This window comes from Alteromonas gilva (assembly GCF_028595265.1).
In the GTDB taxonomy this organism is placed as follows: domain Bacteria; phylum Pseudomonadota; class Gammaproteobacteria; order Enterobacterales; family Alteromonadaceae; genus Alteromonas; species Alteromonas gilva.
In genome coordinates, this window is record NZ_JAQQXP010000001.1 from 1,902,242 (window position 1) to 1,959,912 (window position 57,671).

Here is a 57,671-nt window from a genome sequence, read left to right on the forward strand (position 1 = left end):
TTTGACCCTGAGTCGGACTATTATGACCCAAAGGCCAGCCGGGAAAAGCCGCGCTGGTACAGTGTCGATGTAAAGCTGGTGGAATGTTTTGATCACATTCTGACACTTAAAGACATTAAAGCCAATCCACACATTCGGGAACTGGGTCTGGTTAAAAAAGGTCATCGGCTATCGGTAATGCCAGTGACGCACGACGAGTGGCAGGTATTGTATGGTATGGCGAAGGCCTGAACTCCCTGCTGTACAGCAATGCACAGTCATGGTTAACAGGCCCGCATAAGACAGCGCCTTAGGTTACCTGGATTGCCACAGCTCGCGTAGCCCTTGTTGGCCATACTGGCCCGGTAAGCCCCACAAAAAAGGCTCTGGCTGAGTCATGCGCCCCTGCTCAAATTCAAACCCGTCAGGCCGGTCTTTGGCCACGAGTAACGGCCCGTCTAAATCAACAAATTGTACGTCTGCACACAAACCATAGGCAGGTGCCATGGCCAGTGACGACCCCACCATACAACCCACCATTACCTGTAAGTGGTGGTCGCGGGCCGCGTGCAGCGTGCGGATAGCTTCGGTAAGACCACCGGTTTTATCCAGTTTAATGTTGACGGCCTGATAATAGTTAGCCAGCCGCGCGATATCACTGCTGACATGGCAGGACTCGTCGGCACACAATATAATCGGGCTATTAATGTTAGCCAGTTCGTTGTCTGCACTGGCGGCTAGCGGCTGCTCAATCAGTACTACGCCTAAGTTAGCCATGTCAGGTAACAGGGCACTGAGTAAATCCGCTTGCCAGCCCTCATTGGCATCAATAATAAGGCGACTCTGCGGCGACGCCTGGTGTACCGCAGCTAAGCGTTCCAACACATCGTGCTCATCGAGTTTTATTTTAATCAGCGGTGCATTTTTGATGGCTTCGGCCTGAGCTTGCATACCGGCAGGTGTGTCGATACTCAGCGTTTGCGCGGTGTAGCAGCGTTGATTTACGCGCAAATTGGTTAACGATGCTACCGATTTACCGGTTAGCTTTGCTTTTAAATCCCACAGGGCGGCATCGAGAGCGTTGCGTGCAGCGCCTGCGGGCAGTAGCGTGAGCAAATCTTCGGTGTCGCTGACACCGGCTAATTTAGGCGCCACTTGTGCGAGCTGCTCAAGGACGCTGTCGGTTGATTCACCATAGCGTCCGTAAGGTACCGATTCGCCCCAGCCAAAATAGCTGCCATCAGACACCATAACAGTGATCACATCGGCCTGGGTTTTAGCCCCTCTGGAAATGCGAAACTCCCGGGCCAGGGTAAAGGATTCTGTAAAGGCTTTTAGAGCAAGACTCATCCAAGGGCCTCCACCAATGGTCCTACGCCGTGGCGAATGGGATCAACACAGGGCAGGCCAAGTCGCTCGGTGACATCTTTGCAGTAAGTCAGTGCTTCAACGTCACTCACCGACGAGGTGTTAACCGAAACACCGATAATTTTAACGGCGGGATTGGTGACGCGTGCCGCATTTAAATTCATATTGATAACCTGTTCAAGACTCGGTAAAGGACGCCCTGGTATAGCCCGCATATGCGCCCGGTTAAGAGCATGACATATCACCAGCGCATCGGGTTGTGCACCATGCAATAATCCCATACTTACGCCAGCAAATGCCGGGTGAAAGAGCGAACCCTGACCTTCCACCAGATCCCAGTGGTCTTCGCTGTTGGCTGGGCATAATGCTTCTACCGCACCAGAGATAAAGTCGGATATCACACAATCCACCGCAACGCCTTCACCCGCGACTAAAATACCGCTTTGGCCGGTAGCGCGAAAGGTTGCGTTTGCTCCTTTAGCCTGCAGCGCCCTGGCCAGACTCAGCGTAGTGTACATTTTGCCCACTGAGCAGTCGGTGCCCACGGTTAACAGTCGCTTGCCGCTGCGCGGAACACCGGTTCCGGTTTTAAACCTGGTGGTGGGGTGGCGAATATCGATGAGTTGTCGACCAAGTTCGGCCGCTTTAGCGGCTACTTCCGGAATATCGGTGAGTTTGTCATGTAAACCGTTAATGATATCCATGCCGGCTTCCAGCGCTTCTATAATTGAGTCAATCAGTGATGTATCGAGAACGCCGCCACTGTTGGCAAACCCCAGCACAAACCCCTTTGCACCTTGCTGTGCGCCTTCCTGAATCGACATAGAGGGTAAGCCGGTGGTCACGCTGCAACCCGGTAGAGAAAATTCACCTATGCACTTTTCCGGGCTCCAATCAGCCGCACTCTTGGCCATTTTGATACTAAGCGGATCGGTTGCCTGACCAATAAATAATAAATACGGAGAAGGTAAGTTCATGAATACTCCTAAAACCTGTTTAATGTGCCGGTCATTTCACTGACCGCAGAAGAACGCAATTTTTGGCGAATAACCCTAATGGTATCGCTGGCTGAATGCCAGCGTTATTCTTTAAAAATAATTGTTCTTTCGCTGCAGCAGGCCTTATTGATAAGCGGCAAGTTTATCCAGGTAGACTTGTTTTTCGTCGTCGGGTAACCAGGTCACTTTAAACGCATTCTCCATCAGCGTTTTAAGCTCTGCACGGCTAAAGTTGCCCTCTTGCTGCAGTGCCATCAGGTTTTCATTCATGTAGGCTCTGAAATAAGCAGGGTCATCCGAATTAATGGTGGCCAGTAAACCTTTGTCGAGCATCTGGCGTATTTCGTTGGCGGTCAGGGACTGCACCACAAACTGATTGGAAACCGGGCAAATGGTGAGACCTAAATTATGTGATTTTATGAGTTCACACAGGGCCGCTGACTCTAATGCATTGACCCCATGATCAATACGGTCAACGCCAATAATTTCGATAACCTGGCGAATGTTTTCCAGCGTATTTTTTTGATTTACGTCGCAGTGCATTGTGAGTTTCAGGCCCCATTCCCGCGCCAGTTTAAAGACTTCACGAAACTTAACCGGTGGGTTGTTGTGTTCGTCTGAGTCAAGGCCCACGCCAACCAGCCAACCTAAGTAAGGCTTGGCCATATGTAAGTGCTCCATGGCCGACTCGGCTGACATATCGCGCAAAAAACACATGATCAGTTGACTCTTAATGCCCAGTTCCTGTTCGGCAGCGGTCTGCGCTTTACGAATACCGGTAATCACCGTATCAAATGCAATGCCGCGGCTGGTGTGGCCCTGCGGGTCAAAAAATATTTCTGTGTAAACCACATTTTGTGCGGCTGCTTTGGCGAGGTAATCCCAGGTGAGTTGATAAAAATCCTGTTCATCAATTAATACGCTCATTCCGGCGTAATAAATCTTTAAAAACGATGGCAGATCATGAAAATCGTAGGCTGCAATCAGCGCTTCAGGTGTGTCATAGGGTAAATCAATGTTATTTTTCTTGGCTAAAGCAAAACTTAATTCAGGCTCTAATGTGCCCTCTATATGCACATGTAACTCGGCTTTTGGCATACCTTCGATAAATGCTTGCATACGCACTCCGTATTATTATCAGGCTGGAAATTATGATACTGCGGACAGTGCTGCAAGTATTATTCCCTCAGGCGCGTAAACTTAAGCAATTGTAATAAATAGAGTAAGTGAATTAATCGGAATCTGTCATGAGTCAATTTGGTGCAGGGCTGCTCAACTAGAGGGCTGGCGTGCTATGCCATGGTTCAGCGTCTTAGTTTTGGTTTACCCCGCTGCCAGAACTGAGCACCGTCATAGGGTAAATCATCTTCGACGATAAAGGTTTTGTCGGCAATAATGGCGCCGTTTAGTTCCAGTGTCATGCGCCAGTCGCCAACTTTGTTGTCGAGCGGCTCCCACAGTGTATCGCCGAGGTAAAAATCCCAGTTATTTGAGCGGATATATTCTTCGCCGTCAAAGGGGGGCATGGGGTTACCTTCTTCATCGGGAATATCAGGATGGTAAATACAGTAGCGAACCTGCTGGTTTTTGGCGCGCTTTATATTCACAATAAAGCCAAATTCGATATCCAGCTCCAAAGGAATATAATTGGTAAACGTTTTTATTTTGGGCAGTGCTTTATCGTCTGCGTCCCACTTGGTGTGGATACCATAAGTCACAATTTCAATAATGGGTTTGGGTTTGGCCATAAAGGTTCGCTATCTGACTCGTTTTATTTGTATGATAATTGTGGATTTTAACAAAAATAGACAAGGAATTGTGTAGCAAATATGAAAAAGCTTATTATCAGTGCGCTGTTAAGCTGGTCGTTGGCAGGTTGGTATGCCACGGCTGCTAACCGCGTAGCCTTTGACGCAGAGGCTGTATTGCCATCTACCGAACAACCCGTTGATGTGTCGTTTCAGGCCGTTACCTGGCGCCATGACACCCTGATCGCGTCGGGCATGGGGGGCGGTATTTTTGCCTCGTCTGATAATGGTATCAGCTGGCGACAATTGCCGGCGCCCCCTGACAGCGACACATTGCAGTTTCGCGACAATCAGTTACTCAATAATGATCGCTTAGTGCTGATGTCGGCAGGAGAAGGCGTAAGTTCCGGGGTATTTATCAGCGACGATTTTGGTCTGAGCTGGCGTCGGGTAGCCACCGGCAATAGTGAAACAACGTTTTATGATTGTTTTTATATGCTCGATGAGCAACAAGGCTGGCTGTATGGCGATGCCGACGAACAAGGCCTGTTTGTATTGCATACCGGTGATGGGGCGCTGAGTTGGCAACGGATGGCGTTGCCACTTGCGGCGCAGCCCGGTGAAGGCGGGTTTGCCTCAAGCGGCACCTGTTTAAATTCGCTAAGCGCAGAGCCTGGCGTAATCATAGGCACCGGAAACGGCGCAAACTCAAGGTTAATCGTTAACCGACAAGGGCAGTGGCGGGCTATTGAGAGCCCTATTTCTGGCGGAGAAGCGGGTGGCATTTTCTCGGTGCAAAGTACCCCAGACACCATCTATGTGAGTGGCGGCAGCTTAAAACACGCCGAACACCCCGCGCAGATGTGGCGATATGCGGTGTCGCAACAACGCTGGCATGCCTTACCGCAATTGCCGATGAAGGGTGCTGTGTATGGTTCTGCGCTGCTTTCTACCGCTTCCGGGCTGAGCATTTGGGTGAGTAATCCGCAAGGGGTATGGTATTTGCCCGCAGAGGCTAACAGCTGGCAACAGGTGAGTCGGTCAAACATTTGGAGTCTGGCCTGTAAAGACCGGGTGGGCTGCGTTGGAGTGGGCAAAAATGGCACTATTGAACGTTACCTGCCAAAGGCGTAGCAGAGTACGTAAAAAGTGCTCAGCAGGGGCCAACTCGCCTCGGGCAAACCCGGAGTCAGCGCAGACTGAGCAACCATCACAGTTGCGGGGCTTGCTAATTGAGAGTTTGCCTATACATCGTTAGTTGCAGTAAAACTCAGGACGCTCTATGGACAAAGCACTACAGCTAAGGCGAGCAAAACGACACGCATTACTTTGGTTGCTGGGCGCTGCGCTGCTGTTTGTGGCGCTGAGTGTTTATCAGTCCTTACAGCCAGAGGCGGCCACTGTAACCTGGGTACCGTTACTCAAAATGATGGCTGAAGCCGCGCTGATAGGCGGACTCGCCGATTGGTTTGCCGTGTCTGCACTGTTCAGGCCGATACCGGCGTTTAAGCCTATCCCGCACACCAATATTGTCGCGCGTAACCAGTCTGCGATAGCGCAAAACCTGGCGCAGTTTGTGAAGGATAAGTTTTTTCATGCTGCGGCGATTGAAGTGCTGGTCAGCAAAAGTGAACCGGCAAAAGCCACCGGACACTGGCTTGCACAGCGCCATAATGCCAAACGCCTGGCCCGTTATGTGAGCGATTCGTTGGCCGGCTTTTTACATATACTGGATGATACGCCGATTCAAACTGCACTGAGACGTGCGGTAAATCGCGGCCTGCGCAAGTTGCCGTTGGCCAGTATTGTAGCCGGTATATTACGGATACTGACCAAAAATGGTCGTCATCAACAGATTGTAAATAAATTAGTTGATAAGCTCGCGACCGCGCTGCAGAGCGAGGAAAGTCAGGCACTTATAGCTCAAAAACTGACTCTGTGGCTTAAAACCGAGCATAGCCGTCTGGAAAAGTTACTGCCAAGTAGCTGGCTCAGCGCTCAAGGGGCCGAAATTGCGGTCAGTGCGATGTCGCACACGTTGCAGGATATCAACCAGGATCCCCAGCATCCCATTCGCCATGCCCTTGATGAACACATCAATCAGTTCATTGATAATCTTGAGTCCGATACACGGCTGCAACAGCAGCTTGAAGGTTTCCGCGATCGGTTGTTGGAGAGTCCGGCACTGCACGATTACCTGCAACGTGTCTGGCAGGATATTCATCAATGGTTATCCAGTGATCTGTCGAAAACAGACGGTCAGGTTGCAGCGCGATTAACGCAGTTTTTTGTCGACTGTGGCGAACGTCTCAATCAGGATGCCGCCTTGCAGCAGGCGGTAAATCACCACTTTGGTGTAGCGGCGCGTTATATAGCACCGGAACTGGCCGGGTTTCTGACCGACCATATTCGTCGCACAATTGAGGGTTGGGATGCTAAGGAAATGTCGGCGCAAATCGAACTTAACATCGGTAAGGATCTGCAAAAAGTGCGTATTAATGGCACCATTGTTGGTGGTCTGATTGGCGGGGCGCTGTTTGGCATCGGGCACGTAATCACCCTGGTATTCTAACGCTCAGTCCTTTGCGTAGGTGTTTTTATGCGGCGGCGCGTTTGGATGCCGTTGTAATGAAGGTGAATGTGATTTTTATTGCGCTGCCATCGTTGGTTTGCTAATAACGTTTAATAGTGTTGAAACAGTAAGGAAGTGTTTTGCAGGATAAAAATATTCAGGTTAAGGACGAAGCTGCGATCAAACATTTACTCAGTCGCATGCCGGCAAGTGTGGCAAACAGCTTTACCGATCGACAACTGATGCATTTAAAAGTGGCATTAGGTGCCAGACAATGGGGCAAACACAAAGTCGACTTCAGAGGCACGTTTCCGGTGCCATTTATGCGCAGTCGCATTTATTATGTTTTTCTTATGGGCCGTAACTTTCGTGAGCTTTCCCGCAGGGAACAAGTTGTGTCTGCATTTAGCCTGGCCGTGTTTATGACCTTGTTTATTACCTTTTCGGTGTTAATGGGCATCCTGGTGTTGTATTTGATAAAGTCGGCCTTAGGCATCAACATATTTAAAGACTTTTCGTTTGGTATTTGGGACTGGTTTAAAGCGTTATGGCAGTAGCCCATCAACGACGACCAAAGTAGGCGTTGTTGGGTCAGGCTACGTCACGCATTTTTGCTAAAAACTCCTGCGCCGCCTGGCGACCCATCCTATAGCCTTTAATTAACTTACCTTTATGCATAGTGAGCCGCTTTACCGGAAAATCCGCCGGCGGCACAATTACCCTGATGCGGCAGTCCGCCGGGGGATGCGCAATAAAGCGCAGTGTCTGGTTATACACCTCACTTCGATGATGGATAGTGTTGATGAGTTCAGGATGATCGGTAAACATTTTGTCGGTAATCCAGGGCGCTTTTTCGGTGGTTTTCTGGTATCCCCAGGGCTGCGATAATACAACCGTAATATCCCGGGCGCCTTGCTCGTAGGCATACCTGACCGGAATCGCATCGGCTACACCACCATCAACATAAAAGTGAGATTCCAACTGCGGCGGGGTGCGATACACCACCGGTAGTGCACAGGTGGCTTCCATCAGCTCATCAAGATTCTCTTTACTCGCCCGGTGGTATTCTGCTTTGCCGGTGTACATATTGGTCACCACAACGATCAGTGGAATGTGCTTTAACAGCGTACCGGGCGGCAGTGGGTAGCGCTGGCACGATTCAGACCACAACCATTTTACATCGGTCATATGGCCTTTCATCATAAAACGCACCGGGTTAAAAAAATCCCGCTGCGTGGCCATGCGAATAATAATGCGCCGGTTGCGCTCAGCATTGCCGCTGACATAACCGGCGGCATTGGTGGCACCGGCTGAAACACCCACCACAAAATCAAAGGGGTAATAGTGTTGTTGCTGAAAGGTGTCGAGCACGCCGGCGGCAAATATACCGCGCATGGCGCCGCCTTCGATAACAAGTGCGCGCTGCATTATAACGCTCCTTATGAGATGGCTGGTGGTGTATTTATGCCTTGCTGATTTACTGTATCGCAAGCCCGCGTCCGGGTGAAATCATTTAACTTAATTGCGCCACATAAATTGGGCTGAGTATACCTGTTGTACAACCCATAGCGGCAGACTGAAGAGCAAAGGGGGCTTTAGACGCATTTAAAAAGCAGGTGAAGCGCCGCCACTTTCAGATTGGCTGCGCTTCATCTGCCGGAGAATGTCCTGCGGGATTAGTGACGCTTGAATGGCGGACGTCCGCTGAAATCTGTTTGCGGTGAGTCATTGGTGATTTCGAATTGGGCTACATCGACCACGCCGACACATTCGGTAGTGCGTTTGTAGGGCGGCTTGCCGCGCATAACCACGGTTTTTACGTTTTCGCAGTTTTCTGTGCTAACCGTTTCAAACTGCGCAACATCAACACTTTTAACTTCCGTAAAACGGCGTTTAAAGGGGGGTTTACCGCTGCGCTCCACAACCGTCACTGTGTTGTTCTGAGCGCCCGAAACTGGTGCATATGTAGCGTTCACCTGCATTGTAATGAGGCAGGATAAGGCAGCGCCAAATAATAATTTTAGTTTCATAAAAAGTAACAGCCTGTGGTGATAGCTAAAATCTATAACAATTATCAATGATGGATGTTTTCCTGATGAGAGGCGCTTAAATTGTTTAATTTTGGTGCGGCCTGGCACGGGTTTGGTGCGTAAGTTGCGGTAAGCAAAAAGAGACGCTTTACAAATCAAGCGCTTGTGAAGTGGCGCTTAATTTGCTGCCTTCGTTATATCGGTGTCTGTGGGCATCTTATTGCGGAGAAAGCAAACATGCGTAACTTCCTGGTCCGGTATGTACTGAGCGCCTTCATATTAACGATGACGGCGGCACAGGCGTCGGCGTTGTCGTTTGCCCTGAGCACCAGCGAAGGCGGCACGCTGTATTTAGGAGACAGTGCACAAGCGCAGTCGTTATTTTTAATTGATACCGGCTCGTCAATGACCATACTGACCCAGGCTACGTTTGAGCAGATAAAACGTCAGCAAGAGGTTACTGAGGCTGGGCTGGTGATAGCCAAATTAGCCAACGGGCGCAAACAAACCGTGCAGTTGTACAACGTGCCGGTCCTCACACTCACCGATGAATGTCAGTTTAACAATGTGAGTGTTGCGGTAATGAACAAAAAACACAATATTTTAGGCATGGAAGTACTAAGCCGTGCAGCCCCCATCAGCATCGCGTTGGCACCAGCAACCCTAACGCTTAACCAGTGCGACAATTCGCATACTGCCATGAATGAGTCTACCGTACGTACTGATGCACGCTAATGCTGTTATCCGTGCAGACGGTGTGTAATTGTTAAAAAAGCAAGCTAACTGCTTGTCATTTTTTAGTGTGCAGAAACTAATCCTCAGGTATCTGGCTCAGACAGTCGCTGTCCTTATAATCACAGAGTATGCCCAGGGTGGCTATTTCATTGTTGGCTACCTGCCTGCCAAGCAAGTCAGACACAAAGGTGCTCAAAATATCCAGGCTAAAGAACGCAACCATTTCAAGGTGAATTAAGTCATCGAAAAGCGTTACATTAATGTGGCGATTCTGCACAGCATTAAACGCCTTCGGATTGGTAATTTTATCTGTGTTCGATGCATACACGAAGGTGGGTGAGGTGTTCTGGTTAAGGTGATTTAATAAATCTGTGTCGGTTAAGCTTACGCCAGATTTGTCATAAACAATTTGTATCGCATTATCAAGAGTCTCTGGTGAGATGAAGGCAGTGTAAAACTTATCTTTATAGCTCATGTTATACAGCGCTTTTGTTGAATAAGCGAAGTCTGTCATGGGCGCAAATAAATAGAGCCGGGCATTGTCAGTGTGTTGGGCAACGGCTTGCGCTGCCAGTGCGCCCATGGAAAACCCAACCAGATGCACAGCTTTGGGCTGCAGGCGCTGTATTTCTGCTAAAAGCGGCGCAGTAAAATCAAGACCAAACTGAAATGACTCTGAGGATTCAGGGCTGGGCACCACAATAACTTCAGCCCCTGTTATATTTTTTAACCATTGCTGATGTACATAAAATATTTCGGCGGGTTGATGATAACCGGGAAAAATGACGATTAATTCGTTTGTGAGTGGCGTCGCACGGGTGCCTTTTTCCGTATCGTTTACAAATCGCCAAATCTTTCGTTTTCTTTCGATTTGAAGATTCATTTCCAAGCTGACGCGCTTATACTTATTGTAATTGTCTGGTAAGTTTAATGTTGTGATGCAGTACTGCTTGGTATCACAGACTTGCCTTTTAACAACATCAGTATCTTCACTATTAAACGGCGATCCTTGAGCACGAGTAATTTCATGGGCAATAAATGAGGCGCAACCACTCAGGCTTAATAATACACAACCAATAATAAATCCTTTTAAATGCATAATCTGCTTCCTGTAGATTAGTTTTACATTAACCTATCATATAAAAAATATTCGTACATCATCGGTGTGCAGGCATAGCGTAAGTGTATTTTTGGCAGAGTGGGTGGTTGCTATGAACAGGCAAGGGATAACTTTTTTTACTAACGCTGTGGGTTAGAGTGACGTTTTACAATACGTTTGGCGTGGTGTTTAACCTCGTCACGTTCACGCCATTTCCATAGTAACTCGCGGTGCTTGTCGATATCTGCCTCAGGAATAATAACCGGGCAATGATACGGCGCCGGTACGGGCGTTTCCATGCTCATTTGGGCAATGGGTGGCATTTGCCAGGGGGCAAACAGATCTTCATTGGCTAAATGGGCAATTTCCGGCACCCAGCGGCGAATAAACTCACCCTGTGGGTCGTTGTCCTGCGCCTGTTTTACCGGATTATAAATCCGCAGCGTATTAGTGCCTGTAACCCCGGCCTGCATTTGAAACTGCGGGTAATGAATACCCGGCTCAAAATCTAAAAACTGGCGGGCCAGATGCTGCACGCCACGACGCCAGTCAATGAGCAGATAATGACTTAAAAAGCTCACCAGCATCGCCCGCATACGAAAATTCAGGTAGCCGGTTTGCGCAACTGAGCGCATACAGGCATCGACCATGGGCACGCCGGTGTTACCGGTTTGCCACGCCTCCAGCAACTGCTCACTGGCAGCATCCTCGCGATACGGAAAGGCCGCGTAGCCAGAATTAATGTGGCGAAACTGCTGCTCACATTCGCTTTCAAATTTTTGAATAAAGTGGCAATGCCAGTGCAATCGCGACACAAATGCGCGCAGCGAAGCGGGCAGTTTACGCCCGGGGGTGACAATGGCCTGATATACCTGGCGGATGCTTAAATTGCCCCACGCCAGGTAAGCCGACAACCTTGAACAACTGTTAATGCTGTTAAGCGGGCTGGAAATGTGGCGGTGATACTGGGCATGTCGCGCTGCAATAAAACTCTGGAGCGTGTCCTGCGCGCGCCTTTCACCACCGGTTTGCATAGCCTTATCGGGACGATGAAGTGCCTCGGATAGCGCCTTGGGCAAGCGCATCACCAGCGAACGATCGGTGAGCCAATGCATTGTTTGCAGCGCCGGAGTTTGTTGTGGTGCACGCATTGCTTCGTGCCAGTGAGTGAGCCACTGGTGTCGCTCCTTCAGTGCACGGACAACCCCGCCATAAGCAAACTCCCGCCAGGTAATTCCCAGCTCGCGAAAGAGTTTGACCAGCTGTTGATCGCGCTGGTAAGTGCAGTGCAGGCCGGTTTCGGCATAGCTGACAACGGTGATCTGCGCAAACTGACCCGCGAGGCGTTTAAAGAAGCTCGCGGCGGACTCGTAGCTGACGTGCATGGCAGCGCCAACGGTTTTCAGTTGTTGCTCTAAGTCTAACAGGCTTTGCCACACAAAACGCCAGTGTCGCTCGCTGTAGTGATCATCGGCCATAATGTCTGGTTCAAATAAATACAGCGGCAATACCGGCGCAGACTGGCTGGCGGCGTATTGTAATGGCGCATGATCCTGCAAGCGCAGATCGCGCTTAAACCATACTACAGTGATTGCCGGGAACGAGTGTTGGGTCACGGTGCTGTGGTGTAAGTGAACAATGGCCGCTTATACGCGATAAAAGGGCGGAAAGATTGCTCACTAGCACAGAGATTGCGCTTTACGCCCTGTACCGAGGCGGGGCAGTGGGGTGTTTGTGTGCCTCTGTGCGGTGCAGCATGCCAGTGCTGAACATGTGGCGAGCCCACCCAAATAACCCGCAACCTGCCGCGGGACGTGATTTGCAGTTACCAGACCAGTTGGTCAGGTAACTGGCATTGCAATTGCACTATTAACAATAAGATTAATCGTCTCTGTCGGGGCACGCCTATGGGTGCCCGCTTAATTCTGCCTGGGGTACTGCTATGTTGTTGCGTCATTATACTCGTTTGTTTAGCCATTGTTGTTGGGGGGTGGCACTGACTACCTTGATAATGGGCTGTGAACCCAATACGACTACCCCACACAACAGCCAGCCAGTGGCGGCACAAGATGACAAAGCGGTAGCGAAAGTTCACCAGTTTAAGGATGAAGTCACTACCCGGCAGACGCTCACGCAGGTAGCGCTGGGCAGACAAGAAGCCGACTTAATGATTCAGAATGTGACCTTACTGAATGTATTTACCCAGGAATGGCTGCCCGAGCAGGATATTGTGATTGCCGCGTCGCGGATTGCCTGGGTGGGCGATGCCGGTACCTGGCCGGGCGTGGCCAAACAGCAGTATGATGCCGAGGGCTTGTGGGCGGTGCCAGGCTTTGGCGAGTCGCATAAGCATATTGAGAGTTCCTATCTTACGCCGGAGTACGAAGCGGCGCTGGTGATCCCCCACGGCAATACCTGGACAGTAGAAGGCTCCCACGAAATTTCTAACGTGGTGGGTAACCGCAATGCCGAGTTCTGGCTTGAGGCAGAGCGCCGCGGCAGTACCTTAAAAATCTTTCCTGCCATTGGCTCGGCTACACCCCCAACCGTATACGAGTCGGGCGGTGGCTACTATGGCTATAAAGAAATGAGCGATTTTTTAAACGCTGATCCGCGGGTGGTAGCACTCGGTGAAGTGATGGACTGGTCGGCAGTGATTAATAGCGATAACGGCGGCCATCAGCGCATTTGGGAAATGATAGAAGCCACCTACGATCACCGCGGTGTAGTGGAAGGCCATGGCATGAACCTTACATCACAAACCGATATCAGCGCGTTTGCGGCCGCGGGGCTGTCCTCTGATCATGAGGTCAGACTGGCCGACGAGGGCATCGAAAAGTTACGTCGTGGTGTATTTTTAGAAATTAAACAAGCCGGTATGGACTCGCTGTTTCCTAAACTACTGGAAATGGGGCTCAAGGACTGGAGCAATATCTCGGTGACCACCGACGATCGTGATGTGTTTGCAACCCTGCAACTGGGCTCAATGGATTACAATATCCGCAGTGCCATTGAACTGGGCGTACCGCTTGAAATAGCCTATCAACTTGGCAGTTACAACACCGCCCGGCATTTTAATATTGACCATTTGGTGGGAGCGATTGCGCCCGGACGCTATGGCGATGTGGTATTGCTCAGCGACCCTCAAACCGTGGAGATAGCGCGGGTTTATGCCAACGGGCAATTAGCGTCTGTTAACGGCGAATACCAATTGGACATACCACAAATTGATTATCCTGAATGGGCAACTGACACCATGAATGTCGGGCGCGAGCTTATTGCCGCTGACTTTGTGATTGAGGCGCCGCCAGGGCGCGATACGGTAAATGCGGCGATTCTTGAGCCGTTTTGGTTTAAAGCGGATTTTATCACCCGCGAGCTGCCGGTATCTGAACAAGGCACCGTGGAGGCCAACCCGGCCGAAAATCTCATCAAAGTGGCGGTGGTTGACCGTTATCATGGTACGGCTGCCGTGTCTAAAATGCTCTGGCAAAATGTTGGCCCCAAAACACCGGGCTCGGCCCTGGCCAGTTCACAGTCTCACGATTTACATAACATCTGGACTATGGGTAACGATGATTATGCTATGGCGCTGGCGGCAAACACCGTTGCCGCTATGGGCGGTGGCTGGGCGCTGGTGAATAACGGTAAAGTAGTGGCAACGGTTAAACTGGATGTGGGCGGCTTAATGACCGCCCGGCCGGTTAATGAGGTTGCCGCCGAAATGGAAGCGTTGCATCACGAAGCCGATAAAATGGAGTGGATAAACGCTACCGGGCTGCCTGAACGCATGCGCTTTGCATTTTTAACTGCAGCGCCGTGGAAATGGCAATTAGTGGCTCCTTATGAGGGCAACCCGGATGGCTTTGTTGACGTCACAACAGGCAATACTCACGCCATAATCTGGTAGGGTAAGCGCCGGTATGAAAAGGTGTATTTTGCCGGCGTGGCGCTGTCTTGTGGACAGGTTCACGGTGCTGATGGCGCTGTGCCTGTTAGCGGTGCCCGTGCAGGCGCATTTACTTAATATGACCCGCGTTGCCGTGACGATTGATGAGCAGGGTATAGTCAGTGCCAGCGTTGATGTTGATTTAACCAAAGAGGCCGGTGGTGGTGAGGCCTACTATGCCTTCAGTCAAATACCAGCGACACTTACGGACGCCAGGTTTGCGTCGTTAGTTAACCGTCTTGAGGCGGCCAGTGTGTTTATGCTGGGTGAGCGAAGGGTGCCTGTGCAGGTCACCCAGGTGGCACTGCCCGACGCACCAAAAGCAGATTTTACGTCGGGGTTGGCCTGGCCGATGACGCGTTTTACCCTGCATGGTCAACTGCCGGACAATTTTACCGCGCAGGCATTACACGTGATGTTTGCTGACAGCTTTAAATTTGAAGAGCCGGTGGCAGTGACGATTACATATACTGCCACTCAGACCAGCCTGAGCCGCTGGCTGGTTCGTAACCAATTTTCTCCGTCTTTTACGTTTAACCGCTCAGCCCCGACGCCGTCGGTGAATGGCGAGTCGGTTGCCATGTGGTTAAGCTATATGAAGCAGGGCATTCTGCACATCGTGCCAAAAGGCTGGGATCATGCGCTCTTTGTGCTCGGATTGTTGTTGGGCGTGACATCGTTGCGTCAGCTCATACTGCTGATTACCGGGTTTACTCTGGCTCATACGCTCACCCTGGCACTGGCCACCTATGGCGCCGTGGTGGTCAGTGCCCATGTCATCGAGCCGCTGATTGCCTTATCCATTGTGTGGATTGGGGCTGAGAACGTATGGGTTAAACCCAAACTGCCCTGGCGGTTTATTGTTGTGGTTGGGTTTGGTCTTTTACACGGGCTCGGATTTGCCGAAGCGCTACGGGCATTGGGAATTCCCAGTTCTGATTATATTGGCGCGTTGGTCAGTTTTAATGTGGGAGTGGAACTGGCGCAACTTGGCCTCATTGGTGTGGTATGGGTGGTTGTGCGGCGTTGGCGTTACCAGCCGTACTGGTTTTCGCGCATGGTTAAACCTGGCTCTCTGTTTATCGCTGGTCTGGCGCTATACTGGTTTATACAACGCACACTTTTCTAATTGTTACCAAATTAAATCACTTTTACGATTGTGATTAAATGTGGTAACATTTGGCCCGATTAGTCGATACTCAACGAAACGAGGCAGTCATGGTAAGCACCACTTATGCCCCACCCGGTACCTTAATGGCGGTGATCACGGGCGACATAGTCGGCTCGCAGAGGCTGCCTGTGGCGCAGTTTCATGACGTTATGCAGCGCTTACAGCAGCGGCTTGAGGCATTGCAGGCCGATTTTCAATTTGATTTTGATATCTATCGTGGTGACAGTTTTCAACTGGCGCTCAGGCAGCCGTGTGACGCGGCATTGCTGGTTAGTGTTATTCAGCTTGGTTTAGCCGCCGGCATGCCCGCCGTGAAAGTGCGCCAGTGTATTGGGCTGGGCAAATCGCAGCCGCTTGCCAGGGGCGTTAAAGTTGCCACCGGTGAAGCGTTTACGCTATCGGGACGAGGGCTGGATACCCTCAAAAACGGCGGAATACTGGTGCAAACAAGCTGCGCAGCAATGCAATATCATTTGGCTTTGGTGACCAAATATTTTGCCAGTCATTTGGCCAGGCTCACCACCACCCAGTCTGAGGTGGTACTGGCGTATTTGTTAGCGCAAGATAAATCCCATGAAGGATTGGCGGCGCAGCTAAACAAAACCCGCAGCAATGTAACGCGTATTCTCAATACCAGTCAGTACCATCTGATAACCGGCTATCTGAAGTATTTTGCCGAACTGGTCGAAAAGGAATGGTCACCATGTCGATAGTTAACCTGTTAACGTTGTTGCTGGCGGTACATATTATTGCCGATTTTTACTTACAGCCCGGTCGCTGGATCAGCCAGCGCAACAACCTGCACTTTAGCGCGCCATGTTTATACTGGCACGGTGCAATACATGGCCTGCTGGCGTTACTGGTATTGTTTGTTGCAGCCCCATCTGCGCCCATCATGATAGTGGCTTACGCTGTGTTTATGGGTGCCTCGCACATCGTTATTGATGGGATTAAGTCGTTTGCCAAACCCGCATTGTGGGCTTTTACCGCCGATCAGTTGGCGCACGTTGCGGTTATCCTGTTTGTAACGTACCTGGCCAGTAATATGACCTATGCACAGTTAACCGGCTATATCAGCAAAGCGTTCACGTACCAAAGCCTTATTATTATGAGCGGCTTTTTAGTGATCCTGCGCCCGGTCTCCGTTGTGGTGAAACTGCTCCTTAAACCCTGGAGCGACGCGGTGTATAAAGAGCGTGATTTAGCCGACGCGCCAACTGATAGCGCCAGCGACTCGCCCGATCTGGCGTCAGCCGGGCAGCGCATTGGTTATCTTGAACGCACGCTTATCCTGATTTTTATATTGCTTAATCAATTTGCTGCCATTGGTTTTTTGCTGGCCGCCAAGTCGGTATTCCGGTTCGGTGATTTGCGTCAAAGTGAAGATAAGAAACTCACCGAATACGTGATGCTTGGCACACTCACCAGCTTTGCTATTACCATCGTCATTGGCTTACTGATCAGCAGCATTGCCACCCAGCTGCCTGTGGGCAAATAGCAAGCCGGTAACCGCCGGCAGTAATGCTACGGAGTTCTACCAAAATACCGGGTCTGAATATTCTGGCAGTAATCAATAAGGTTGGGGTAACTGCGGGCCACATCTGTCAGGGCGTTTGTTAAATCAACCAGGATAACGGCCGCTAAAAACGCATACACGGTGGCATCGAGAGAGCAGGGGCGCTCACCAAAGCAAAACGGTTTGTCACCGATAAGGACCGACAGCGCGCCGAGCGTGTCATTGGCGAGTGTCTGCCTTTCATCGTCGCTATGGCGGCTGATCCCCTGGCTGTATGTTTGTTTAATAACGCTTTTTCGCGCCAAATATGGCACCAGTAGTTTAAGAGGCAAGGGTAACGGCGCGAACAGCGCGTGTTTAACTTGTGGCCAGGTGTCGTCGACGACCCAGCGCGAATACACAATGCACCAGTAAAACTGCTCTTCAAGGGCCTTACTGATTAAGCATGCAGTTGCCTGCTGTTCGGCGCTCAGGTGATCATCAAAGCGAGGAGCGCGGTGCTCTTTAAGATAACGCAAAATAAATGTCGAATCTGCGATAAGGCTCTGCCCGTCCTGAATATACGGCAGCTTTTTTTTGGGCGCTTTGCCGAGGTTGTGTATATTGCCGTTATAGCGATATTCGATATCTGCCATGCGTAGCCAGGTGGCTACCTTTAATACAAACGGGCTGGGATCGTATAATCCCAGAGCCGGACCAAATCCGTATAGCGTTATCATTACCTGGCTCCCTGTTATCACATCATAGCGTGATGTTTACTGTATCAGTAAATCACAAGTGCCGGGTAAATGTAACTGACTAAAGTATGCTGGCCCGGGGATTTAGCGGCATACCAGCAGGGTGTGCTCAGCGCTGTTTGTACTGGGTTGGGCAATACCCGCGGTTAATGTCCGGTGAGCGCAATTTAAGGTGTTTAGTGGTTCGCCCCTGCGTGCGCTTGCGCCATAATTTAAAGCTGCCGGGTTTGAGGTTACTGCGCATTAATTTAATGACCGCCGCCTGATCAAGCCCGTACAGGTGTTCGATAGCTTCAAAGGGCGTGCGGTCTTCCCATGCCATTTCGATAATGCGTGAGATATCGGTTGCGGTAAATGACGTGTTGTCGGTTGTTGTCATGCCAATGTATATGGTTTGTTGTGTAAGGTGTTTTACGCAGAAATAACCAAAACGGTTTGCACAACATCTATCTTAACCGGCTGTCTCTGCCGCTACATTGTCGCAGCCCGTCTTAACCGGATTGCAGAACCACTGTGCCCGGGCTGTTGCAGGCGGTTAATTAGCGCACCACAAACTGACTGAGGCCTTTACGGGTAGAGCTGGCCAGCGATTGAGCGTGATCCGCTTGCGCCACGCCCGATGCCATTGCGTGTTGAATGGTGTCACTGAGATCGGTAATCTGACCGGCGATTTCAACGGCTCTGGCTTGCTGAGACTCAAGCACATTGACCGAGTCTAAAATTAACTGAAAAGCATGAATGTTGTGCTTAAAGTCTTCCATCATTTGCTGAAAGGTAGACGATGTATCACCGATACTTTGCTGCATTTGTGACGACGCGTCGATAAGGCGTGTTGACTCCTGCTGCGTTTCCCCCACCAGGGTTTCCATTTCGTTTAAAAAGCTGCTGATTTGCTGAGTAGCATCTGCCACCTTCGCTGATAAACTTCTGACTTCATCGGCTACAACGGCAAAGCCTCTGCCAGCCTCGCCGGCGCGGGCCGCTTCGATGGCGGCGTTAAGCGCCAACAAGTTGGTTTGGTCGGCAAAACCTTCGACCATTTTTAATATATTACGCACATTATCGGCGTTATTTTGCAGGCCCTGTACCGTGGCCGAAAACTGATTGAGTAATTCGGTAATCTTGTTGATCTGCTGTTTGGCGGCTACCAGCGTGTGGTTTGCTGATTCTGCATTATTTTGATTTTGTGCGTTGGTGGTACTGACCTGTTCCGACGCTGACACAATATCGTGAATACTCACGCTGACCTGTTGCGACGACGAGCTAATGTCATCGCTGAGGTGTTTTTGTGTGGCGGCTTGTTCATCAACACTTTTTACTAGTGAGGTGACCTGTTTATTGGCGTCACTGGCCTGTTCGGCGTGTTGGTATACCTGTTCAATTAAACCACTTAAATTGTGCGCGAATTTATTGTAAGCACGAGACAGTTCGCTGAATTCATCGTGGGTAAAAGCCGGCAGTCGGGTGGATAGGTCGCCCTGCGTGTGATTGATGTCGTTTAAGGTATCGAGTAGCGCTTTTACCGGTTTTACAATTAAGTGGTGCAAATAAAACACCGTAAAAGCAAAACTCAGCGTGCTGAGTACAAATAACACCAGCAGGGTTGTTTGCATTGGTGCCTGTGCGTCTTGCGGGGTGTTTAACAGCGCATAAAACAAATAAAAATTAGCCAGCTGGAATAAAAATAAAAAAGTGATGTTGCCAACGATTTTACGAGTCAGGGTGTAAAAAAACGTTTTTTCAATTGCGTCGTAGCTGCGTAAGAACCATTGCATCATAGGAAATATCTTCGCCTGTCAGGTCATTGTTAAATGGGCTAAAAGTTGCGCTGTTAATTGTGCTGTTAATTTAACAACCGGGCCTGATGAAAAAATTCACGGCACAAATCAACAGACCCGGATACTTTAGTATAACCGGATGGTGAAATACACCATTTGTGCGAGATCATGATTATGAGGGATTCACTGAGGCAGCGATTTAGCAAAACTCTGAGGATGGATAGCGGGTTTAGGGCAGTTGGCACAGCTTACTATTTACTATGGCCTGATTGTTAAATCGTGGCCAAACCCCCGGGTTTGACCACGTTAGCGATGTAATTTCAGCCGATAGTTTCAGCCGATAAAAATCAGGCTGGGCGCTTACAGGGCGGTACTAATGCAAACGCGTGTTCAGCTCGTCGATGACCTCAGCCCATTCTGCATCGTCGACCAACGACTGGCGTAAAAATTCGGCCTGGGAGCGGTTCCAAAAGGGCGCCTCGTGAATTGGCAGCGCCGACTTCAGGCCGCGGTGTGTGGTAATAAATTGCTCAATATCAGCTTCACCTGCCGGCAAGCCTAACTGCACAAACAGGTCTTTTAGCTCAGGTTGTTGTGTAAACATCATCCTCTCCTGTTGTTGGTAAGTACTTTACAACTATTATTACGCGCTGAATTCATGTTTAGACCAGTTGATCTTAAAAACGCACTGGGCGCTACATTAAAAGAACAGTCAAACTTAGCCGTGGTTAATGATAAAGTTACCCGCAATAGACTTTTATTTAAGAGGTAATACATGAATAGTCGCCTGTTAGTCATCGCCGGCATCGCCATTTTACTTGCCATAGGCGGTGCGTTTTATTTGTTTGCTAAGCCAACCACTGTGACAGCGGCAGCTGCGCCTGCGAGCGCCTCGGCGTCACCGGCGGCAGAGTCAGCAGCGCCATCAACTGAATCTACTCAGGCCGGAATACCGGATATGACACTGGGTAACCCCATGTCGACAGTAAAGGTTGTCGAATACGCGTCGTTTACCTGCCCGCATTGTGCATCGTTTCATAACAACCAATTTAAGCAGCTCAAAGCAAATTACATTGATACCGGTAAAATTAGTTTTACCTTTCGCGAAGTATATTTTGACAAGTTTGGGTTGCTCGCCTCAATGATTGGCCGGTGTGAAGGCTCAAAGGCCTTTTATTTTGATTATTCTGAAAAGGTATTTGCCCGGCAGCGCGAGTGGATAGCCAGTCGCGATGGCGATAAAATTGTGAATGAACTGGCGACAATGGGCAAAGCAGCCGGTCTCACTGACGATCAGTTAGGCGCCTGCATGAACGACAACGCCAAAGCCGAGGCGCTGGTTCAGTGGTACAAACACAACGCCGAGCAAGACAACATTCGTTCTACCCCCAGCTTTGTGATTAACGGTGAGTTGCATACCAATATGCCCTATGAGGACTTTGCTGAGTTGCTGGATGACAAACTCGGTTTATAGGTTGCGCCCTACCTGAGCTAAAATACGGGTAAATATTTGGCGTGGCTGTACGACTTGTTTTGTCTACGGCCACGGCCGATGCATCGTCATTTTGCAATAACCCAAAGGTTGTTGTGTACGTGGTGCGCCCGGAACAGTTAACCGCTTTATGCCAGTTTGAGCTCGCCATTAAATAGCGCCGCGTTATACCCTGATGCCAATGCCCCGACTATCGACTTAGGCGTAAGTACTTCAACAGTGACAGCAGATATTGGCTTTTCAGATACTCGATATCCCTCAAATGACCACTCATATATAGCGTTGTCTAATATCAGGTAACAGGTTTTATCATCTATAAAAATAGTGCCGGATGGCAGGCTATTGAGCTGTTGCTGGTATGTGACTTTGGTACCCCGATAGTTTCTGTCCTTATGGATAATTTTATCCATATCACCGGCTTTATTGCTGTCGCCGACTAATGCCTGATTGGCGGTAAACCAAGCTGATTTAAACGCCTTAAATGCCTCTGGTCTACATGAATTGCAAGGTCTGTGGCCTGCTGATAATGCCGTGTATTCATCAAGAAAGAACAGTTCTGTGTATTTATTGCCAGTCATTAACTTACGCTTAATCCCCTTGTGTTGGAGAACGCAACTTACCCAGTTTGGGTGAGCATGTTTCTTAACAACTTGCTGGTGGTCATTGTGCAGAATGCCGCGGTTACCCATTAGTTGACCGCGCGAGTTATCGGCAACAATTTCACCGGTTGGCATGACTCTGTTTTGTAATGGCATACTGTAATTTCTCCTTCCCTGTTGGCACCAAAATCGAGAGGTCAGCCTATTATAAATAGTTAACTTCAAACAAGCGTTAATTGTAAGAAATACAGTGTTATACGGGCCTACTTATCGGCGTGAGGTGGCGGGCCGTTGCATTGGCCCGGAGCGTTTGATGCCTGGTCCGCGGCGCTTAAAGCATCAGTAAATTGGCTGTGGGTGGCGAGTAGCCTGTCATCGTCAGGAAACCTTTGCAGAGCGAATTGCAGTACCTTTTGTGCCTGTGCGGCACAGCCTGATTGCTGTAGGGCGATAGCAAAATTGTTTAAATACGCGCTGTGATATTGTCCAACATGATAGCCTTTTTTAAACCATGCGATAGCGTCGCCGGGGTTATCTGCTAAAAAATGATTGGCAATTAAAAAGTAGGCGAGCCATTCGTTGGGCCAGCGCTGTATGGCTGTTTGCAGAAAGTTCAGGGCCTGCGTTGTTTGACCGAGCTTAAGCATGTCGAAGGCTGCGCTGGTATACACAAAATACTTCATTGTTGAGCTGGTATGTTGAGGCGGAACCGGCGCTAAAAACCAGTAATCGCCGCGTCGCCAGGTTTTTTCGAATAACTCAAAACTCATTCGGTGATTAGGGGTTACGCCGGTATGGAGTTCTATTTCTCTGCGCTCTAAATCAAAACCAATAACCACCGCATAATGCCACTGTGGAAACAACGCAATCGATAAATTCTGAAAAACTATCACTGGTATGTCGTCACTGACCAGCTGGATAATTTGCTGTAAGTTGCCGTTGTCAGTGTAGGGTAGCAAATCGAACTGGCGTGTGGCGCTGACCATTTCTACTTTGAGGCTGCCTTCGTACTCAGGGATAAAAAGTTTTGGGGCTATTTGGTTTGGCGAAACCGGCTCACCGTAAAACGAAAAGACTTCCGCGAGCGTCGTTGGGCCGCAATAAAATGCCTGCTGAGGATAAAACGGTACATCTTTAATGACATGCGCCCTGGATGGTATCAGGGCGGTGTCAATCTGCATTTTATGGGGCTGAGGGGAGTTCTGACAAGCGGTTAACAAAAACAAACCCGCCGCGAAGCAGGTTTGTTTTATGTAGTCCTGTTTAAACAATCTCACCTAGCTATTGATAGGTCTTATAAAAGGATAAACGTCGGTAACACCAACCAGGTCCAATATGGCGATGATAGCCAGCACAGTTAATACGGCACCCACAACACCGCCAGCTTCACCTTCTTTTATTTCAGTATTCAGGGCAATGATTTCGTCGTCTGTTAAGGCATCGATTCTGGCCATTGCATCGGCATGGCTAACGCCAAGTTTGACTAATTGTTGCTTTACGTCGTCTTTGCTTACGGCATTTAATAATTCCTGCTTATTAAACGAAACCGACTGCTGCCTCATGACTTGTTCGGAGGTAATGGTATTAGCATGAGTGCCGCCAGCAATAAAAACCAGCATCACCACAAAGCCTGAGAATGTCTTTCTTATAAATTTCATAGAATGGTCCTTTCTCACAAGTTTGATTGTCCCTTTAGAAGCTACATCAAAAACACCAAAACATCTAATTAATCGGCAATTTAACTGAAATACCCCTTTTCGTATGACTGCCCTCAACACCATGACGGGGCGCGAAACGCCACAGCCATTGTTGCGTGGCTGAAGTGAATTACGCCGTGTGCGGTTTTATATAAAACCTATCGCTAGGCAGCGAGGTTAACCGCTGTGAAACAGCAGCGAACGCTTAATACGACTCGCGGCGCAGACTGTGAGTACACCTTACAATAAAAGGTGTTTTTTAGTTAATCACATGATCCCTATGTGAAAATTAACACCTGCCGGTGGTATTTCACGGCCTGATACTTTATTATTTTGCCGCTTTTGACGTTCAAAAGCTGCCACAGTAATTATATGGAATGTATGAAGTATGGCCCGTCAATGTAAATACGCCGCAGTTATCATCGCAAGTTTATTGTTACTTTCAGCATGCTTTGGCCCCACCGGCAAGGTGCGGATTAAAACCGATATCGACAATGCCCAATTGTTGATTGATGGTGAGGTGACATCCTCTATCGGCAAAGATTTTATTGAGATTGAAGTCTCAGCCGAACAGCATTTGTTTGAAGTAAAAGCCCTCAGTGAAGATGAAGAATGGCGCTATTACGGCAGCGAAGAGCTGTTGATCCCCGAAGATGCCACGCTGGAAAAGCAAATCTACACTCAATCCAAAGCTACCGAAAAACGCCTGCGCCGCTTGGCGCTTGAAGCGAAGCAACGCGAAGCGGATAACCTTGCCGAAAAAGTGAAAAGGGAATTTTTACGCAGGCAGGCTCAAGAGGAGGGCCAGTAATGAAATCAATTATTGTTGCGATAAGTTTGCTGCTGTTTTCATCATCGCTATGGGCTGATAGCAGTATTGCCATTAAACGGGTAAGTGCCTCATCGGTGTACCCGGCAGACAGCGCATCCTATGAGCCAGAAAATGCCATTGATAACAAAAACAGCACGGCGTGGTTTCCCAAACGCACCAGTGCGGCCAATAAAGGCGAGTGGCTGAAGCTTGAATTTGCTGAACCAAGCCTGGTGTCGGGCATAAAAATTACCAATGGCTGGGTACGGTCGCAAGGCGTCTGGAGCTATAACAGCCGGGTAAAAACAGCGACAATCACCTTGTCGTCGGGCGTAACAGAGTACATCTCGTTAGACGATACAATGACGCCTCAGACATTATCTCTGCCGGTGTCAGAGGCCACCTGGCTAACGCTGACCATTGATGAAATTTATCCTGGTGACAGATGGAATCAGGAGTCTGGCCTTACTCAGGTTGATGTGCTTGGCACTACCAAAGAAGCCATGCGAATAGAGGCGTTGCGCAAAGAAAAAGAAGCCGAGCAGGCCAGAATTGCGCAGCTTTCTGCCAGCAAAAAAGCGCAGCAAATAGCCGATTACCTTTCCCGGTTGCAAAGCTCGCTCCAACAAAAAAGCACTGAGCTGGACTACGCTGACTTTTTAGCAGAGGCTTCTGATGCGTATAAGAGTGAAGTGTATCCTGAAGCGAAAGAACTCATTAGCCAACAGGTGACAAACACTATACAGACGCAACTGAATACTTATTCTGCCGCTAACGATAGCAAACAACTTATGCGTGTTTTCAAGCAGTCTCGCGACACAGTATTTGAGAAACCGAATCAGGATTTGCTTAGTAAGGCGTTTACCACCGCGGCTAAAATCGATTTGGCGCAGGCTAAAAAAGAACAGTCCAGCGCCCAACTGATGGCGATATTTGCCGACTATGGCGCCTATTATAAAGAGAACCCTTTTTATAATCTTGTTGACAGCGCCTTAGAAATTGACGAAGCCCGCATAGCGCAAAACGCTGGTGAAGGAGCAGATGTTTCGCTGCTTGATAAGTATGATAATCAGCCGCTTAAGTCGTATCAAAAAGAGAATTATCAAAAGCTGCTTGGCCAATTGATTAAACAAAAACTGGCACTGGCAAAAGATAGCGACGAACTCGCCACTGCGCTGGATGCTTTTAGCCAGTATGATCTGAATATGGCGAACAAAAAGCAGGTTAACGAAAGCATACTTGCGGTGTCTGGCATACAGTACCGTGAAACGTTCCGTGAAGGCAAAATTGGCGAGCGGTACGTGCCCGCAATTTCGCGTTCTGAAAGCTATAATGAAACCCGTTATATCAACGGCGTTGCCATTAATGAAACCAAGTTTAATGATTACACAACGGGCGGATACGACGAGAGCCGCTATGGTTTTACTGCCGTTTACCAATTTTTTAATGTGTCTGAGAAAACCTACCTGGTAGATGTGGAGATCAGTGCCACAATCAGCAATACCGAATATAAAAAGCAGTCAAGCTGGTCGGGACCGGATCAGAATGTTGAGGTTAAAAAGAGTAACCTGCTGGTTAAGAAAATTACTTACGTGTTAAAAGCCGGTAGCGAGATTAAAGATCAAATCATTGTGGGTGAGAAAAAACCCAGTGATTTTCTGGTTTCAGTAGTCAATATTACGCCGATTGATCGTGACTGGTTCGACCAACTCTCCACCGCAATGGAAGGCAGTGATCTGGGGGTTATTTCGCAATTTTTCTTTGATGAAAAGGCAAAGTACTGGAAGCCTGATCTGGCGACCAATTTTGCTCGTCAGGCATACATGAATCTGGACACAACATTCAGCACCGGTGATAAGTTTGATCGTGATTTTAAATCACCGGTACAACTGACGCTGACTAACAGTAATGCGATGGCGCTTAAGCTCACCTATACCACAAACTTTTCAGACGGTTCGCGCACGGTTGTGATTGACGGCAACAGCGAGTTAACTGAGCGTCTTATGGCTTTTGGTCGTGCCGAAGACGATCTTGAAGTAACGATTGAAATGCTCGAGCCATGGCAATAGCGGCACGCTTATGATGAGCGTGTAGTGGTTTGCCAGTGATGCATAATATTGGTTGTATACTGCGCAAAATTGAACGCACGCCGATAGGCCTGGTGGCCGGAACCATTACGTTTCTGGCCATTATCTTTATTCGTAATCAGCTAGAATTGCTGCTCGAAGCCGATCATAACATCACCATTAGTCTGAGCACCGCCACGGTGCTGGCCGATCATGTTCATGTGATTATGGCCTGGAGCTATATTTATCTGATGTCGGTCATTGTACTGGCCACCGCCGGTGGCTGTCGCTGGGCCGGCGCTACCCGTGTGTCGCTGTGCGGTTTTACCCTGATATGGGTACCACCTCTGCTGGATGGCGCTTTTGGTCTCAGTGGCGCGATTATTTACCAGTACCGGTTTGATAGCTTTTTAAGTAGTTTTAGCAGTCTTTTTCTTCCCTGGGTTGAAGTGGGCTATGTAACCCCGGGTGTGCGCGTGGAAGTGTTTCTGGTAATGCTTGCCACGTTAGCCTACGTTGGGTTGTGCAGTGTCCGTCGTTATGCGTGGTGGCGTGCAGTGCTGAGCGCGTTTTTAGTGTATTGCGCGATCTTCTCGATGGGTTACCTACCGGCGCTGGTACGTTTGCTCAGTGGTAACAGTCACTTTGAGTTATTGCAGCAATCAGTGTTAGGGGTAACGGCAACCACAGCGCCTGTTTTGTGGTACTTACCGGTATTACTGCCGCTCGCTATTGTTTTTATGAAAAACACTCAGCCACGGCTGTGGAAGGTGTTCACAAGCTGCCTGCGCACAGAGCGAATGCTGATCTACCTGCTGTTTGCTTTAGCCGGCGTGCTGCAAGGCGCCGACAGGGCCTTAATTGGTAGTGACTGGCTCAACCTTTACGACATTACCTTTGTTGCGCTGGCCCTGCTATGCGTCGCAATGGCGTTTATTGCCATGACCGCGCTTAATGATATTTGCGACGCTAACATTGACGCGCTGAGTAATCCTTCGCGCCCGCTGACCGGTGATAAGACACTGCTGTCAGAGTATTGGTTTGTGTTGGCCTTTGGCGTGTTACTGAGTATCGGGATGTCGTTTACTTTCGGGGTCAGTCAGCCGGTTTTACTGGTGGGGATGTTGAGTTTGGGGGGCCTGTATTCGTTGCCACCGCTTAGGTTGCGATCATATTTATTACTGGCTCCCCTAACACTCACCCTGATTGCGCTGGTGTGTTACCAGTTTGGCATGGCGCTTATATGGAATAACAGCACGCCAGAGCAGCTTAATCTCCCGCAATTAGGCGGTCTGGCGTTATTATTTTTTATTGCTGTTCAGTTTAAAGATATAAAGGACGAAGCCGGTGACAGGGCACATGGCGTGCAAACCATTGCCACCTGCTTAGGTGCCCGCCGTGCTTATTGGGTATTAGGGACGTTATTGTTGGTTGCCTTTGCCGGGCTTATTGTTACTGGTGAGCTGAAATGGTCAGCAGCTAACGTTCTGGCCGGGTTGGTGTTTGTGCTGGCATTCGTCATTTTTAAAAAGAGCGAATGGGTAATCTGTTCGCTGGTGGGCTGTTTGGCTTTGTTGTTGTTAAATTAAACCAGCTGATGAGTCTTTTTACGGCGCTTTCTTCTTTACCGGGCCTCGCTTTGATTAGTTCTTTCTGCCTGAGTTTTGCCATAACGCAATATATTGTCGTACTGTTTTAAAACATGAGGTAGAGTAAATTCAACGGGTAGTACGATGCTGTTGTGGCAGGGTGTGTCTGGCGGCAGTAGCAGGCGCAGGCTTTCGTTTGGGCTTAAGGCATAGCATCGGTTTTGGCATACAGAGCGATTTTGTGCTCTGTGCTCTGACTAAACTTATGCGCCTACTCACGCGCCTCGTACCAGGAACAGACCATTATGGCTAACGCAGCGGGCAACAATCATCAGGGCTTCATCTATCGGGGTGAAAGCATGACCAGGGTGGAAACCTTTGTGGCGGCTGCGTTTGCCTTTTCGGTTACTATGCTGGTGATTTCGGTTGGGGCAATTCCGCAAAACTTTGCTGAATTTGTTATTGCCTGCAAACAAATTCCCGCGTTCGCTGCCAGTTTTGCCGTGTTAACCTGGATTTGGCATTCCCATGCGGTATGGAGCCGGCGGTTTGGCTTAGAAGATGCCTGGACAATAGTGTTGAGTTGCGGGCTGATATTTTTGGTACTGATATACGTGTACCCCTTGCGGATCATGATGCAGTCGTTATTTGCGTTTATGTCTGACGGGTTTTTCCCCGGTGCTATGTCGTTTAGTGAAGCCTGGCAAATTCGCTTTATGTTTGCTTTTTATGCCATGGGATTTGTATTGCTATGCCTCAACTTTATTGCGTTGTATGGGTATGCCCGGCGGCAAACTCTGACCCCCGCGCTGTCGGCGATTGAGCGCTTTGACAGCACTACCGAAATACAATCATGGATAGCAGCAGCAAGCATCAGTTCGTTGTCATTAGTGTTGTCGATTCTCCTCCCTCTGGACTGGCTGCAATTCGCCGGGTTCAGCTATTTTTTGTTTTTTCCCGTACTTACTATTCATGGCTTTGCGCGGGGCACAGCACGAAAAGCCCTTTTAGCCGGTTAGGATTAACGCTGGCCTCGCGCCTGCGTAAGGTCTGTTTTACCTGGCGTTATGTTGAGTAAGTCTCAGCGGGTTTTTGATCTAAGCATCCGCGCAATGGGTAATAATCAGTACGTTAAACACAACCGACTGTGCTGCAAAGACATTTTCCTTTTGCAGGTCGCGACACTCATAAAGGACACTATGAAAAAACTTGCAAGTTTGTTGCTGGTCAGCGTCACGCTTATTGTTGCCTGCACGGACGATAGTGCGCCTGCACAACAAAAAGCCGCGCAGCAGAGCAGCGCTTCCGCACCGTCATCCAAAGCAAAACCGGTTAATGTGATAACAGTAACACCGCGCGACATCGAGCTGAGTAAACCGATGCCGGGCAGAGTTGAAGCCTATACCGCCGCCGAAATACGCCCGCAAGTGAACGGTATTGTTGAGTCGGTTAATTTTCAGCAGGGTAGCCTGGTGAACAAGGGACAACAGCTTTACCAAATTGATGACGCCCAGTACAAGGCACAATATCAGCGTGCCAAAGCCAATTTACAAACGGCGCAGGCAAACCTGGAGCTTGCGCAACTGCAGTATGGCCGCATAAAAACGTTGCTGACCAGTAATGCTGTGAGCCAGCAGGAACTTGACTCGGCGCGAACCAGTGTTACTCAGGCCGAGGCTGCGGTGGCGCTTGCTGAGGCCGAAGTAGAAGCGGCCCGTATTAATGTTGAGTTTACCAAAGTGTATGCGCCTATCTCCGGTTACATCGGGCCGTCAACGGTAACCCAGGGGGCGCTGGTCAGCGCTCAACAAGCGACAGCACTGGCGGTGATTCGCCAGTTTGATCCGATTTATGTGGATGTTGCACAGTCGGCCAGTCAGTTACAGCATTTGCAGGGCAGTATGTTAACCGACAGAATGAACGAGTCGGGTAAAGGTGACTACAAAGTGCAGTTATTAGTGGGCGAAAACGATGCGGTTTACCCTCACCAGGGCCGTTTATTTGCCAGCGATCTGGCGGTTGAGCAATCCACCGGCACCACTCGAATACGTATTATAGTGGATAATCCTGACACTGTGCTTCTGCCCGGAATGTACGTGCGCGCCAGAATACAAAACCTGGTTTCCCGGCAATATATATTGATACCGCAAAAGGCGGTCAGCTTAGGGGAGGACGGCGCAAAGTCAGTTTGGCTGGTGGGTAAGGACAACACAACCAGCAAACAAACCATCACTACCTCAGGTACATACGAGCACTACTGGGTGGTTGATAAGGGGCTGCAGGAAGGTGACGTGGTGATTGTTGAGGGCACGATGATGATAACGCCGGGCACCAAGGTTGCACCGCGCGACATTAGCCGCAACGATGACACGGGCGCTGACGCAGAGACCAGCAATCCAGGCCGTTCAACGCAAACCGCAAGTAACGCCAAATGATTGCGAATTTCTTTATACGCCGGCCGGTATTTGCCTGGGTTATTGCCATTGTAATTATGGGGCTGGGCATTCTAGCGGTAGCCAATTTACCGGTTGAACAATACCCCAATATTGCTGCGCCGAAAGTGTCAATTTCGGCGACCTATCCGGGCGCCTCGGCGCAAACCTTAGAAAACACAGTCACGCAGGTGATAGAGCAGAACCTCACCGGCATTGATAACCTGCGCTATATTCAGTCGGAAAGCTCCTCGTCAGGTCGCGCCAGTATTACCTTAACCTTTGAGCCGGGTACCGATGCTGATATTGCCCAGGTGCAAACCCAGAATAAGGTGTCTCAGGCCCAGTCGTCGCTGCCCCAAGCGGTGCAGCAACAGGGCGTGGCGGTGCGCAAAGCGGGCAGCAGTTACGCACTGATCGTTAGCTTTTATTCCACCGACGAGCGTTATGGGCGTAACGAAATCTCCGACTTTCTGGCCTCTACCCTAGAGGAGCCGCTTAGCCGGGTGAACGGCGTGGGGCAAATTCGTACCTTCGGGCCGGAGCACGCCATGCGTATATGGCTCAATCCGCAGCAAATGTATCAATACAATGTGACCACACAGGACGTTGTAAACGCTATCCGCGAGCAAAATGTTCAGCTGGCGTCTGGCCAGATTGGTGGCGCGCCAAGTGTGGAAGGCCAACAGCTTAATGCCACCATTACGTCTCAGTCGTTGTTTCAGACGGTGGAAGAGTTTGAAAACATTCTGCTGGTGGTAAACGAAAGCGGTGCAATGGTGACCCTCGGTGATGTGGCACGGATAGAAATTGGTGCCGAGAGCTACAGCGTAATAGGCCGCTACAACGGCCAGCCGGCGTCAGGTATTGCCATTGAACTGGCGCCTAACGCCAATGCCCTGGCCACCATTGAGGCGGTAAAACAGCGTGTTGCTGAATTTGGCGATATCATTCCTGAACAGCTAAAGGTGGAATACCCGGTGGATATTTCGCCCTTTGTTGAGGCGTCTATCTACGAAGTGGTAAAAACGCTGGTGATTGCCGTGGTGCTGGTGGTGCTGGTTATCTATGTGTTTTTACAGACCTTTCGCGCCACGTTTATTCCGTCGGTAGCCATTCCGGTGGTGTTGCTTGGTACCTTTGCCTTTTTATTCGTGTTTGGTTACTCGATTAATGTGCTCACGCTTTTTGCTCTGGTGTTAGCCATTGGTATGCTGGTTGACGATGCCATAGTGGTGACTGAAAACGTTGAAAACAAACTGGAAAGTGACGCCGATTTATCGCCAGCCGAAGCGGCCAAAAAAGCCATGAAGGAAATCTCCGGTGCATTAATTGGCACCACGGCAGTGATTTGGGCCGTGTTTATCCCCATTACGTTTTTTGAAGGCTCAACCGGGGTAATTTACCGCCAGTTTGCCATTACCATTTCGGTGGCGATGGGCATATCCTTGTTTATTGCCCTGAGCTTGTCGCCATCACTGTGCGCCATTGTGCTCAAGCAGGGTAAAGCCGCCAAAGACACCGGCTTCTTTGGCGTGTTTAATGCGGCCTTTAGCAAAATGCGCGGCGCCCACGAAGGGTTGTTAACCCGGGTATTGAGTAATCGCGTTATATTGCCACTGTTGTTTGTGGGAATGGTGGTGGTGACCGCGCTGATATTCCTGCGTATTCCCACCTCGTTTTTGCCCGATGAAGATCAGGGCCGTATGTTTACATTGGTGCAGGGGCCGGTGAGTTCGAGCCTGCAGCAAACCCTTGAAGTAAACAAACAGGTAGAAGACTTTTATTTAAACCAGACTAATGGCGCAGTGGAAGGGCTGTTTACGGCTGCCGGTTTCAGCTTTTCGGGTAACAGTCAGAACGTTGGCATTGCCTTTATAAAAATGAAAGACTGGGCACAGCGCAGCGAAGACCAGAGCGTCTTTGCCATCAGTAAAAAAGCCGGCGCGGCATTGGCCGGGGTAAAAGATGCCATGATCATTCCGGTGGTGCCGCCGGCTATTCAGGCGCTGGGTAACTCCAGCGGCTTTGAGTTTCAACTGGTCGACCGCGCCGGGCTTGGTCAGCAAGCGCTAAATGACGCCATGCAGGCGATGTTGGGCAAAGCCAACGCCAATGAAAAACTCACCAGCGTACGCTTTAACGGCCTGTCGCCGAGCCCGCAGTACGATCTCAATATCGACAGCGCCAGAGCCCGGGCCATGGGCGTACCGATTAGCACGGTAAACCAAACCCTGAGCACGGCACTGGGCGGTGCCTATATCAACGATTTTATCGAAAACGGCCGTACCAAGCGGGTGTACGTGCAGGCCGATGCGCCTTATCGCATGTTACCTGAAGACATTGAGCAATGGCATGTGCGCAACACCAAGGGTGAAATGGTGTCGTTGGCTGAGTTTGGTGAGGGAGAGTGGACCTACGGCGCACCAAAGTTAACCCGGTTTAACGGCAGTTCGTCGGCAGAGATTCAGGGCCAGGCCACACCCGGCGTGAGTTCCGGTGAAGCCCTCAATGAAGTGGCAAAGCTTGCCGAAAGTCTGCCCGACGGTATTGGCCTGGCGTGGACCGGACTGTCGTACGAAGAAAAGCAATCGGCCGGTCAGGTGTGGATAGTGTATCTCATTAGCGTGATTGCGGTATTTTTAGCCCTTGCAGCCTTGTACGAAAGCTGGACCATACCTTTTGCCATTATGCTCACCGTACCGCTGGGGATTTTTGGCGCCGTGCTCTCGACATGGAGCAGCGGCCAGGCAAACGATGTGTATTTTCAGGTTGGACTGCTAATGACCATTGCCCTGGCTGCCAAAAACGCCATTCTCATTATTGAGTTTGCAAAAACCAATTATGAAGAGGGCCAGAGTGCTTACGATGCGGCCATGACCGCCGCCAAACAGCGTCTGCGCCCCATTCTGATGACGTCACTGACATTTATATTAGGTGTAATGCCGCTGGCCTTTGCATCGGGCCCCGGCTCAGGTGCGCAAAACGCCATTTCTATTGGCGTGCTCGGCGGCATTACAGCTACTACCGTATTTGTGTTGTTCTTTGCGCCGTTTTTCTTTTACTGGGTAATGCGCGCAAAAGAGGGCAAACAACAGCAATAGGCAGTGCGGCCGATTAAACCGCCACGGTCAACCCTAAAATTGAAATTCAAAGGAGGGTTGGTCGTACCGGGCGTCTTTTACAGACGACGTGACAAGGTGCAAAAATTGCGAGAGCCCCGGCGTGGTGGGTAACGACTCAACACAATCAGGTGAGTCGAGATGTTGCGCCAAGCGTTGGTAGAACTCGCCTCGTCCTTGCAGACTGGCAAAGGCGCCTGCGTTACGTACGCGGTAATAGTCGTCGACCAGCAGCATTGCGTTTGCCCCGGTGACATCGCTGAAGGTCAACGTAAGGCTGTCAGCCATGGCTTTACATCCGGTGTTGGAAAGCAGGTCGCCAACGCTATTGTTGCTAATAACTTTAGCTAATTCTGCGGGCCATTCCCGGGGTAAGTACCGATGGCGAATAACGTGTTGTAAATGGGCATCGGTGAAAGCCAGATAGTTGTTAGCGTTGAGTGCTGTAAGAGACCAGTTGCTGTTGGTCGTTTGTTGCCGGTATTGCCATTCGGGTTTATACAGGTTAAACCAGCGATCAAAGCCCGGCACATCCGCCAGGATTACAGTGTTGATGTGAGCGTTGGCGCCTGGTGTTATCGACAAAATCGTATAGCCAGGCTGATAAGCCGCCAGCGAAGGCACCTGAACGTTCACTAAGCCGGACGTGGCACTTTTACTGGTATCAAATAAATGCATATGCCCTGCAAAGTGCAGTTTTATACCTGTGCTGGCCAACGTTTCGGTAGTATCCCTGGTTGGCAAACGGCCCAGTTGCATGGCTTTGTCGCCGAAAAGTTCGGCCAGTGCCGGTGCGCTGTCGTCATAAAAATCCGCCATCGGAAAATGACTAAAAGCGATGAGCTTTTTGTTACGTAATTTTGCGCGTCGGGCTACGTCGGTTATCCAACGGATCAGGTCTGGTTTGTAATGAATAAGCGCGTTATAGCCGGCATTGCCTGAGCCATTGAACGTATTGTCGGTGAGCTTGCCCGCAGGCGAATACACATTGGCGTCGATGGCCAGTAGCCAGACATCTTTCACCGGCTCTACCAGATAACTGGTATCCGGCATACGAATACACGTTGCCTTTTCTTCTTCATCACACCATTGCCAGTAGCGTTTAGCCATATTGGTTGTGTTAAACGGCGTTTCAAACAGCAGATCGTTACTGTGAGGCATAAAACCATGGGCTGACAATGTGCTGACGATTTCTGCATAGCCCCATTCCTTCAGGTTGTCGTTACACTGCCATGCCTGCTTGTTAAGACAGGCCGGATGATCTTCACTCACAACACTCAGTTCATGACCGTCAGCAGCGAGGAAATCGGTTTTACCGCCAGCACGGGTAAACGGGCGGGTGGGATCGTGATTGCCGTTCATGGCATAAAAACGGATACCATAATTTTCGGCATACTCATTCAGCAGCGTGTTCAACGCGCGGATGTTTACTGGCTGGCCATCGTCTGAAAAGTCACCCGGCAGTGCCACCAGTTTAATGCCTCGTGCGACGATGTCATCCAGTGCGGCACGCAGTACCCAGTAATTTTCGTTAAATAAGCGGGTTGAATGAAATTGCGCGTTCATACTGCGCAGCAAGAGTGGTTCACCGGTTACCGGATCTTTAGGTAAGTTGTTGGCAGGCAAGTCACGTGCTGCCTGATAAGGGTCGTGCAGGTGAATGTCGGCCAGAAACGCGATATCTAACCGCTGTGCTGTGTCCCGGGCGGTTGCGTAGGTACTCACAATAACCGCGAGTGCCAGCGCGATGATTAATCGTGTGGTGGGCATAGTTTGCATAGTTTAATCCCTGAAAGCGTGAAGGTTGTGCCTTGAATGACGCCGCCGAATCGCGGCCAAAAACTCAGGCCAGTGGTGAAGACATCAGCCAGACAAAAACGGGGACAGCTTAATTGTAATTGTCATCAAAATTTCACTAACTATATGACATTTTTATTAAAATTCAGTTTTCGATAAAAAAGTTGGTCCCCGTTTAGTTGCCTCACACCTCTACCTCACAAACCAGATAATGGATTGTGACAATGCGCCTTTTACGTTTTATTACAGTGCTCCTTATACCGCTGACAAGCGTGGCTGCCAACCTGGATCAGTATCAAATTATTGGCTCCCACAACAGTTATAAGCGGGCACTCCCCCCAGAGCTGTTGCAGTACCTGCAGACACACCATTCTGACATGGCTAAACAGCTGAATTACAGTCACCCCACGCTGAGTGAACAACTGGCTAGCGGACTGCGGCAATTGGAAATCGATGTGGTAAATGACCCTGATGGCCAGCAGTACGATAAGCCACACATGGAAGCTCAGCTGAACGCCAAATGGCTGACTGATGCGGAGCGAGCAGCATTGGCTGCGCCCGGCTTTAAAGTGCTGCATATTCCCCATGTGGATGTACTTTCCCATTGCATCGATTTTGGCGAATGTTTGAGCCGTTTAAGCCGCTGGTCAGACGCACACCCGGCGCATTTTCCCATACTGATAATGCTAAATGCCAAAGAAAGTCAGCCCGACTTTGTGACCGCATTGCCGCCACAGCCATTTAGCGGGCATTCCTATGATGCGTTAGATACTGTGATCCGTGAGGTCATGCAAGGCAAGCTGGTGACGCCCGATGATATTCGTGGCGAACACCACACCCTCAATGAAGCGGTGCGTCAAACCGGCTGGCCCGCTATAGACACGCTGCGTGGCAAATTTATCTTCTTGTTTGATGCTAACCCGCAACAGCGCCGCCTTTATGCTCGTCATCACCCGTCGTTGCAAGGGCGCGCCATGTTTGCATCGTTTACGCCCGACAGCGATGAGGCGGCCATTATGATCCGCAATGACCCGCTGAGCCAGCAATCCGAGATCCGTGAACTGGTGCTATCCGGATTTTTGGTAAGAACCCGGGCTGACGCCGACTTGAGTGCTACGCCAACACAGATGAACCAGCGTATGCAGGCGGCTTTTAACAGCGGTGCCCAGTTTATTTCTACCGATTTTCATCCGCAATCTCCCCAGGCAAAACAAACCGGACATCAGGTGGTTTTTGCTGACGGACACTTAGTGCGGCAAAAAAACGCTTCTTATTGAATTAATGACCTCAACTTTGTAAGGAAAAATCATGCAACAGTCTTTTCGTAAACATGTCGTCGCGCTATCAGTGATGAGTGTATTAGGCACATTACCAACGGCCGTAACCGCGCAAAGCGATGACGAGCTGGTCGAGACCATTGTGGTAAGTGGCTTTCGTGACTCGTTGGTTAAGGCGAAGGATCTCAAGAAAGACGCGCTGGTGTCACAGGATTCGATTCTGGCCGAAGATATCGCCGACTTTCCCAGTTTAAATCTGGCTGAGTCGTTACAGCGTATCCCCGGTATTACCATTACTCGCGAAGCGGGCGAGGGTCGCCAAATCTCATTGCGTGGTCTGAATGCCGATTTTACCCAGGTTCAGCTCAATGGTATGGAAGCACTGGGCACGTCTTCATCGCCCATGGATAGCCGTGGTACCACTAACACCTCACGTTCTTTTGACTTCAATATTTTCGCCTCGGAGCTGTTTAACCAAATTGACGTACAAAAAAGCTATTCGGCCGAAATGGACGAGGGCGGTATTGGTGGTACGGTAAAACTGTATACAGCTAAACCCTTTCATTATGATGGTTTCAAGAGCGTTGTCAGCGCACAGGTTGGGGACAATTCGTTGACCGATGACACCAGTCCGCGCGTTGCCGCTTTGGTGTCTAATACCTGGGATACTTTTGGCGCGCTTTTCTCGATTGCTTACAGCCAGCGAGACACCAGCGAACAGGGCTACAATACCTACCGCTGGCGTCCGCGTGATGCGCAGGGCTCCGATATTTCGGCATTGTCGGCAGCGCAGCAGGCCGCGGTTAACAGTGGCGATTTACGCTTTTCCCGCGGCAGCCGCTACTCATTGTTTAACAGCGAGCAAACCCGTGTTGGCGCAACGCTGGCTCTGCAGTACCGCCCCTCCAGCGATCTGTCGGTTGACCTTGATGTATTGTACGGCCAGCTAAAAAATGACCGTGCGGAATTTCATTTGCAAAGCCGCGGTTCAAGCTCCACGGCCCTTGGCTGTACCGGCCCGGCATATGACGATAGCCGCTACTTTTGCTCTGGTCTGACGGCGCTTGAATACAATGCCAATAATGAGGTGATTTTTTCGCAGTGGGAAAACACCGCGGTACATTCTGAGAGCCGCGATCAGGGCGCCGATACGGATATTAGTCAGGTGGTCTTAAGTGGCGACTGGAATGTCAGCGACTCGCTGAGTGTGTCGGGTTTACTGGGACATATGCAGAGCGATTATGAAAGCAACAGCGCCAAGGTTTACGTGGAGTCGTTTGCTGATATGTCTATCGATTATCGTCAGGATCGCTTTTATGGGACTAACACCTACCTGAATAATTATGACCCCACCAATATTGACGAGTTTCGTTATCACGAAATAGATTTAGCCGAAGACGAGGTGTCGAATGGCTTTGATATTGCCAAGTTAGACGCGGATTATATGCTTAACGACAGTAGCTCGCTGAAAGTCGGGGTGTCATTTAAATCGTTTGAGCACGACAACAATAATGTGCAATCGGCCAACGAAATGCGCAGCGCGTGGGAAAATGGCAGTGTCAGCGATGTCATCGACAGCGCAAATACTTACATTAACACCGGGCATAAAAAGCAGGATTGGTTAAGTGTAAACGTGAACAATGTGCTCAGTGACTTTGCGGTGGATCGCAACTTAACCATGAGTAATACCCCCAACGAGGTGACAGAAGAAACCCAGGCTGCCTATATTACCTACAATCTGGATATGCTACTTGATGATTCAGAGCTGCGGGCAAGCGTTGGCTTACGTTATTTTGATACCGATATTGAGTCTACCGGGCTGGTAAATAATACCGATTATGTCACCGTGGCCCGTGGTTACGACGGCTTATTACCAACACTGAACCTGGCCTGGTCTGCAACCGAAAACCTGATACTGCGTGCCAGTGCAGGCAAAAACGTTACGCGCCCAACGTTAGGCAGTTTGTCGGTATCCGGCACCGTGAATACCGATCCCCTGGTTGGCTCCAGTGGTTTGAGTATCAGTGCCGGTAACCCCGGTTTACAACCCTTTGAAACTATCAATATGGAAGCCAGTGCGGAGTATTATTTTGATGGCGTTGGGTATGCGTCGGTGACCTACTTCCGCAAGGATATTGATAACTTTATTGCCACCAAGGTTGCGCCGATTGCGTATGGCGATACCGGTTACCCATTGGCCCTGATTGATGGCATGCTGGATGAAAACGGTAACCCGCAGACGGCGCAAACGGAGTATACTTTTTCACAGCCGCAAAACCTCGAAGACAGTGACTTTTCGGGATGGGAAATCGCTGCTCAGCGCGATTTCGATTTTTTACCGGCACCCTTTGATAAGTTAGGTGCAATAGCCAACTATACCTATGCGCAGGGAGAATCGCTGCATAATATTTTGGTGGATGGTGAAAGCGTTGCGGTATACCGGCCCTTTTATGGCCTGTCGGAAAACACCTACAACGCCACTCTGTACTATGAAACTGATACCTGGGGCGCGCGGGTTTCGCTTGCTCATCGCGATGATTACCTGACCCAGGTGGAAACATCCAGTAATGATCAGGATGAAGCTGGCTTCCATGGCACGACGTACTGGGATTTCTCCGCTTTCTACAACATCACAAAAGACTTAAAAGTAAGCCTGGAAGGGGTTAACTTAAGTAACGAGCGCGAAGAGCAATACAGTGATTCAGATGATCGGTTATACAACACTACTGTGAGTGGCCGTACCTTTTATCTGGGCGTGACCTACTTTATGTAAGCAGGTATAAGCAACTACCGGCGATGCTGATGTTGAGACGCCGGTCAGCAATTAAACTCAAAGCACGCCACGGCGTGCTTTGTTGCGTTTGGCGAATAACAAAATGACCACCCCAACAACGGGGCAGCAAATGTGATGATACCCAATGGCATCACGTTAGTGGTTAAAAACGGTAGGTTAAACCAAGATAATAATTGCGACCGCTAACGGTTGTATTATAGGGGCGGCGACTGGCATCGGAGTATTGCATTTCCTGTTCATTGGAAAGGTTAGTGGCTTCCAGACGAACTTCCCAGTTATCGGAAAACTGGTACGCCAGCACCGCATCAAGGTAGAGACTTTGTTCAAAGCCGGTTTCGTCTTCATCCTGAAGTGTATTGCTATCGACCCGGGCGATGTATCGATCCCGATAGGTGGCAGATAGCCTTATACTCAGGGCATAGCCTTCAACGTAGGCGGTAATATTTGCCAGCCATGGCGATAAAAAAGGCAGTGTCTTGGTGCCAATGGGCGCACCGGTGTTATCGTTAAAATAGCGGATATTGCCTTGCGTATAACTCAAGTTGGCCACCATGCCAAGGTGGTAGGTCTGCAGCGCAGGAAACAATCCCGCCAGGGTAGTCTCTATCTGAGTACTGCCTTCTATGCCGTACAGCATGGACTGTTCGGCATTGCTGGCCATAACCGTGTGCACGGTATTACCGACATGGGTTGCGGCAATTAAAGATTGCTCCTGCTCAGGTAACGCGTTTATCGCCATTGTGCTGGAGGTACTGACGATATAGTCATCCAGCCATTTGGCAAATAAGGTCACAGCAAAGCGGTTGGTGTCGCCGGGGTAAGCCTCCGCCGAAATATCGACATTGTAAGCAGAATAGGGCTTTAGAGCCGGGTTAAACCGCGTTAGGGTGGCATTTTGTGGGTCATATCGCGCGGTATTAGCGAGGGTTTCAAGTTGTGGTCGCCCCACGGTGCGACTAAAGCTGGCCCGTAAGATCTGATCGTTTAAGCGATAGTTGACGGACACCGCTGGCAGCCAGTTTATGTGCTGCAAGCGGTTGCTCGATAACGTCTCACCGTGTTGCTCAATAGCGCTGCGGTCGTACTCCAGGCGCAAGCCGCTGATTATCTGCCAGCGGTGACGTTGCCAGTGGTGTTGAACAAAACCAGCAGCGCGATATTCCTGTATACGGTTTTGCTCCGTGTTGCGTTGTGAGGGTGTGGTAAACCGGGAGTAGGCCAGTGCGTCGGGATTAACCGGCACATCAAAAAAGTCGAAGGTTGCCACAGGATCAAGCGCCAGCCAGTGTTGTTTCGGATGATTTGCCAGAACATAGGTTAAGTTAACCGGCACCTGGTTAGCAACACTGTTATGTTGCCATTCTGTCAGCAGGATATTCTGAACGTCAGTATAGTCGATGCTGTTCTTGAAGCGGGTGAGTTCAGTGCCAACTTGCAGGGTATGCTGAGCGTCGGGCGTATAGTCGAGTCGGTATCGTGCATTAATAAACTCACTGGTGGCACTGTAGCGCTCACTGTCGAGCTCGTTCATGTGCCAAAAATCGGGGGTTACCAGTGAGCCGGTGTAATGCGTGTCGACAAAATGGTAATTCTGGCGATAGTCGATAGTGACATCGCTGATGCCTCGCATGTAGGCTTTAACGCTGCGTGGCATGTCGTAAGTTGCATGCTCAATACCAAAGGTACCCACACCCGACAGCTCAGTACTAAACTGATGTTCAGTATTGATGACCCATTGCTGATAACGGTTGGAGACGGTCTGAAAGCGGCTTTCGGTGCCCACTCTGGCATGACGATAGCGGGCATAAATCAACTCGTCACGATGGTTAATCTGAGCGTCTTCGATACGGGTTTTACCGGCAATCACGGGGGTTGAGTTATAACCTCTTGGGTACAAATGGTTTTCACGCCGGTCGCCGCTTAATTGCCCGAACAAGTAGTCGAAAGTAATATGTTCATTACTGGTAAGGTACTCAATGGATGCACCAATACCAATACGCTCCATGTCACTGCGCCACAGGGAATAGCGGTTACCGCGAGGCACCCAGATTTGTTGTGCTTGCCACGCTTCTTGTAGCGGCAATGGCAGGGCTGATATATCGGCGCCATCCGGTGGCAACTGTCGCCAGCGGAACGTGTTGGCGCCGGTCTCCTGTGAATCTCTGACGCCATACGATGCAGAAAAAAGCGCACCCCAACTGCCGCGTGTGGATGACACCATGCCTGACACGCGCCTGGCTGTATCATCGCTGTATTGGTTAATGCCTGCTTGTTGGGTAACGGTCCAGCGCAGTCCGGGAGTGTCAAATGGGTGGGCGGTTTTAAGTGCGGCGATACCGGCGAGTCCGCCGCTGGGTTGCTCGACTGAATAACTTTTGAGTACCTGGATTTCGTTAAATAAGTCCGAGGCAAATAAATTTAAATCAAAAGAGCGATCGCGATGCTTTTGCAGTCGGCTGTCCATGGGAGAGTCGTTGTTAGAGAGCACCGGCATGCCGTTGAGTGTGACCAGGGTAAAATCGGGGTTTAACCCCCGTAATACGATTTGGCGCCCTTCGCCAGCTTCGCGGGTAATCGACATACCCGGAATACGCTGTAAGGATTCTGCCAGGTTGCGGTCGGGATACGATGCCATATCCCGGGCAGCGATAACGTCGCTAATGGCGGCAGACTCACGCTTTTGCCGTCGGGATACGTTTAATGAGGCGCGAATACCATTGACCGCGACTTCTTCCATTACCGTCTTTTCAGATTGCTCGGCAGGGCGCGAGATAACAATACCGTTAGGGGTTACCTGGTAGCTTAACCCGGTATTTTGCAAAAGCACGGTTAACGCTTCATCCAGCGTATAGCGCCCTTTCAGGGCAGGAGCGTCAAGTTTCTCGACGCGCGTGGCGTTAAGCACAAACGCCTGATCAAAGCGAGTGGCTACGGTTTTTAATGCTTGTGCTAATGGTTGCGCTTTGACATAAACCTGACGCCATGATGGCAGCGAATCAGCGCATAAAGGCGGGCTGGCCAATGCTATCAGCGCCGTGGTGAAGACAACGCTGTGTAGCCTGCAACGTTGCTGCCAGACTAACTTCATAAGCGCACTACCTTGACATAACTTACTGGCTTACGGTGAGTAAAAAGTGATCGCTGTGTTCCGTCAGCGTGAGTGCGTCCATGTTGGCGAGTAACTGCAATGCCTGCTCTGGGGCTTTAACGTTAAAGCGCCCGGATACCGGCAATTGCGAGAAACCTGCTAACTTAACAGGCTTACTCGTGTAGCGGTTTAAGCGTTGCACTATGTCGTTAATTGGCTCGTTACTGATGTCCAGCCAGCCGGTGCGCCAGTCGGGTAACTGACTGTTTTCGAGTTGAAAGGACTGGAGCCATTTTCCGGCCTGTAAGATGACGCCATCGCCTTTTGTTAAGGTCAGGGTTGTATCTGCCGTGACTTTTACAACGCCGTCGTACACACGAATTGCGGTTTTATCCTGCAGGCGGTCGATATCGAAAGCGGTTCCAACAACCTGCACACTGGCATTATCCAGCTTCACAAGGAACGGGCGCTGCGGTTCATGGGCAACGTCGAAATACGCTTGCCCGCTGGTTAAGCTCACTTCGCGAAATTGCGCACTGTGATTGACTGCCAGGGCGCTTTTGCCATTCAGAATAACCATTGAGCCGTCGTTTAGCCGGGCAGTGTGCTGCTCGCCGGCACGAGTGGAAAACTCAGCTTGCTGAATAACGCTGAGCGTTGAAGATGCAGGTTGTCGCGCGATCTCAGGGGGCGCAGAGTTGTTCGAAACATTTACGCTAACGAGCACTGCTACCAATGCGATAGCCGCGGCACTAGCCAGGCCGTATACCGAGTAAAGCGTTTTACGCCTTGGTGATGCGCTTTGTGGTGCCACCGACTGCAACGAAACCGCACGGTTATCCGGTACTGAAGAAACTGTTTTTTGTTGCGAGGCGTTGTTGTTAATACGAATTGCCGCGGTAGCGACCTCGGGGTGACCGAGCGCTGCGGCAACGCGATTGAACGCCGACTGGTTGCTCGCGTCGGTAAGCCACTGGGCAAATCGCAATTTATCCTGCTCGCTGAGTTCGTCAATGCGATCAAACCAGTCAGCAGCTTGTTCTAAACGTTGTGGCGTTGTCATTACTGTCTCGGTAACCTTATCTATATAACTATGATTCAGAACGATGCAAAACGGGGACATTAATTGTTGGTTGTCCAGCCAGCTTCTTCCAATTTTAAAGTAAGTTCAACCATGGCTCTGGTTAAGTGCTTTTTGACTGCCTCAACGCTTATGTTGAGTGAGGCTGCGATATCATCACGGCTCATCCCATCGACTCTGCGCAGTAAAAACACCTGACGCCGCAGTGGCGACATGGCACTGAGAATGCGTTCTACACAGGCGAGTTTTTGTTGGTTGAGGTAAGCCAGTTCCGGCCCGTCGCTGGCACTTTCGTTATCAATGCTGTCGATATCAACTGCGTTTGGTGTGCGTTTACGCTGAAAGTCGTACAAGACTGATTTGGCCACGGTGATCATATAGGCAAGCGGGTTATCGAGTTCTGCAAAGCGCGTACTGCGGCCTGTGCGCAATAAGGTTTCCTGGTAAATATCATCGGCCTGCGTGCTGTCGTGGGTGAGGCCGTAAATAAATGCTTTGAGCGCTGTACGCAACTGCTCAGCATCTGCGGCGCTTATACCTTGCCAATTTATATTTATTGATGGCTGCATTACAACTAGGGTCGTCTGTTACATGAAGCGGCGTATGGTATCGGTTAAATATGACAACTGGATGGCAGGTGTATACCCGTTATCTCAAATTTAACGCGTTTGAAAGCAAAGTTGGCAATGCCAAAGAGTAGCAGGTATTGCTTTCACCAAAGGCCGATATACCTAAAGCGGCTGGTATCGACCCTTCATTTTGTTTGTCAGTATTGGCCAAACTATGGAAAGTCGGATATTAATTGGCGGGAAAGGTAACGCTCGATTAAGAGCGTTCTTTTCGATAGCAGTATAATCAATAAACCATGCGGGCCAGAGACTGATCTGCTTTCGCCCTTCGTCTTAGGTGCCCCCTCAATTATCGACCCGTGTTGATTGGTATATTGATTAGCATGCTAATTATCTGTTATATTAGTTAGCATGCTAATAAATTTAAAAGACATTTGATGGAAAGCAATATTGGTTGGATGTTAAGTCGTGCCGCTTTTAGCTGGCGTCATGCGGTGGAGTACTATATGGCGGATCTGGGGCTAACCCAGACACGCTGGATTGCGATGCTGCACCTGGATCGCTTGGGTGAAGGCTGCACGCAAAAAGAGCTGGCGGCTCATATTGATATTGAGCAACCTTCGTTGTTGCGGACCCTGAATCAGCTCGAAGAAGCAGGGCTGATTGAGCGTAAGCACTGTAGTGAAGATGCTCGACGAAGATTGCTGTGGTTCACCGACAAAGGCAGGTCGTTACTAACCGATGTAGAAGCGAAGGCCAAATTAGGTCGCCAACAAATGTTGCAAGGGTTAACCAGCGAACAACGTCAACAGCTTAGCAGTTTGCTGGAGACGGTTATCGATAACGCCCATCACCTGATTACGGAGAGACAATGACACCTGATAAGAAGTTTAATCGTTGGATGCGAGGCAGTGCGATTGTATTTGTATTGCTGATGGCCTACGTGTTAGTTGCCGACATGACAATTCCTATGACGCCGCATTCGATGGTTCAGCGCCCCGTAATTAAGGTATCGCCACGCGTTGGTGGCGAAGTGGTAGAGGTCGCGGTACACAATAATCAGGTGGTTGCGGCCGGTGAGCGTTTGTTTCGTATCGACCCCAGTGATTATGAAATAGCCGTTGAGCAGGCGCGCTTGCAACTTAGCGAAGCGCGGCAGGCTCGCGACAGTTTAGTGGCGCAGTTGGCTCAGGCTGAAGCAACCATTGTATCGTCTAGGGCCAGTTTAGAAGAAGCGCGTCGCGAGGCGAAACGTCTTTCGTCGCTGCGTCAGCAAAAGTTAGTTAGCCAGCAGGCTTTGGAACAGGCCGAGACCGAAGTGGAAATCACTGCTGCAAACCTGAATGCTGCAAAGCAACAAAAACGAGCGTTAGAGGCGGAGTTAGGTGCTGCCGATGAGCAGAACACCCGCATTAATATGGCTAAAAATAATCTACGTCAGGCCGAGTTGAATTTGGCCCGAACAGATGTGCGGGCGGCCGAACCTGGTATTGTTTCTAACCTACAACTGGTTGAGGGTGTGCAGGCCCGGGCTAATGAACCTTTGCTGTCTTTAGTGGTTACGGGTAAGGAGCGTATTGCTGCAGATTTTCGTGAAAAAAGTATTAGCCACTTTGCAGCGGATGTTCCAGCCTGGATAGTCTTTGATGCGTTACCGGGTCAGTTATTTGAGGGGCATTTAGCCAGTCGCGACTTTGGTGTAGTTGATGGGCAGGTGAATGCTGACGGTTTACTGTCTGATCCTGATGACAGTGATCGCTGGGTTCGTGATGCGCAGCGTATTCGTGTTTATGTGGCATTAGATAATGGGCAACTCCCGACTGCACTGGTTGCAGGTTCGCGGGCTACCGTAATGTTGCATGAACCCGACGATAGTGTCATCAGCTGGCTGGGTAAAGCGCAAATGACAGTGGTTAGTTGGCTGCATTATGTCTACTAAGGCTGCCGTGCCCAGTTTAAGCGGTTATGAATACCGGCGTGTTATCCGCATAGCGCTGGGTAGCTGTTTAGGGTTTACAATAAGTAAGTTGATGGGCTGGCCCTACGGTGTTTTCTTTGCCGTTTACCCCATTTTATTGCTGGGTATGGCACCCGTTTTTAATCTTAAGATAGCCCTGGAATTTTGTCTCAGTGTGTTGATCAACGTTGTTGAAATTTGGTTATTGAAGACATTTTTTACTCCTTTCCCGCTGCTGATGACCCTGGCTGTGTTTGCTGTTTTTTGTCTTCATTTCAGGAATATGGCAAAGGGCAACAATATTATGATGTGGACGTCAGGGGTGGTTACCTTAGCTGTAATGCTGCATTTTGGCAGTTATCCCACCACCTCGCTGACTGATATGACTGTGTCTACGTTATTAGCAACCGTGATTTCGGTCGCTGGTGGTGCGGTCCTGTTTTGGTTGTTACCCGATAATGAGGCGCCAGCAATGCCTGCGCGGCCGCCTTTATCTGTGGCTCAGATCAATCATCGAATGTTAATGGGGGCGACATTAGCAACCTTATCTTTTGTGGTGTTTCAGGTATTTAATCTGAGGGATTCGTTGTCGGCGCAGGTGGCAACTATTTTGGTGTTGTTTCCAATGACCTATTCGGCGTCGCTCATGAATGCATGGAATCGTGTTCGTGGTGTGGCTATGGGCTGCACTTTAGCGTTGATCAGCCAGCTATTAATGTACAACTTAATTAGCCACCTTGTGTTGGTTGTAATGGCGATGTTTATGACGCTATTGTTGGCAGCACGCATTCATATGCTCGAACGTATTGGTTCCGGGGTTGGCTTTGGCGCGCTGACCACGATTGGAATTTTGTACGGACAATACCTGCAACCTAACGCTGATTTTCTCTATAGTAGTTTTTATCGTCTGGCATCGGTGGTTGTGGCACTGATTATTTTAATGATGACTGCCTATTTTTTAGACAGCGCACTTAATAAAATCAGCTGGGCCAAAGATGTTGCATAGGTTTATGCATAGGTTAGGTTAATCACATCGCTGCCGGTTAATTCGGTTGTCACGTTTTCACCGGTTGACGGTGCCAAACGCGCCGTAGCACAGCAATCGTTAGTCTGCTTGCTGGCGGGCTTTCTGCTATAAAAATTAATTGCTACTTTTCAAACTGTTCAGCATGCCGGGTTGGGAGTCTCAAGCGTATTGATATTACAGGCGAATCCTGAACTGCATGACTCAATGTGTATCCACCTGGCCCCCATAACCAGATATATTTCAGCTTCTACATGGTGCCTTTTAACTTTCTTACATAATTTCGAAAGATTCACTTATTTTTGTTTGTTTCTGATGAGGCCAGCAATGCACTGACTACGATTAATCAGTCTATTAGCATCATCAGCGATATGAATCTGCAGATAGTCAGAGCAGCAAAGTATTTTACGACTGAAACATGCCGCAATAGTAGGCCTGGGGCCGCTGCTTTGTTCGAGTAAATAGGAATAACATAATGCGCGTTTCCTGCCGAAACCGAACGCTTGTAGTCATTGCAACTCACTTCCATTTGAACTTACGGCGTGGCTCTGCAAACCTTGTCGAAGGCGACACAGTTCAGATAATACTAAAAAGAGTAATCCCGCGATTAACGAAAACATGTAATCGCGAGAGTTTGCGCTTTCAAAAAACATTCGCCACGCAGCATCCAGTAAACATAATGCCGCAGCAACCCGATACATAAGCTTCATATTTAACGTCATCACAGCTCCTAAAAAGAGGGGGTATCGCCCCACATGGTTAGTCATTATCCCTATAAAGGTGGTAGATAACGTTACTTAAAAGGAACCAGCACAACTACTGCACTTAATGACTGTTTCATGCGCTCGGAGCGCCATATACACTTAAACACGTGGATTATCATAAAGAAGCGGCCATGCGCTGCATGAGTTTGGCAGGGGGAGTAAAGTGGGCGCGGTGAATGTGCTGCTATTTTAATACTGGTACGGCTCTTGAATAACTGTTGTATATCTCAGTAAAACCACAGATTTTTGACGGTAGCCTCCAATATGAACACTAAGACTCTGATACGTAACATAGAAAACCTTTCTGCCACCCTGGATCAAAAGCAGTTAACGGCCTTTTTGGATATTATGGATGCCGTAGCAGCAATGGCCAACGAAGCGCAGGAACTATCGAAGCAAGACCAATCAACAAGGGCATCCCGGTTATCGCAAGTGGCGGGTGGACTTCATTAATTGTTGGTTTATTGGCATACAACGGCTAATTGACACTTTGCTTTAGCGGCATTAGCTGTGCTCGCTCAGACCTGCGCATCGTCATTTAGCGGAGCTAAAAGAGGTTGTTAAGGCTGATGCGCCGACGCTGAACACCATTATTGAAATGCAGAAAGTACTCGAAGGGAGCCGCGCTGGTTTGTGCAAAACACTTGGCACTATTCCTTATTAGCCCAAGTCGGTAAATGTGAGTGCAACCTTACCCTACACTTATTTAATGGCTTCGTATGTTTCTGACCAAAGTGTGGCATTTCTATGCATATCAGGCAGTACGTCCTGCTCTATACCCAGCGTATCGGCTTTTTGGGTTATTGCCCACCAACTGCCAGACTCGTAAGCTTTAACCAGTTCTAAGGTGAAAAAGAGGATGTTTTTTTCACCTAACATCGCCGCTTTAATATCGTCGCTTAAGGGCAATTGCGCAAGCAAAGATTCCATGGGGGTGTCCAGGAGTGCATCTATCATAGAAAACAGGCCGACCATAAAAGCGCTGTCTGCAAGCTGCGGTGCGACTTGTTTCGCTATTTGCTCACTAAACCTGGCGCGAATGATCGACATTCTGATGATTTCCAGCGGCTTATTTTTGTTAAGGTGCGCGGTGGCTATGAGGCACACGAATTTTCTCGCCTGCTCTTCACCGAGGTAGATCAAAGCCTGCTTAATGGATTCAATGGGTTCCTTGAGTATAAATAGTCCCGAATTAGTAAAGCGCAGCAATTTGTAACTCAGGCTTACGTCTTGCTCGAAATACCGCGCAAGTTTGGTGTAATTGATATAGGGCTTTAAGGCTTCGTGGTAAATAATAAGGATCATGGCGTGCTGCGCTTCAATATCCTTATTTTGAATCATTTCTGGTTTGGCAAAGAAATAGCCCTGGAAGAAGTCAAACCCCATTTTTTTAGCCTGGGCGAATTCCTCTGGCGTCTCTATCTTTTCGGCAAGCAGTTTTAAGCCTTTACGTTGTTTAAATTTCTCTACTAAAGGCGCGATTTCTATAAGTGACGTGTTCTGAATATCAAACTTTAGCAGACGCGTGAAATTGATGAACCTATCCCAATTTCTGTGATACAGAAAATCATCCAGTGCCATTCTGTAGCCTTTGTGAAAGAGCTCTCGGCACGCTTGATACACTTCGTCGGTGGGCTCTACATCTTCAAGCACTTCTATCACAATGTCGTTCGGCGGTAGCAGTGCAGGGACCTGGTCGAGTAAGCCTTGCTGGGAGAAATTGATTAGCGCTCTTTTGCCATTCGTCAGTGTACTAATCCCAACATTGAGATGTTGATTCACAATTAACCGGGAGGTGGCTACGGTCGGATCGACATCTTTGGGGAAGACATTTTCAATACCATCGCGAAAAAACAGTTCGTAGGCGACCGTTTGTCGACGTCGATTAAAAATGGCTTGGCGTGCAGTGAAAACCTTCATTGTGCGATGACATTAAACTGTGCTGATAAACGCAATGCTGACCTTACTCTAATAACTCTATAATGCCAAGCACCGCTGTTTTTAAAAATAGTTTGTTTGTCTGATGGTTATGTCCACTTCCCCCTTTAATGGGACAGTTATGTACATTGAGGCTCAAAATAGATTGGAAGGTAATGGATTTTAGTTACTGACTTCTAGCATTAAAAAAGACGTCCTAGGACGTCTTTTTTAAATTGGTGGAGCTGGCGGGATTTGAACCCGCGTCCAGAAAATGTCTACCTTTGGTACTACATGCTTAGTTTGTCTTTTATTTAACTACTTTGGACCCCGACAAACAGGGTTCCTGGTAGCTGTCCTGATACTATTTCGCGGTTCAACCTCAGGAGAGTTTCCCTCGCTAGTTTACTTATATGACCTTCCAAAATCCTGGCTAGCAAACAAAGCTTAGGTGGAAGGGCCTATGCCGGGTATTAAGCGGCTAGTGCGTAGTTTTCGTCGTTTGCGACTATTTAAATGCGGCTTTTTAAGAGGCAAACCGCTCCTCTGCATGCACCTCCAGCTTCCTAGATCCTGTCGAATCCTAATCAGCCCCGGAGATCGTTACTATTAAACAAACGGCGCATAAAGCGTCTTTGTTAATGTCTAATATTGGGCGGATACTAACTTATTCAAGGGGTAAGTACAAATATAAACGTGCTAAGTGGCTGTTTTGTGCGAGTTCTGTACAGCCTGTCGATACTATTTGCCGGCAGGCATAATAACACTTGGTCTTTACGGTGAATTTTTTTACATTACCGCTACGGTTTAATTGAAAATGCGCGGTTTTATGCAACCACTCGACGTTAAGGTGCTTACCCGGGTTAATGAATGGCTCAGTCAGGGCAAGTCATTTTGGTTTTGCACGGTATTAGCAACCTGGGGCTCATCTCCCCGCGAGCCGGGCAGTTTATTTGCGGCGGTAAGTGCCACTGAGTGGGTGGGCTCGTTGTCGGGCGGCTGTGTTGAAGATGACTTTTTAAGCCGTATTGCCAACAATGAGTTTAACCAGCCGGTGCAGGTGGTCAGGTATGGCGAGGAAAGCCCGCAAGCGTCTATCACGCTGCCTTGTGGCGGCATTCTCGATGTGCTGGTTGAAAAAATCGCTCCGTCGGAGTTTACGGCCCGTCATTTTGGCGGCTACTTGCACTGTTTGTTGGGCCACAACACCCGGGTAAGGCAGGTAAATACATTAACCGGTGAGGTTAATTTTACCGAGGTGTTACATAACACGCCCGCAGTTAACTGGCAGGCTGATGCGCAGCGTGTTGAACTGCGTACAGGCCCGGCCAGACGTTTAATTATTGCCGGTTATTCGCCGGTTGCAGATTACTGCGCCCGCTTTGCAATATCACTGGGGTTTGAGGTGATTTTGTGTGAACACCGTTCTCAGGAGCAAACCTTGTGCAATATCGATGGGTGTCGGTTTGAGCCGGTCTTTGCCGCCGATTATTTATTGCAGCCTGGCAGCGTGCACAGCCACACTGCGGTAGTGGCGCTCACGCACGATCCGCGGGTTGATGACTTAACCATGATGGAAGCGGTCACCACCGACGCCTTTTATATTGGTGTGATGGGATCAAAACGTACCTCGGCCAATCGTGCCGAGCGGTTGCAGCGGGTAGGGCAGTTATCGGCAACGCAACTGGCCCGCATTCACATGCCGGTGGGGCTCGATATTGGCAGCAAAACGCCGGCTGAAATTGGCCTGGCAGTAATGGCCGACATTGTTAAAGCCTACCGCAAGCCAGTACCAGCTACTGCATGATAAGGCCTTAAACGCTGAGCATAAAAAAGGGCGGTTTAACCGCCCTAATCACATGCTACCACCGGTATTAAAACTGATAGCGATAGCCTACCTGTAAGCTCAGTGGTTTGCCTACCTGAATACCACCGTGCTGACGCGTGGCGATATACTCTTCGTCGGTAAGGTTATCGATAACCGCGTAAATGGTTTGATGGTTATCCAGCATGTAGTTGGCCGATACATCTACCAGTGTTCTTGACGGCACTTCGTTTTCGCTCGCAATACTGCCGCTGCCGGCTACTGTGCGCATGTCTGAGGTATGCTTAACCGCCAGAATGATTTGCCAGTTTTCCTGTTGAATACCGGTTTCTACCTGCATGGTATGCTGTGGTAAGTAAGGCAGATCGTCGCCAGCCTGAACGCTGCCCCAAGAGTCGAGTTCCGACTCAAAGCTTTGTTTAAACTCTGCGGTTGAATAGGTGTAGTTTACGCGGAACGGCACGGTTAACCCGGCCACCGGATACAGGCCCTGATAGCTCCACTCTACGCCCTGAATATCAACTTTACCGGCATTGTACTGCGTACCAATCAGATCGCTGTCACAGCCCTGGCTTGCGGTGCAGTTGCCGTGCAGGTTATCCAATTGGGTGAAAAACCCAATCAGTTCAATCTGGTTGATGTGATCGGCGTAGCGTAAACCGGTTTCGTAGTTCCAGCCTTGCTCTTCTTCGGCATTATTATTGCCCGGTGACGGCGGTGCAAATGACTTTTGTGCACCGGCTAATACCAACAGCTGTTCATTTACCTGATAGGTAAAGCCTACGCCCGGCAATATGGCCGATACACTATTGCGTCGGCGCGCCGGCGTATCGGTGCGCAGTGGATCGGTTTTCCCCCAGTCATCACGGGCCAGATTTACGTCTTCGTAACGCACACCGCCAGAAACGGTCAGGTTACCGTACTCCCAGGTATCATGAATATAGGCGCTTACCGCATTGGCACTGTCTATGCGGTTGGAGTCGGTACCAGGCACACCAGTGCTGACAGTTGATAGCGCATACTGGGCGTCAAGCTCGTAGGTGTCTACCCATTGGAAACGATCCATTTCATCGTTGTGCACCCGGGCGCCGACTTTTAACTGGTGGGCACCCATAAACACTTCGTATTCACCCTGCACACCTTGCGAGAGGTAGTTACGGTTGTTGGCTTTTACTCTAAAGTCGATGCTGGCAGTGGTATTGCCGGCGGCCACTTCCTTATCAAAGGCTGAGGCGGCTTCTTCTGCGCCGCTGCCGAGGCTTAACCCGTTGACCCGGTCGGTTTTGTACCAGTTACGGTAAAAGTCGTTGTAATACGCTGTCATGCTCAGCGTGCTGTTGTCATTAATTGTATAAACGTAGTTGAGGTTAACCAGTTTATGCTCGGTTGACATGACATCGAGTGTTGAAGCGCTGTAACGGGTAAAAGGCGAAGTGTTAAAGTCGTCGGCGGTTACCCCCAGGTAGGTTTCATCGGAGGTTTCTTCTGAATATTTAAGCTTGGCTTCCAGATAGTGCTTGCCTGCTGCATCAAGCTCATAGCCCAGTTTGGTGACAACGTCTGTTTTACTAAAGCCGGTTTCGTCGCCCGTTGGCAGGCTTTTAAAGCCGTCGGCACCATAGTGATACACTTCACCCAGCGCACCTAAGCGGCCCTGAGTGCCGCTGGCGCGCACATGCGCTTTGCGGTAGCCGTCGGAGCCCAGGGCAACATCGAGGCGCGATGAAAAGGGCGCGTCGCTAATACCGGTGGTTAGCAGGTTAATAACACCACCAGAGGTACGCGGTCCGTACAACACGCTGGAGCCGCCTTTGAGTATTTCAATATTGCTCATACGGCCAATGGTAGGAAAATAATACGCCGCCGGGCTGGCATAGGGAGCCGGTGCCGCCAGTACGCCATCTTCCATAATGGTAATTTTTTCTGAACGGTCGGCAGAGTTACCGCGCATACCTATGTTAGGGCGCAGGCCATAGCCATCTTCTTCGGTAATATATACACCGGGTACGCGGGTCAGTACGCGCATAATATCGCTGACTGCAAAATCGTCTAAGTATGCCTGATCGATCACCATACCACTGCCGGGTGTGGCTTCGACGGCCTGATTTCCACCAAAAATGGTAACGTGTTCAATGTCTGTTGGGGTGGCCGCATGGCTCAGAGCCGAAACAGATACTAATAAACCTAACGCGATGGGAGATTTCTTAAACATAGTTGCATGTGCCTGATTACTTAAAAACGTGAGGATTAAAGCAGCTACGCAAATAAGAATCAATACCATTTGCGTTTTAATTAAAATACTCTTTAGTTATAGCTTGGAAAAAATCGGTTACATCCGCCAACGTATTCGCTATGGTGAGATAAAGGTTTATAAAAAATACCATTGAGTTACGCAGGGGAAACTATGTTGAAGTGGCAGGTTGTGTTGTTATGGCTGTTGGCCGGGGGGTGTTTAACCGGGGTCAATGCAGCGGAGATCCCCGTTTCCCTCGATAACGGAGAGTATCAGGTTCCTGCAGTTGTAAACGTACCTGTGGCCGCGTTGCCGATGCCGGCCGTGGTGTTACTGCACGGGACTGCTTCGCACAAAGATGAAGTGGGTGATTTGTATAAACGCCTGGCGGCGGCGCTGGCAAGTGCTGGTATTGCATCGGTACGCATCGACTTTGCCGGTACCGGTGACAGTGCAGTGAGCTATAAGCACTATACCCTCAACAGCGCGGTGCGCGATGCCCGCGTGGCGCTTAATTACATCCGCAATCATAACAGCGTCGATGCCTCACGAATCGGCGTGGTAGGCTTTAGTCAGGGTGGGCTTATTGCGCAGTTACTTATTGCCGACGCGCCGTCGATACAGTCGTTTGTGGCCTGGTCGTCGGTGGCAAATGATGGTGTCGGTGCGTTTTCGCCGCTGTTTGAGCAACACTATGCTACCGCTAAACAACAAGGCTATGCTACTCAGCAATACAGCTGGCGTGCGCCACTGGATATTAGCATCGATTGGTTTGAGCAAATAAAACAACAACGGGGGTTAAGTGGCATGGCTGACTATAAAGGCGCGTTACTGGCCATTGCCGGGAGTGCCGATGAGGTGGTCGACCCACAGGCAGCCCTGCGACTGATTAAAGCCAGCAGCGCAAGCCCGGCGCAGGCAGTCATTATAAAAGGTGCCAGCCATATCTTTAATGTGCTGAGTACCAATGCAGCCGAGGATGAACAGTTGCTCACCCTCACCGAGCAATGGTTTACTCAAACGTTGTAGCATTTAAGCTTATACCTTGGTTTTCATAACACGGGCTTTTTGACGTTCCCAGTCACGGTCTTTAATGCTGTCGCGTTTGTCGTGCGCCTGCTTACCTTTAGCCAGGTATATTTCGAGCTTAACCCAACACTTTTTCCAGTACATTGCGGTAGCGACTATTGAGTATCCCTGACGGTCGCGCGCGCCAATTAGGCGGTCCACTTCGCGTTTATTGAGCAGTAACTTGCGGGCCCGCTCGGGCTCACAAATAACATGGGTAGACGCTTGTGTTAGCGGCGTTATGCGGGCACCAACCAGGTACGCTTCACCATTTTGAATGATCACGTAGTTATCGGTGATATTCACTTTACCCTGACGAATACTCTTAATTTCCCAGCCTTGCAGTGCAATGCCGGCTTCGAGTTTGTCTTCGAGGTGGTAATCGTGACGCGCCTTTTTGTTGAGCGCAATTGTCCCGCTGGATGCTTGATTGGATTTATTTTTTTTCATAGCCGCTATTATACTGATTGCGCAGTGGTTGTCTTGCTTTTCGTGGTGGCGTAATAAAAAAATTTCTGCGTATAAACCGAAAATCCACTGGTGCTTTTTGTGCTGTGCGGTTGGGTATTTTTTTATGGTAGACTTGCACTATTGTGTCAGAGTTAATAAAAAGTATGCCAAAAATACAACGTAGTGCGCTCGTCGCATATAGCGCAAAGTCTATGTTCGATCTGGTCAATGATGTTGAATCTTATTCTGAGTTTCTGCCTGGTTGTGCCGACAGTAAAGTAGTCAGTCATCAGGGAAACGCGATGCAAGCAGCACTATTGGTGTCAAAAGCAGGTATTAAACAATGGTTTACTACCGAGAATATTCTTGAGCCAACACATCGTATTAACATGAGTTTAGTGGATGGGCCGTTTAAGCAGTTGAGCGGGGGCTGGACCTTTGCCGAATTGTCTGACAATGCCTGTAAAATTGAGCTCAGTTTACAGTTTGAATTTAAAAGTAAAATGATAGAACTTGCGTTTGGCCGGGTATTTAACAGCCTGGCTGCCAGTATGGTGAACGCATTTACTCAACGGGCCAAAGTGGTGTATGCGTAATGGATAACCCCATCAATGTAGAAGTGGCTTATGCAACGCCTGAAAAGCAATCACTTATCGAACTCACCGTGCCGGCCGGGAGTACCGCTGAGCAGGCCATTATGGCGTCGGGCGTTATCGACATTCACCCTGAAATTGATTTAACTGATGCGAAAGTCGGCATTTGGAACCGGGTGTGCAAGCCATCTACCGAAGTCCAGGAGGGGGATCGTATTGAGGTATACCGTCCGTTAATTGCCGATCCCAAAGAGGTGCGCAAGCGTCGCGCCGAAAAAGCCAAGCAAGAAGGCCGCGCCGATAAAGTCACCGGTGGTCGCCCCAATCAACCCAAAGGCAGTTCCCCAAAGTCGGTTTAACCGGTGTGGCGCAGGCGGCGCTTTGCTGTTATTCGTTGCGTTCGGTGAGTGTTCCTACAGCCAGAACGGGTGAGGCATCGATTGATTCAGCATCCATCATCCGTGCGATGCGCTGCATGGTAGCTATCATCTGGCTTTGCTCCCACTCGGCCAGCTGACCAAAGCGTTCAACAAAATGTTCCTGCAATGGTCGTGGCGCCGTGGCAACGGCTTTTTCACCGCTGTCAGTCAGGTATACCCCGACTTTGCGCTTATCTTTGGTGCTTCGAATGCGATGCGCTAAATCGCGTGCTTCGAGACGGTCAAGAATATTGGTGATGGTTGCCGGACTCAAATTAATATTGTCGGCAATTTCTTTTACCATGATGCCGGGTTTATCAGCAATGTTCTGCAATACCATAAGCTGTGGGCCGGTGATGCCCACATCTTTACTTAATTGCTTGCTACGTAGATCGACTGCGCGAATAACCCGACGCAATGCCACTAGTAGTTCTTCTTCTTTACGCATTAAAAATAGTACTCCAGTCTGCATTAATTTAATAAATGCAAGAAATGTAGATGTTTCTGGAAATGGTCTAACACATCATTTATGACGCCATCTTTCGACCAGCCCATCAAGTCGTAGTCTTGTCCGCCTTCAGACAAATGAACCTGGGCGCGATAGTAAGTCTGTTCTTCATGCGTGTCTACCGCTTCGTCATCGAGTAAATGTGGATCAGGCTGTTGTGTGGGCGTCAGGTACACGCCGTAAATAAAATCGTTCTCTCCGTTCAGCACAACGGTTAGTTCTACATGGGTCTTACTCGATACCAGTGAAGCGTTATAATTACGCCCGGTAAATTCCTTACAGACTTCATGCAATGCCGGGTAAATGACTCGTAGCATATACCCTGATACTTTGTTCTCGTCAGGATAGGTCACGATTTCGGCCAGCCGTTCTTTCCATGGTTTGTCGTGATCCACTACGGCGGTTTGGGTGGCGGTAATCTGCAAACTGTCACGTTTGTGTTTTTCAATTCTTAACGATTTCATTAAGCCATACATGGCGATCAACAGGATAACTGAAAATGGTAAAGCCGCCACAATGGTCATGGTTTGCAGCGCACTTAAGCCGCCGGCATAGAGCAATATCGCCGCAACGAGTCCCACCGCAACAGCCCAGTACACGCGCTGCCAGATAGGGGTGTCATTGCGCCCGTGGGAGCACAACATATCCACGACCATGGCACCTGAGTCGCAGGAGGTCACAAAGAAGATAATCACCATCAGCAGCGCTATCATGCTAATAATGCTGCTTAAGGGGAAATTCTCCAAAAATACGAATAAGGCTACCGAGGTATCTTCTTTAACCATATTCGCCAACATGTCGAAGCCTTCGGTGAAGACC

General features: G+C 49.5%; 50 protein-coding genes and 1 other RNA gene (2 of these 51 running past the window's edge). 26 read left to right on the forward strand and 25 right to left on the reverse strand.

The window, feature by feature from the left end; translation table 11 throughout:
- Positions 1-231, forward strand: the 3' portion of a protein-coding gene (locus OIK42_RS08385; protein WP_273639696.1) for an EVE domain-containing protein. Its footprint begins 234 nt before the window's first position; 231 of the gene's 465 nt are visible here — the last part of the coding sequence; its start codon lies beyond the left edge, outside the window; it ends in the stop codon at positions 229-231.
- A 63-nt stretch (positions 232-294) separates the two neighbouring features.
- On the opposite strand, the gene dgcA is transcribed toward OIK42_RS08385, so the two are convergent.
- From dgcA to OIK42_RS08405, 4 genes are all read right to left on the reverse strand, one after another.
- Positions 295-1,329 (reverse strand): N-acetyl-D-Glu racemase DgcA, encoded by a 1,035-nt coding sequence (gene dgcA, locus OIK42_RS08390; RefSeq protein WP_273639698.1) that lies wholly within the window; start codon positions 1,327-1,329, stop codon positions 295-297.
- Positions 1,326-2,324 (reverse strand): N-acetyltransferase DgcN, encoded by a 999-nt coding sequence (dgcN, locus tag OIK42_RS08395; RefSeq protein ID WP_273639700.1) that lies wholly within the window; start codon positions 2,322-2,324, stop codon positions 1,326-1,328. Before dgcN ends, dgcA begins: the two co-directional genes overlap by 4 nt.
- Before the next feature lie 144 nt (positions 2,325-2,468).
- Entirely contained in the window at positions 2,469-3,464 is a 996-nt protein-coding gene (add, locus tag OIK42_RS08400; RefSeq protein WP_273639701.1) for an adenosine deaminase, read from the reverse strand.
- A gap of 185 nt (positions 3,465-3,649) precedes the next feature.
- A complete protein-coding gene (locus tag OIK42_RS08405; protein WP_273639702.1) occupies positions 3,650-4,093 on the reverse strand; it encodes a DUF3859 domain-containing protein in 444 nt (147 codons plus the stop codon).
- Between the two features lie 81 nt (positions 4,094-4,174).
- Here OIK42_RS08405 and OIK42_RS08410 point away from each other — a divergent pair, with 81 nt between their 5' ends.
- The 3 genes from OIK42_RS08410 (at position 4,175) to OIK42_RS08420 (ending at position 7,222) form a co-directional block, all read left to right on the forward strand.
- On the forward strand, positions 4,175-5,227 hold the full coding sequence (locus tag OIK42_RS08410) for a beta propeller repeat protein (RefSeq protein WP_273639703.1): 1,053 nt from the start codon (positions 4,175-4,177) through the stop codon (positions 5,225-5,227).
- Positions 5,228-5,375: 148 nt separating this feature from the next.
- Positions 5,376-6,665, forward strand: a complete 1,290-nt coding sequence (locus OIK42_RS08415; RefSeq protein ID WP_273639705.1) for a DUF445 domain-containing protein — start codon at positions 5,376-5,378, stop codon at positions 6,663-6,665.
- A gap of 140 nt (positions 6,666-6,805) precedes the next feature.
- Entirely contained in the window at positions 6,806-7,222 is a 417-nt protein-coding gene (locus OIK42_RS08420; RefSeq protein ID WP_273639706.1) for a 3-phosphoshikimate 1-carboxyvinyltransferase, read from the forward strand.
- A gap of 34 nt (positions 7,223-7,256) precedes the next feature.
- On the opposite strand, the gene OIK42_RS08425 is transcribed toward OIK42_RS08420, so the two are convergent.
- Positions 7,257-8,093 (reverse strand): patatin-like phospholipase family protein, encoded by an 837-nt coding sequence (locus tag OIK42_RS08425; protein WP_273639707.1) that lies wholly within the window; start codon positions 8,091-8,093, stop codon positions 7,257-7,259.
- Between the two features lie 248 nt (positions 8,094-8,341).
- Positions 8,342-8,695, reverse strand: a complete 354-nt coding sequence (locus OIK42_RS08430) for a hypothetical protein (protein ID WP_273639708.1) — start codon at positions 8,693-8,695, stop codon at positions 8,342-8,344.
- A gap of 237 nt (positions 8,696-8,932) precedes the next feature.
- On the opposite strand from OIK42_RS08430, the gene OIK42_RS08435 reads away from it, so the two are divergent.
- Positions 8,933-9,430, forward strand: a complete 498-nt coding sequence (locus OIK42_RS08435; RefSeq protein WP_273639709.1) for a retropepsin-like aspartic protease — start codon at positions 8,933-8,935, stop codon at positions 9,428-9,430.
- Positions 9,431-9,506: 76 nt separating this feature from the next.
- On the opposite strand, the gene OIK42_RS08440 is transcribed toward OIK42_RS08435, so the two are convergent.
- Both OIK42_RS08440 and OIK42_RS08445 read right to left on the reverse strand, forming a co-directional pair.
- Entirely contained in the window at positions 9,507-10,529 is a 1,023-nt protein-coding gene (locus tag OIK42_RS08440; RefSeq protein WP_273639710.1) for an alpha/beta fold hydrolase, read from the reverse strand.
- Between the two features lie 140 nt (positions 10,530-10,669).
- Positions 10,670-12,145, reverse strand: coding sequence for an FAD-binding domain-containing protein (locus tag OIK42_RS08445; protein WP_273639711.1), 1,476 nt, complete (start codon positions 12,143-12,145; stop codon positions 10,670-10,672).
- A gap of 326 nt (positions 12,146-12,471) precedes the next feature.
- On the opposite strand from OIK42_RS08445, the gene OIK42_RS08450 reads away from it, so the two are divergent.
- The 4 genes from OIK42_RS08450 to OIK42_RS08465 all read left to right on the forward strand — a co-directional run bounded on the left by OIK42_RS08450 (position 12,472) and on the right by OIK42_RS08465 (position 17,147).
- A complete protein-coding gene (locus OIK42_RS08450; protein ID WP_273639712.1) occupies positions 12,472-14,439 on the forward strand; it encodes an adenine deaminase in 1,968 nt (655 codons plus the stop codon).
- A 49-nt stretch (positions 14,440-14,488) separates the two neighbouring features.
- The gene (locus OIK42_RS08455; RefSeq protein WP_273639713.1) at positions 14,489-15,607 is read left to right on the forward strand and encodes a HupE/UreJ family protein; all 1,119 of its coding nucleotides are present in this window, start codon (positions 14,489-14,491) and stop codon (positions 15,605-15,607) included.
- An 89-nt stretch (positions 15,608-15,696) separates the two neighbouring features.
- Positions 15,697-16,362 (forward strand): hypothetical protein, encoded by a 666-nt coding sequence (locus OIK42_RS08460; RefSeq protein ID WP_273639714.1) that lies wholly within the window; start codon positions 15,697-15,699, stop codon positions 16,360-16,362.
- Entirely contained in the window at positions 16,353-17,147 is a 795-nt protein-coding gene (locus OIK42_RS08465) for a DUF3307 domain-containing protein (protein ID WP_273639715.1), read from the forward strand. Before OIK42_RS08460 ends, OIK42_RS08465 begins: the two co-directional genes overlap by 10 nt.
- Before the next feature lie 26 nt (positions 17,148-17,173).
- Here OIK42_RS08465 and OIK42_RS08470 read toward each other — a convergent pair whose 3' ends face one another.
- The 4 genes from OIK42_RS08470 to OIK42_RS08485 all read right to left on the reverse strand — a co-directional run bounded on the left by OIK42_RS08470 (position 17,174) and on the right by OIK42_RS08485 (position 20,284).
- Positions 17,174-17,884: a glutathione S-transferase family protein gene (locus OIK42_RS08470; protein WP_273639716.1), complete on the reverse strand. Its 711-nt coding sequence runs from the start codon at positions 17,882-17,884 to the stop codon at positions 17,174-17,176.
- Positions 17,885-18,011: 127 nt separating this feature from the next.
- Complete coding sequence (locus OIK42_RS08475) at positions 18,012-18,281, reverse strand: TIGR03643 family protein (RefSeq protein ID WP_273639717.1); 270 nt, start codon at positions 18,279-18,281, stop codon at positions 18,012-18,014.
- Between the two features lie 160 nt (positions 18,282-18,441).
- Positions 18,442-19,680, reverse strand: coding sequence for a methyl-accepting chemotaxis protein (locus tag OIK42_RS08480; protein ID WP_273639718.1), 1,239 nt, complete (start codon positions 19,678-19,680; stop codon positions 18,442-18,444).
- 373 nt (positions 19,681-20,053) lie between these two features.
- The gene (locus OIK42_RS08485; protein WP_273639719.1) at positions 20,054-20,284 is read right to left on the reverse strand and encodes a DUF2789 domain-containing protein; all 231 of its coding nucleotides are present in this window, start codon (positions 20,282-20,284) and stop codon (positions 20,054-20,056) included.
- A 171-nt stretch (positions 20,285-20,455) separates the two neighbouring features.
- Here OIK42_RS08485 and OIK42_RS08490 point away from each other — a divergent pair, with 171 nt between their 5' ends.
- Positions 20,456-21,154 carry a DsbA family protein gene (locus OIK42_RS08490; RefSeq protein ID WP_273639720.1) on the forward strand — a complete coding sequence of 233 codons (699 nt, stop codon included), beginning with the start codon at positions 20,456-20,458 and terminating at the stop codon, positions 21,152-21,154.
- Positions 21,155-21,300: 146 nt separating this feature from the next.
- On the opposite strand, the gene OIK42_RS08495 is transcribed toward OIK42_RS08490, so the two are convergent.
- From OIK42_RS08495 to OIK42_RS08505, 3 genes are all read right to left on the reverse strand, one after another.
- Complete coding sequence (locus OIK42_RS08495; protein WP_273639721.1) at positions 21,301-21,927, reverse strand: hypothetical protein; 627 nt, start codon at positions 21,925-21,927, stop codon at positions 21,301-21,303.
- A gap of 107 nt (positions 21,928-22,034) precedes the next feature.
- Positions 22,035-22,952 carry a PA2778 family cysteine peptidase gene (locus OIK42_RS08500; RefSeq protein ID WP_273639722.1) on the reverse strand — a complete coding sequence of 306 codons (918 nt, stop codon included), beginning with the start codon at positions 22,950-22,952 and terminating at the stop codon, positions 22,035-22,037.
- Positions 22,953-23,048: 96 nt separating this feature from the next.
- Complete coding sequence (locus OIK42_RS08505; RefSeq protein ID WP_273639723.1) at positions 23,049-23,429, reverse strand: PA2779 family protein; 381 nt, start codon at positions 23,427-23,429, stop codon at positions 23,049-23,051.
- A 427-nt stretch (positions 23,430-23,856) separates the two neighbouring features.
- Here OIK42_RS08505 and OIK42_RS08510 point away from each other — a divergent pair, with 427 nt between their 5' ends.
- From OIK42_RS08510 to OIK42_RS08535, 6 genes are all read left to right on the forward strand, one after another.
- Positions 23,857-24,279 (forward strand): hypothetical protein, encoded by a 423-nt coding sequence (locus tag OIK42_RS08510; RefSeq protein ID WP_273639724.1) that lies wholly within the window; start codon positions 23,857-23,859, stop codon positions 24,277-24,279.
- Positions 24,279-26,348 (forward strand): NADase-type glycan-binding domain-containing protein, encoded by a 2,070-nt coding sequence (locus OIK42_RS08515; protein ID WP_273639725.1) that lies wholly within the window; start codon positions 24,279-24,281, stop codon positions 26,346-26,348. Before OIK42_RS08510 ends, OIK42_RS08515 begins: the two co-directional genes overlap by 1 nt.
- A gap of 38 nt (positions 26,349-26,386) precedes the next feature.
- Complete coding sequence (locus tag OIK42_RS08520; protein WP_273641456.1) at positions 26,387-27,934, forward strand: UbiA family prenyltransferase; 1,548 nt, start codon at positions 26,387-26,389, stop codon at positions 27,932-27,934.
- 305 nt (positions 27,935-28,239) lie between these two features.
- Complete coding sequence (locus OIK42_RS08525; protein WP_273639726.1) at positions 28,240-28,953, forward strand: TMEM175 family protein; 714 nt, start codon at positions 28,240-28,242, stop codon at positions 28,951-28,953.
- Positions 28,954-29,133: 180 nt separating this feature from the next.
- Positions 29,134-30,369: an efflux RND transporter periplasmic adaptor subunit gene (locus tag OIK42_RS08530; RefSeq protein WP_273639727.1), complete on the forward strand. Its 1,236-nt coding sequence runs from the start codon at positions 29,134-29,136 to the stop codon at positions 30,367-30,369.
- Positions 30,366-33,470 (forward strand): efflux RND transporter permease subunit, encoded by a 3,105-nt coding sequence (locus tag OIK42_RS08535; RefSeq protein WP_273639728.1) that lies wholly within the window; start codon positions 30,366-30,368, stop codon positions 33,468-33,470. Before OIK42_RS08530 ends, OIK42_RS08535 begins: the two co-directional genes overlap by 4 nt.
- A gap of 33 nt (positions 33,471-33,503) precedes the next feature.
- On the opposite strand, the gene OIK42_RS08540 is transcribed toward OIK42_RS08535, so the two are convergent.
- The gene (locus OIK42_RS08540) at positions 33,504-35,267 is read right to left on the reverse strand and encodes a metallophosphoesterase (RefSeq protein WP_273639729.1); all 1,764 of its coding nucleotides are present in this window, start codon (positions 35,265-35,267) and stop codon (positions 33,504-33,506) included.
- A gap of 242 nt (positions 35,268-35,509) precedes the next feature.
- Here OIK42_RS08540 and OIK42_RS08545 point away from each other — a divergent pair, with 242 nt between their 5' ends.
- Both OIK42_RS08545 and OIK42_RS08550 read left to right on the forward strand, forming a co-directional pair.
- Complete coding sequence (locus OIK42_RS08545) at positions 35,510-36,562, forward strand: Ca2+-dependent phosphoinositide-specific phospholipase C (protein ID WP_273639730.1); 1,053 nt, start codon at positions 35,510-35,512, stop codon at positions 36,560-36,562.
- A gap of 31 nt (positions 36,563-36,593) precedes the next feature.
- Positions 36,594-39,335, forward strand: coding sequence for a TonB-dependent receptor (locus OIK42_RS08550; RefSeq protein ID WP_273639731.1), 2,742 nt, complete (start codon positions 36,594-36,596; stop codon positions 39,333-39,335).
- Positions 39,336-39,498: 163 nt separating this feature from the next.
- Here the strand turns inward: OIK42_RS08550 and OIK42_RS08555 are convergent, their stop codons facing one another.
- From OIK42_RS08555 to OIK42_RS08565, 3 genes are read right to left on the reverse strand one after another with little or no spacing between them, the layout of a single operon-like run.
- The gene (locus OIK42_RS08555) at positions 39,499-42,444 is read right to left on the reverse strand and encodes a TonB-dependent receptor (RefSeq protein WP_273639732.1); all 2,946 of its coding nucleotides are present in this window, start codon (positions 42,442-42,444) and stop codon (positions 39,499-39,501) included.
- A 22-nt stretch (positions 42,445-42,466) separates the two neighbouring features.
- Positions 42,467-43,507, reverse strand: coding sequence for a FecR family protein (locus OIK42_RS08560; RefSeq protein ID WP_273639733.1), 1,041 nt, complete (start codon positions 43,505-43,507; stop codon positions 42,467-42,469).
- A 59-nt stretch (positions 43,508-43,566) separates the two neighbouring features.
- Complete coding sequence (locus tag OIK42_RS08565) at positions 43,567-44,094, reverse strand: RNA polymerase sigma factor (RefSeq protein ID WP_273639734.1); 528 nt, start codon at positions 44,092-44,094, stop codon at positions 43,567-43,569.
- 437 nt (positions 44,095-44,531) lie between these two features.
- Here OIK42_RS08565 and OIK42_RS08570 point away from each other — a divergent pair, with 437 nt between their 5' ends.
- From OIK42_RS08570 to OIK42_RS08585, 4 genes are all read left to right on the forward strand, one after another.
- A complete protein-coding gene (locus OIK42_RS08570; protein WP_273639735.1) occupies positions 44,532-44,969 on the forward strand; it encodes a MarR family transcriptional regulator in 438 nt (145 codons plus the stop codon).
- Positions 44,966-46,033, forward strand: a complete 1,068-nt coding sequence (locus OIK42_RS08575) for an HlyD family secretion protein (RefSeq protein WP_273639736.1) — start codon at positions 44,966-44,968, stop codon at positions 46,031-46,033. Before OIK42_RS08570 ends, OIK42_RS08575 begins: the two co-directional genes overlap by 4 nt.
- On the forward strand, positions 46,023-47,057 hold the full coding sequence (locus OIK42_RS08580; RefSeq protein ID WP_273639737.1) for a DUF2955 domain-containing protein: 1,035 nt from the start codon (positions 46,023-46,025) through the stop codon (positions 47,055-47,057). The genes OIK42_RS08575 and OIK42_RS08580 overlap by 11 nt, the downstream gene beginning before the upstream one ends.
- 1,046 nt (positions 47,058-48,103) lie before the next feature.
- Positions 48,104-48,292 (forward strand): hypothetical protein, encoded by a 189-nt coding sequence (locus OIK42_RS08585; RefSeq protein WP_273639738.1) that lies wholly within the window; start codon positions 48,104-48,106, stop codon positions 48,290-48,292.
- A gap of 249 nt (positions 48,293-48,541) precedes the next feature.
- Here OIK42_RS08585 and OIK42_RS08590 read toward each other — a convergent pair whose 3' ends face one another.
- Positions 48,542-49,759: an EAL and HDOD domain-containing protein gene (locus tag OIK42_RS08590; protein WP_273639739.1), complete on the reverse strand. Its 1,218-nt coding sequence runs from the start codon at positions 49,757-49,759 to the stop codon at positions 48,542-48,544.
- Between the two features lie 234 nt (positions 49,760-49,993).
- Positions 49,994-50,351: a transfer-messenger RNA gene (gene ssrA, locus OIK42_RS08595) on the reverse strand.
- 234 nt (positions 50,352-50,585) lie between these two features.
- Between ssrA and OIK42_RS08600 the strand changes: the two genes are divergently transcribed.
- Positions 50,586-51,563, forward strand: coding sequence for an XdhC family protein (locus OIK42_RS08600; RefSeq protein WP_273639740.1), 978 nt, complete (start codon positions 50,586-50,588; stop codon positions 51,561-51,563).
- A 67-nt stretch (positions 51,564-51,630) separates the two neighbouring features.
- On the opposite strand, the gene OIK42_RS08605 is transcribed toward OIK42_RS08600, so the two are convergent.
- A complete protein-coding gene (locus tag OIK42_RS08605; protein WP_273639741.1) occupies positions 51,631-53,793 on the reverse strand; it encodes a TonB-dependent receptor family protein in 2,163 nt (720 codons plus the stop codon).
- Positions 53,794-53,985: 192 nt separating this feature from the next.
- On the opposite strand from OIK42_RS08605, the gene OIK42_RS08610 reads away from it, so the two are divergent.
- Entirely contained in the window at positions 53,986-54,843 is an 858-nt protein-coding gene (locus OIK42_RS08610; protein ID WP_273639742.1) for an alpha/beta hydrolase, read from the forward strand.
- Between the two features lie 9 nt (positions 54,844-54,852).
- Here the strand turns inward: OIK42_RS08610 and smpB are convergent, their stop codons facing one another.
- Complete coding sequence (gene smpB / locus OIK42_RS08615; RefSeq protein ID WP_273639743.1) at positions 54,853-55,332, reverse strand: SsrA-binding protein SmpB; 480 nt, start codon at positions 55,330-55,332, stop codon at positions 54,853-54,855.
- 164 nt (positions 55,333-55,496) lie between these two features.
- On the opposite strand from smpB, the gene OIK42_RS08620 reads away from it, so the two are divergent.
- Entirely contained in the window at positions 55,497-55,928 is a 432-nt protein-coding gene (locus OIK42_RS08620; RefSeq protein WP_273639744.1) for a type II toxin-antitoxin system RatA family toxin, read from the forward strand.
- A complete protein-coding gene (locus OIK42_RS08625) occupies positions 55,928-56,284 on the forward strand; it encodes an RnfH family protein (protein WP_273639745.1) in 357 nt (118 codons plus the stop codon). Before OIK42_RS08620 ends, OIK42_RS08625 begins: the two co-directional genes overlap by 1 nt.
- Before the next feature lie 28 nt (positions 56,285-56,312).
- On the opposite strand, the gene OIK42_RS08630 is transcribed toward OIK42_RS08625, so the two are convergent.
- On the reverse strand, positions 56,313-56,792 hold the full coding sequence (locus OIK42_RS08630) for a MarR family winged helix-turn-helix transcriptional regulator (RefSeq protein WP_273639747.1): 480 nt from the start codon (positions 56,790-56,792) through the stop codon (positions 56,313-56,315).
- A 23-nt stretch (positions 56,793-56,815) separates the two neighbouring features.
- A protein-coding gene (locus OIK42_RS08635; RefSeq protein ID WP_273639748.1) for a BCCT family transporter crosses the window boundary here: on the reverse strand, positions 56,816-57,671 show its 3' end. The gene runs 1,136 nt beyond the window's last position; only the last 856 of its 1,992 coding nucleotides appear in the window; the start codon falls outside the window, past its right edge — the gene reads right to left on this strand; it ends in the stop codon at positions 56,816-56,818.

Bases quoted from the DNA above. Each gene is read 5' to 3' on its own strand.
- dgcA (WP_273639698.1), bottom strand. From the start codon at position 1,329: ATGAGTCTTGCTCTAAAAGCCTTTACAGAATCCTTTACCCTGGCCCGG.
- dgcN (WP_273639700.1), bottom strand. From the start codon at position 2,324: ATGAACTTACCTTCTCCGTATTTATTATTTATTGGTCAGGCAACCGAT.
- add (WP_273639701.1), bottom strand. From the start codon at position 3,464: ATGCAAGCATTTATCGAAGGTATGCCAAAAGCCGAGTTACATGTGCAT.
- OIK42_RS08405 (WP_273639702.1), bottom strand. From the start codon at position 4,093: ATGGCCAAACCCAAACCCATTATTGAAATTGTGACTTATGGTATCCAC.
- OIK42_RS08410 (WP_273639703.1), top strand. From the start codon at position 4,175: ATGAAAAAGCTTATTATCAGTGCGCTGTTAAGCTGGTCGTTGGCAGGT.
- OIK42_RS08415 (WP_273639705.1), top strand. From the start codon at position 5,376: ATGGACAAAGCACTACAGCTAAGGCGAGCAAAACGACACGCATTACTT.
- OIK42_RS08425 (WP_273639707.1), bottom strand. From the start codon at position 8,093: ATGCAGCGCGCACTTGTTATCGAAGGCGGCGCCATGCGCGGTATATTT.
- OIK42_RS08430 (WP_273639708.1), bottom strand. From the start codon at position 8,695: ATGAAACTAAAATTATTATTTGGCGCTGCCTTATCCTGCCTCATTACA.
- OIK42_RS08435 (WP_273639709.1), top strand. From the start codon at position 8,933: ATGCGTAACTTCCTGGTCCGGTATGTACTGAGCGCCTTCATATTAACG.
- OIK42_RS08440 (WP_273639710.1), bottom strand. From the start codon at position 10,529: ATGCATTTAAAAGGATTTATTATTGGTTGTGTATTATTAAGCCTGAGT.
- OIK42_RS08450 (WP_273639712.1), top strand. From the start codon at position 12,472: ATGTTGTTGCGTCATTATACTCGTTTGTTTAGCCATTGTTGTTGGGGG.
- OIK42_RS08460 (WP_273639714.1), top strand. From the start codon at position 15,697: ATGGTAAGCACCACTTATGCCCCACCCGGTACCTTAATGGCGGTGATC.
- OIK42_RS08465 (WP_273639715.1), top strand. From the start codon at position 16,353: ATGTCGATAGTTAACCTGTTAACGTTGTTGCTGGCGGTACATATTATT.
- OIK42_RS08470 (WP_273639716.1), bottom strand. From the start codon at position 17,884: ATGATAACGCTATACGGATTTGGTCCGGCTCTGGGATTATACGATCCC.
- OIK42_RS08475 (WP_273639717.1), bottom strand. From the start codon at position 18,281: ATGACAACAACCGACAACACGTCATTTACCGCAACCGATATCTCACGC.
- OIK42_RS08480 (WP_273639718.1), bottom strand. From the start codon at position 19,680: ATGATGCAATGGTTCTTACGCAGCTACGACGCAATTGAAAAAACGTTT.
- OIK42_RS08485 (WP_273639719.1), bottom strand. From the start codon at position 20,284: ATGTTTACACAACAACCTGAGCTAAAAGACCTGTTTGTGCAGTTAGGC.
- OIK42_RS08490 (WP_273639720.1), top strand. From the start codon at position 20,456: ATGAATAGTCGCCTGTTAGTCATCGCCGGCATCGCCATTTTACTTGCC.
- OIK42_RS08495 (WP_273639721.1), bottom strand. From the start codon at position 21,927: ATGCCATTACAAAACAGAGTCATGCCAACCGGTGAAATTGTTGCCGAT.
- OIK42_RS08500 (WP_273639722.1), bottom strand. From the start codon at position 22,952: ATGCAGATTGACACCGCCCTGATACCATCCAGGGCGCATGTCATTAAA.
- OIK42_RS08505 (WP_273639723.1), bottom strand. From the start codon at position 23,429: ATGAAATTTATAAGAAAGACATTCTCAGGCTTTGTGGTGATGCTGGTT.
- OIK42_RS08510 (WP_273639724.1), top strand. From the start codon at position 23,857: ATGGCCCGTCAATGTAAATACGCCGCAGTTATCATCGCAAGTTTATTG.
- OIK42_RS08515 (WP_273639725.1), top strand. From the start codon at position 24,279: ATGAAATCAATTATTGTTGCGATAAGTTTGCTGCTGTTTTCATCATCG.
- OIK42_RS08520 (WP_273641456.1), top strand. From the start codon at position 26,387: ATGCATAATATTGGTTGTATACTGCGCAAAATTGAACGCACGCCGATA.
- OIK42_RS08525 (WP_273639726.1), top strand. From the start codon at position 28,240: ATGGCTAACGCAGCGGGCAACAATCATCAGGGCTTCATCTATCGGGGT.
- OIK42_RS08530 (WP_273639727.1), top strand. From the start codon at position 29,134: ATGAAAAAACTTGCAAGTTTGTTGCTGGTCAGCGTCACGCTTATTGTT.
- OIK42_RS08535 (WP_273639728.1), top strand. From the start codon at position 30,366: ATGATTGCGAATTTCTTTATACGCCGGCCGGTATTTGCCTGGGTTATT.
- OIK42_RS08540 (WP_273639729.1), bottom strand. From the start codon at position 35,267: ATGCAAACTATGCCCACCACACGATTAATCATCGCGCTGGCACTCGCG.
- OIK42_RS08545 (WP_273639730.1), top strand. From the start codon at position 35,510: ATGCGCCTTTTACGTTTTATTACAGTGCTCCTTATACCGCTGACAAGC.
- OIK42_RS08550 (WP_273639731.1), top strand. From the start codon at position 36,594: ATGCAACAGTCTTTTCGTAAACATGTCGTCGCGCTATCAGTGATGAGT.
- OIK42_RS08555 (WP_273639732.1), bottom strand. From the start codon at position 42,444: ATGAAGTTAGTCTGGCAGCAACGTTGCAGGCTACACAGCGTTGTCTTC.
- OIK42_RS08560 (WP_273639733.1), bottom strand. From the start codon at position 43,507: ATGACAACGCCACAACGTTTAGAACAAGCTGCTGACTGGTTTGATCGC.
- OIK42_RS08565 (WP_273639734.1), bottom strand. From the start codon at position 44,094: ATGCAGCCATCAATAAATATAAATTGGCAAGGTATAAGCGCCGCAGAT.
- OIK42_RS08570 (WP_273639735.1), top strand. From the start codon at position 44,532: ATGGAAAGCAATATTGGTTGGATGTTAAGTCGTGCCGCTTTTAGCTGG.
- OIK42_RS08575 (WP_273639736.1), top strand. From the start codon at position 44,966: ATGACACCTGATAAGAAGTTTAATCGTTGGATGCGAGGCAGTGCGATT.
- OIK42_RS08580 (WP_273639737.1), top strand. From the start codon at position 46,023: ATGTCTACTAAGGCTGCCGTGCCCAGTTTAAGCGGTTATGAATACCGG.
- OIK42_RS08585 (WP_273639738.1), top strand. From the start codon at position 48,104: ATGAACACTAAGACTCTGATACGTAACATAGAAAACCTTTCTGCCACC.
- OIK42_RS08590 (WP_273639739.1), bottom strand. From the start codon at position 49,759: ATGAAGGTTTTCACTGCACGCCAAGCCATTTTTAATCGACGTCGACAA.
- OIK42_RS08600 (WP_273639740.1), top strand. From the start codon at position 50,586: ATGCAACCACTCGACGTTAAGGTGCTTACCCGGGTTAATGAATGGCTC.
- OIK42_RS08605 (WP_273639741.1), bottom strand. From the start codon at position 53,793: ATGTTTAAGAAATCTCCCATCGCGTTAGGTTTATTAGTATCTGTTTCG.
- OIK42_RS08610 (WP_273639742.1), top strand. From the start codon at position 53,986: ATGTTGAAGTGGCAGGTTGTGTTGTTATGGCTGTTGGCCGGGGGGTGT.
- smpB (WP_273639743.1), bottom strand. From the start codon at position 55,332: ATGAAAAAAAATAAATCCAATCAAGCATCCAGCGGGACAATTGCGCTC.
- OIK42_RS08620 (WP_273639744.1), top strand. From the start codon at position 55,497: ATGCCAAAAATACAACGTAGTGCGCTCGTCGCATATAGCGCAAAGTCT.
- OIK42_RS08625 (WP_273639745.1), top strand. From the start codon at position 55,928: ATGGATAACCCCATCAATGTAGAAGTGGCTTATGCAACGCCTGAAAAG.
- OIK42_RS08630 (WP_273639747.1), bottom strand. From the start codon at position 56,792: ATGCGTAAAGAAGAAGAACTACTAGTGGCATTGCGTCGGGTTATTCGC.